General features: G+C 53.4%; 49 protein-coding genes (1 of these 49 running past the window's edge). 23 read left to right on the top strand and 26 right to left on the bottom strand.

The window, feature by feature from the left end:
* The 4 genes in view from cysP to HALTITAN_RS18355 are tightly spaced (at most 26 nt apart) and all read left to right on the top strand, a layout consistent with a single transcriptional unit that may run on beyond the window.
* On the top strand, nucleotides 1-830 hold the 3' portion of the coding sequence (gene cysP / locus HALTITAN_RS18370) for a thiosulfate ABC transporter substrate-binding protein CysP (RefSeq protein ID WP_009287983.1). It extends 181 nt beyond the left edge of the window; only the last 830 of its 1,011 coding nucleotides appear in the window; the start codon falls outside the window, past its left edge; its stop codon occupies nucleotides 828-830.
* Nucleotides 831-856: 26 nt separating this feature from the next.
* A complete protein-coding gene (gene cysT, locus HALTITAN_RS18365) occupies nucleotides 857-1,711 on the top strand; it encodes a sulfate ABC transporter permease subunit CysT (RefSeq protein ID WP_009287982.1) in 855 nt (284 codons plus the stop codon).
* A complete protein-coding gene (gene cysW / locus HALTITAN_RS18360; RefSeq protein ID WP_009287981.1) occupies nucleotides 1,711-2,538 on the top strand; it encodes a sulfate ABC transporter permease subunit CysW in 828 nt (275 codons plus the stop codon). Before cysT ends, cysW begins: the two co-directional genes overlap by 1 nt.
* The gene (locus HALTITAN_RS18355) at nucleotides 2,535-3,629 is read left to right on the top strand and encodes a sulfate/molybdate ABC transporter ATP-binding protein (protein WP_039860088.1); all 1,095 of its coding nucleotides are present in this window, start codon (nucleotides 2,535-2,537) and stop codon (nucleotides 3,627-3,629) included. The genes cysW and HALTITAN_RS18355 overlap by 4 nt, the downstream gene beginning before the upstream one ends.
* 62 nt (nucleotides 3,630-3,691) lie before the next feature.
* Here HALTITAN_RS18355 and HALTITAN_RS18350 read toward each other — a convergent pair whose 3' ends face one another.
* A complete protein-coding gene (locus tag HALTITAN_RS18350; RefSeq protein WP_022522800.1) occupies nucleotides 3,692-4,300 on the bottom strand; it encodes an alpha-ketoglutarate-dependent dioxygenase AlkB family protein in 609 nt (202 codons plus the stop codon).
* Between the two features lie 280 nt (nucleotides 4,301-4,580).
* Here HALTITAN_RS18350 and HALTITAN_RS18340 point away from each other — a divergent pair, with 280 nt between their 5' ends.
* Nucleotides 4,581-5,483 (top strand): DMT family transporter, encoded by a 903-nt coding sequence (locus HALTITAN_RS18340; RefSeq protein ID WP_039860086.1) that lies wholly within the window; start codon nucleotides 4,581-4,583, stop codon nucleotides 5,481-5,483.
* A gap of 150 nt (nucleotides 5,484-5,633) precedes the next feature.
* Nucleotides 5,634-6,227 carry a YajG family lipoprotein gene (locus HALTITAN_RS18335; protein WP_009287978.1) on the top strand — a complete coding sequence of 198 codons (594 nt, stop codon included), beginning with the start codon at nucleotides 5,634-5,636 and terminating at the stop codon, nucleotides 6,225-6,227.
* Between the two features lie 49 nt (nucleotides 6,228-6,276).
* On the opposite strand, the gene HALTITAN_RS18330 is transcribed toward HALTITAN_RS18335, so the two are convergent.
* The 3 genes from HALTITAN_RS18330 to HALTITAN_RS18320 all read right to left on the bottom strand — a co-directional run bounded on the left by HALTITAN_RS18330 (nucleotide 6,277) and on the right by HALTITAN_RS18320 (nucleotide 8,017).
* On the bottom strand, nucleotides 6,277-6,909 hold the full coding sequence (locus tag HALTITAN_RS18330) for a class I SAM-dependent methyltransferase (RefSeq protein WP_009287977.1): 633 nt from the start codon (nucleotides 6,907-6,909) through the stop codon (nucleotides 6,277-6,279).
* Nucleotides 6,910-6,963: 54 nt separating this feature from the next.
* Nucleotides 6,964-7,599: a TIGR04211 family SH3 domain-containing protein gene (locus HALTITAN_RS18325; RefSeq protein WP_009287976.1), complete on the bottom strand. Its 636-nt coding sequence runs from the start codon at nucleotides 7,597-7,599 to the stop codon at nucleotides 6,964-6,966.
* A gap of 88 nt (nucleotides 7,600-7,687) precedes the next feature.
* Nucleotides 7,688-8,017, bottom strand: coding sequence for a DUF1820 family protein (locus tag HALTITAN_RS18320; RefSeq protein ID WP_022522794.1), 330 nt, complete (start codon nucleotides 8,015-8,017; stop codon nucleotides 7,688-7,690).
* 208 nt (nucleotides 8,018-8,225) lie between these two features.
* Between HALTITAN_RS18320 and HALTITAN_RS18315 the strand changes: the two genes are divergently transcribed.
* Genes HALTITAN_RS18315 through HALTITAN_RS18305 form a run of 3 tightly spaced genes read left to right on the top strand, consistent with a single transcriptional unit; the run spans nucleotide 8,226 to nucleotide 12,341 of the window.
* A complete protein-coding gene (locus tag HALTITAN_RS18315) occupies nucleotides 8,226-9,449 on the top strand; it encodes an ATP-grasp domain-containing protein (RefSeq protein WP_009287975.1) in 1,224 nt (407 codons plus the stop codon).
* A 30-nt stretch (nucleotides 9,450-9,479) separates the two neighbouring features.
* Complete coding sequence (locus HALTITAN_RS18310) at nucleotides 9,480-11,552, top strand: hypothetical protein (protein ID WP_009287974.1); 2,073 nt, start codon at nucleotides 9,480-9,482, stop codon at nucleotides 11,550-11,552.
* A 30-nt stretch (nucleotides 11,553-11,582) separates the two neighbouring features.
* Nucleotides 11,583-12,341 (top strand): TlyA family RNA methyltransferase, encoded by a 759-nt coding sequence (locus tag HALTITAN_RS18305; protein WP_009287973.1) that lies wholly within the window; start codon nucleotides 11,583-11,585, stop codon nucleotides 12,339-12,341.
* Between the two features lie 20 nt (nucleotides 12,342-12,361).
* On the opposite strand, the gene mscK is transcribed toward HALTITAN_RS18305, so the two are convergent.
* Complete coding sequence (gene mscK / locus HALTITAN_RS18300; RefSeq protein WP_400672854.1) at nucleotides 12,362-15,676, bottom strand: mechanosensitive channel MscK; 3,315 nt, start codon at nucleotides 15,674-15,676, stop codon at nucleotides 12,362-12,364.
* 215 nt (nucleotides 15,677-15,891) lie between these two features.
* Between mscK and HALTITAN_RS18295 the strand changes: the two genes are divergently transcribed.
* From HALTITAN_RS18295 to HALTITAN_RS18280, 4 genes are all read left to right on the top strand, one after another.
* Complete coding sequence (locus HALTITAN_RS18295; protein WP_022522790.1) at nucleotides 15,892-16,923, top strand: phospholipase A; 1,032 nt, start codon at nucleotides 15,892-15,894, stop codon at nucleotides 16,921-16,923.
* A 109-nt stretch (nucleotides 16,924-17,032) separates the two neighbouring features.
* The gene (locus tag HALTITAN_RS18290; protein WP_022522789.1) at nucleotides 17,033-17,365 is read left to right on the top strand and encodes an ElaB/YgaM/YqjD family protein; all 333 of its coding nucleotides are present in this window, start codon (nucleotides 17,033-17,035) and stop codon (nucleotides 17,363-17,365) included.
* Nucleotides 17,365-17,769 carry a phage holin family protein gene (locus HALTITAN_RS18285; protein ID WP_022522788.1) on the top strand — a complete coding sequence of 135 codons (405 nt, stop codon included), beginning with the start codon at nucleotides 17,365-17,367 and terminating at the stop codon, nucleotides 17,767-17,769. The genes HALTITAN_RS18290 and HALTITAN_RS18285 overlap by 1 nt, the downstream gene beginning before the upstream one ends.
* The gene (locus HALTITAN_RS18280) at nucleotides 17,744-18,055 is read left to right on the top strand and encodes a YqjK-like family protein (protein ID WP_022522787.1); all 312 of its coding nucleotides are present in this window, start codon (nucleotides 17,744-17,746) and stop codon (nucleotides 18,053-18,055) included. Before HALTITAN_RS18285 ends, HALTITAN_RS18280 begins: the two co-directional genes overlap by 26 nt.
* Before the next feature lie 210 nt (nucleotides 18,056-18,265).
* Here the strand turns inward: HALTITAN_RS18280 and HALTITAN_RS18275 are convergent, their stop codons facing one another.
* Genes HALTITAN_RS18275 through HALTITAN_RS18260 form a run of 4 tightly spaced genes read right to left on the bottom strand, consistent with a single transcriptional unit; the run spans nucleotide 18,266 to nucleotide 21,906 of the window.
* Nucleotides 18,266-19,555, bottom strand: coding sequence for an MFS transporter (locus tag HALTITAN_RS18275; protein ID WP_009287972.1), 1,290 nt, complete (start codon nucleotides 19,553-19,555; stop codon nucleotides 18,266-18,268).
* Nucleotides 19,548-20,552, bottom strand: coding sequence for an alcohol dehydrogenase catalytic domain-containing protein (locus HALTITAN_RS18270; protein WP_009287971.1), 1,005 nt, complete (start codon nucleotides 20,550-20,552; stop codon nucleotides 19,548-19,550). The genes HALTITAN_RS18275 and HALTITAN_RS18270 overlap by 8 nt, the downstream gene beginning before the upstream one ends.
* Nucleotides 20,552-21,370, bottom strand: a complete 819-nt coding sequence (locus tag HALTITAN_RS18265) for an SDR family NAD(P)-dependent oxidoreductase (RefSeq protein ID WP_027958417.1) — start codon at nucleotides 21,368-21,370, stop codon at nucleotides 20,552-20,554. Before HALTITAN_RS18265 ends, HALTITAN_RS18270 begins: the two co-directional genes overlap by 1 nt.
* 8 nt (nucleotides 21,371-21,378) lie before the next feature.
* Complete coding sequence (locus HALTITAN_RS18260) at nucleotides 21,379-21,906, bottom strand: 2,4'-dihydroxyacetophenone dioxygenase family protein (RefSeq protein WP_022522783.1); 528 nt, start codon at nucleotides 21,904-21,906, stop codon at nucleotides 21,379-21,381.
* A gap of 225 nt (nucleotides 21,907-22,131) precedes the next feature.
* On the opposite strand from HALTITAN_RS18260, the gene HALTITAN_RS18255 reads away from it, so the two are divergent.
* Nucleotides 22,132-23,940: a sigma-54-dependent Fis family transcriptional regulator gene (locus HALTITAN_RS18255; protein ID WP_009287970.1), complete on the top strand. Its 1,809-nt coding sequence runs from the start codon at nucleotides 22,132-22,134 to the stop codon at nucleotides 23,938-23,940.
* 184 nt (nucleotides 23,941-24,124) lie between these two features.
* Here HALTITAN_RS18255 and HALTITAN_RS18250 read toward each other — a convergent pair whose 3' ends face one another.
* The gene (locus HALTITAN_RS18250; RefSeq protein ID WP_039860082.1) at nucleotides 24,125-25,309 is read right to left on the bottom strand and encodes a BaiN/RdsA family NAD(P)/FAD-dependent oxidoreductase; all 1,185 of its coding nucleotides are present in this window, start codon (nucleotides 25,307-25,309) and stop codon (nucleotides 24,125-24,127) included.
* A 136-nt stretch (nucleotides 25,310-25,445) separates the two neighbouring features.
* Between HALTITAN_RS18250 and HALTITAN_RS18245 the strand changes: the two genes are divergently transcribed.
* Nucleotides 25,446-26,528 carry an efflux RND transporter periplasmic adaptor subunit gene (locus HALTITAN_RS18245; protein WP_009287968.1) on the top strand — a complete coding sequence of 361 codons (1,083 nt, stop codon included), beginning with the start codon at nucleotides 25,446-25,448 and terminating at the stop codon, nucleotides 26,526-26,528.
* Nucleotides 26,528-29,662, top strand: a complete 3,135-nt coding sequence (locus HALTITAN_RS18240) for an efflux RND transporter permease subunit (protein WP_009287967.1) — start codon at nucleotides 26,528-26,530, stop codon at nucleotides 29,660-29,662. The genes HALTITAN_RS18245 and HALTITAN_RS18240 overlap by 1 nt, the downstream gene beginning before the upstream one ends.
* Before the next feature lie 94 nt (nucleotides 29,663-29,756).
* Here the strand turns inward: HALTITAN_RS18240 and HALTITAN_RS18235 are convergent, their stop codons facing one another.
* Entirely contained in the window at nucleotides 29,757-30,185 is a 429-nt protein-coding gene (locus tag HALTITAN_RS18235) for a DUF3617 domain-containing protein (protein ID WP_039860081.1), read from the bottom strand.
* A 147-nt stretch (nucleotides 30,186-30,332) separates the two neighbouring features.
* On the opposite strand from HALTITAN_RS18235, the gene HALTITAN_RS18230 reads away from it, so the two are divergent.
* Entirely contained in the window at nucleotides 30,333-30,542 is a 210-nt protein-coding gene (locus HALTITAN_RS18230) for a zinc ribbon domain-containing protein (RefSeq protein WP_039860079.1), read from the top strand.
* A gap of 6 nt (nucleotides 30,543-30,548) precedes the next feature.
* Here HALTITAN_RS18230 and HALTITAN_RS18225 read toward each other — a convergent pair whose 3' ends face one another.
* From HALTITAN_RS18225 to HALTITAN_RS18210, 4 genes are all read right to left on the bottom strand, one after another.
* The gene (locus HALTITAN_RS18225) at nucleotides 30,549-31,376 is read right to left on the bottom strand and encodes an ABC transporter permease subunit (RefSeq protein WP_009287966.1); all 828 of its coding nucleotides are present in this window, start codon (nucleotides 31,374-31,376) and stop codon (nucleotides 30,549-30,551) included.
* Nucleotides 31,376-32,284 (bottom strand): ABC transporter permease subunit, encoded by a 909-nt coding sequence (locus tag HALTITAN_RS18220; RefSeq protein ID WP_039860077.1) that lies wholly within the window; start codon nucleotides 32,282-32,284, stop codon nucleotides 31,376-31,378. Before HALTITAN_RS18220 ends, HALTITAN_RS18225 begins: the two co-directional genes overlap by 1 nt.
* A 68-nt stretch (nucleotides 32,285-32,352) precedes the next feature.
* Nucleotides 32,353-33,534, bottom strand: a complete 1,182-nt coding sequence (locus HALTITAN_RS18215; protein ID WP_009287964.1) for an ABC transporter ATP-binding protein — start codon at nucleotides 33,532-33,534, stop codon at nucleotides 32,353-32,355.
* Nucleotides 33,535-33,634: 100 nt separating this feature from the next.
* Entirely contained in the window at nucleotides 33,635-34,738 is a 1,104-nt protein-coding gene (locus HALTITAN_RS18210; RefSeq protein WP_039860076.1) for a polyamine ABC transporter substrate-binding protein, read from the bottom strand.
* 367 nt (nucleotides 34,739-35,105) lie between these two features.
* On the opposite strand from HALTITAN_RS18210, the gene ahpC reads away from it, so the two are divergent.
* Both ahpC and ahpF read left to right on the top strand, forming a co-directional pair.
* Nucleotides 35,106-35,669, top strand: coding sequence for an alkyl hydroperoxide reductase subunit C (gene ahpC / locus HALTITAN_RS18205; RefSeq protein WP_009287962.1), 564 nt, complete (start codon nucleotides 35,106-35,108; stop codon nucleotides 35,667-35,669).
* Between the two features lie 174 nt (nucleotides 35,670-35,843).
* Nucleotides 35,844-37,400, top strand: a complete 1,557-nt coding sequence (gene ahpF, locus HALTITAN_RS18200) for an alkyl hydroperoxide reductase subunit F (protein ID WP_039860074.1) — start codon at nucleotides 35,844-35,846, stop codon at nucleotides 37,398-37,400.
* Nucleotides 37,401-37,497: 97 nt separating this feature from the next.
* Here the strand turns inward: ahpF and phaC are convergent, their stop codons facing one another.
* The 5 genes from phaC to prmB all read right to left on the bottom strand — a co-directional run bounded on the left by phaC (nucleotide 37,498) and on the right by prmB (nucleotide 42,824).
* A complete protein-coding gene (gene phaC, locus HALTITAN_RS18195) occupies nucleotides 37,498-39,405 on the bottom strand; it encodes a class I poly(R)-hydroxyalkanoic acid synthase (RefSeq protein WP_083868847.1) in 1,908 nt (635 codons plus the stop codon).
* A 118-nt stretch (nucleotides 39,406-39,523) separates the two neighbouring features.
* Nucleotides 39,524-39,934 (bottom strand): phasin family protein, encoded by a 411-nt coding sequence (locus HALTITAN_RS18190; RefSeq protein ID WP_007113285.1) that lies wholly within the window; start codon nucleotides 39,932-39,934, stop codon nucleotides 39,524-39,526.
* 253 nt (nucleotides 39,935-40,187) lie between these two features.
* On the bottom strand, nucleotides 40,188-40,697 hold the full coding sequence (locus HALTITAN_RS18185; protein ID WP_051052135.1) for a hypothetical protein: 510 nt from the start codon (nucleotides 40,695-40,697) through the stop codon (nucleotides 40,188-40,190).
* A 62-nt stretch (nucleotides 40,698-40,759) separates the two neighbouring features.
* The gene (gene aroC, locus HALTITAN_RS18180) at nucleotides 40,760-41,851 is read right to left on the bottom strand and encodes a chorismate synthase (RefSeq protein ID WP_027958405.1); all 1,092 of its coding nucleotides are present in this window, start codon (nucleotides 41,849-41,851) and stop codon (nucleotides 40,760-40,762) included.
* Between the two features lie 13 nt (nucleotides 41,852-41,864).
* Entirely contained in the window at nucleotides 41,865-42,824 is a 960-nt protein-coding gene (prmB, locus tag HALTITAN_RS18175) for a 50S ribosomal protein L3 N(5)-glutamine methyltransferase (protein WP_009287957.1), read from the bottom strand.
* A 176-nt stretch (nucleotides 42,825-43,000) separates the two neighbouring features.
* Here prmB and HALTITAN_RS18170 point away from each other — a divergent pair, with 176 nt between their 5' ends.
* On the top strand, nucleotides 43,001-43,570 hold the full coding sequence (locus HALTITAN_RS18170) for a Smr/MutS family protein (protein WP_022522766.1): 570 nt from the start codon (nucleotides 43,001-43,003) through the stop codon (nucleotides 43,568-43,570).
* Between the two features lie 3 nt (nucleotides 43,571-43,573).
* Here the strand turns inward: HALTITAN_RS18170 and HALTITAN_RS18165 are convergent, their stop codons facing one another.
* The 4 genes from HALTITAN_RS18165 to HALTITAN_RS18150 form a co-directional block, all read right to left on the bottom strand.
* Nucleotides 43,574-44,605, bottom strand: coding sequence for a patatin-like phospholipase family protein (locus HALTITAN_RS18165; RefSeq protein WP_009287956.1), 1,032 nt, complete (start codon nucleotides 44,603-44,605; stop codon nucleotides 43,574-43,576).
* Nucleotides 44,606-44,620: 15 nt separating this feature from the next.
* Nucleotides 44,621-45,538, bottom strand: coding sequence for an alpha/beta fold hydrolase (locus HALTITAN_RS18160; protein ID WP_009287955.1), 918 nt, complete (start codon nucleotides 45,536-45,538; stop codon nucleotides 44,621-44,623).
* A 422-nt stretch (nucleotides 45,539-45,960) separates the two neighbouring features.
* Nucleotides 45,961-48,552 carry an ABC transporter permease gene (locus tag HALTITAN_RS18155; protein ID WP_009287954.1) on the bottom strand — a complete coding sequence of 864 codons (2,592 nt, stop codon included), beginning with the start codon at nucleotides 48,550-48,552 and terminating at the stop codon, nucleotides 45,961-45,963.
* Nucleotides 48,549-49,349, bottom strand: coding sequence for an ABC transporter ATP-binding protein (locus HALTITAN_RS18150; RefSeq protein ID WP_022522761.1), 801 nt, complete (start codon nucleotides 49,347-49,349; stop codon nucleotides 48,549-48,551). The genes HALTITAN_RS18155 and HALTITAN_RS18150 overlap by 4 nt, the downstream gene beginning before the upstream one ends.
* Nucleotides 49,350-49,425: 76 nt before the next feature.
* Between HALTITAN_RS18150 and HALTITAN_RS18145 the strand changes: the two genes are divergently transcribed.
* The 3 genes from HALTITAN_RS18145 to HALTITAN_RS18135 all read left to right on the top strand — a co-directional run bounded on the left by HALTITAN_RS18145 (nucleotide 49,426) and on the right by HALTITAN_RS18135 (nucleotide 52,834).
* On the top strand, nucleotides 49,426-50,130 hold the full coding sequence (locus HALTITAN_RS18145) for an arylesterase (RefSeq protein WP_027958400.1): 705 nt from the start codon (nucleotides 49,426-49,428) through the stop codon (nucleotides 50,128-50,130).
* 86 nt (nucleotides 50,131-50,216) lie between these two features.
* Nucleotides 50,217-50,918 (top strand): transglutaminase-like cysteine peptidase, encoded by a 702-nt coding sequence (locus HALTITAN_RS18140; RefSeq protein ID WP_009287953.1) that lies wholly within the window; start codon nucleotides 50,217-50,219, stop codon nucleotides 50,916-50,918.
* Between the two features lie 14 nt (nucleotides 50,919-50,932).
* Entirely contained in the window at nucleotides 50,933-52,834 is a 1,902-nt protein-coding gene (locus tag HALTITAN_RS18135) for an EAL domain-containing protein (RefSeq protein WP_009287952.1), read from the top strand.
* A 25-nt stretch (nucleotides 52,835-52,859) separates the two neighbouring features.
* Here the strand turns inward: HALTITAN_RS18135 and HALTITAN_RS18130 are convergent, their stop codons facing one another.
* Together HALTITAN_RS18130 and HALTITAN_RS25625 are read right to left on the bottom strand one after the other, a co-directional pair.
* Nucleotides 52,860-53,180: a hypothetical protein gene (locus HALTITAN_RS18130; RefSeq protein WP_022522757.1), complete on the bottom strand. Its 321-nt coding sequence runs from the start codon at nucleotides 53,178-53,180 to the stop codon at nucleotides 52,860-52,862.
* A 104-nt stretch (nucleotides 53,181-53,284) separates the two neighbouring features.
* Nucleotides 53,285-57,577: a hypothetical protein gene (locus tag HALTITAN_RS25625; protein ID WP_236614972.1), complete on the bottom strand. Its 4,293-nt coding sequence runs from the start codon at nucleotides 57,575-57,577 to the stop codon at nucleotides 53,285-53,287.
* Nucleotides 57,578-57,671: the final 94 nt, after the last annotated feature.

Below are 57,671 nucleotides of genomic sequence, written 5' to 3'. Positions count from 1 at the left end.
AGATTGCCATTAGCCAGTCTCACGGCGGCTCTTCCGCACAAGCCCGTGCCATCCTTCAGGGTTTACGTGCCGATGTGGTGACCTTTAACCAGGTGACCGACGTACAGGTACTCGCCGATGCTGGGCTGGTGGCCGAAGATTGGCAGGATGCCTTTGAGAACAATGCCTCCCCCTACTACTCCACCACTGCTTTCCTAGTGCGTAAAGGCAACCCTAAAGGAATTGAGAGCTGGGACGACTTAGTCAAAGAAGATGTACAGATGGTCTTCCCCAACCCGAAAACCTCGGGTAACGGTCGTTATACTTACTTAGCCGCCTGGGGCTTTGCCGAGAACGAGTTCGATGGCGATGAAGAGCAAATCGAAGAGTTCATGCGCACTTTCCTAGCCAATGTGGCGGTATTCGATACCGGCGGTCGTGGCGCAACCACCAGCTTTATCGAGCGTGAAATTGGCGATGTACTGATTAGTTTCGAGTCTGAAGTCAACAACATTCGCAAAGAGTATGGCAGTGACGACTACGAAGTAATCGTGCCACCCGTTAGCATTCTGGCCGAGTTCCCCGTGGCCGTTGTCGGTGAAAATGCTGAGCGCAACGGTAACAGCGATTTGGCCCAGAGCTATCTTGAGTACCTTTACACAGAAGAGACTCAGCGCCTGCTGGCAGGTTTCAACTACCGAGTGCATAACGAAGCCGTGGTCGAAGAGTTCGCCGACCAGTTCCCGGAAACCGAACTGCTTGAAGTGGATGAAGTGTTTGGTAGCTGGGATGAAGCCATGGAGACCCACTTTGAGGGTGGTGGCCTTCTCGACCAGTTACAGCGCCGCTAATATTCACTCATGAGCCAGCCTGAACTATGAGTCAACTTGCCTCCTGGCGAACCGGCAGCACCCGCGTGCTGCCGGGTTTTGGCCTTTCTATGGGTATCAGCGTGCTGTTTATCTCGCTGGTGCTGCTGCTCCCTATTACGGGCCTGTTCGGTCAGTTAGCAGAGCTTAGTTTTGCCGAATACTGGGCGATCATCACCGAAGGGCGCGTGGTTGCCAGCTATATGGTCACCATTGGCGCGGCAGCCGTTGCAGCGATTATCAACGCCATATTTGGCTTATTGCTGGCGTGGGTGTTAGTTCGCTACGACTTTCCTGGCAAGCGCTTACTCGATGCCTTAATGGATCTCCCCTTCGCGCTACCCACCGCAGTGGCAGGCATTACGCTTGCAACCCTTTATGCCAGTAGCGGCTGGATGGGTGGATTGCTGGAGCCGCTAGGGTTTCAAGTCGCTTACACCTGGGTGGGCATCGCCCTGGCCATGGCCTTTACCAGCATCCCGTTTGTGGTGCGCACGGTGCAGCCGGTGCTGGAAGATATGCCAGTGGAAGTCGATGAAGCCGCTATGTCATTGGGTGCTACCGACGGCGTGGCCTTTCGCCGCGTGATCTTGCCGCATATCTGGCCTGCCTTGGTGACCGGCACGGGGCTGGCGTTTGTTCGTTCGCTAGGCGAGTTCGGAGCGATCATCTTTATCGCCGGTAATATGCCTTATGAAACAGAAATCACCGCACTGATGATTTTCGTCAAGCTGCAAGAGTATGACTATGCTGGGGCCTCGGCGATTGCTTCAGTGGTGCTGTTTGTCTCGTTGGCGCTGCTACTGGCAATTAATATTTGGCAGGGCCGCTTTGTGCGCCGTCTGCATGGAGGTAAGGGGTAATGCGTCGAATTGGAGATGCGCCACTTATCCGGCGCCTGCTGATAGGCGCCGCTCTGGTGCTGTCAGCACTGTTTTTACTGCTGCCGCTGGTGGCCATTTTTGCTCAGGCATTCTCCCAGGGCGTTATGGTTTTCTGGTCGAATGTCAGTAACACCTTCACCCTGCACGCGATTGGTCTGACGCTGATGATTGCGCTACTAACCATTCCCGTGTGCCTGGTATTTGGCGTTGCCCTGGCGTGGCTGGTCACGCGGTTCAGCTTTCCTGGGCGGCGCATTCTGCAAACGTTGATCGATATCCCCTTTGCGGTCTCTCCCGTTGTCGCGGGTCTGATTTACTTGCTGCTGTATGGCCGCAACGGCTGGATCGGCACTTGGCTGGACGGCCATGATATTCAGCTGATGTTTTCTTGGCCGGGCATCCTCATGGTGACTATTTTTGTTACCTGCCCCTTTGTGGCCCGGGAACTGATCCCGTTGATGCAGGCCCAAGGCTCCCGTGAAGAAGAAGCAGCCGTGACGCTTGGCGCTACCGGCTGGACGACCTTCCGTCGTGTCACACTGCCCAACATCCGCTGGGCACTGCTGTACGGCGTTATCCTTACCAACGCCCGTGCGGTGGGGGAATTTGGGGCTGTTTCAGTGGTTTCCGGCGCTATACGCGGCAAGACCAATACGCTACCACTGCACCTTGAGCAGCTGTATCAGGATTATAATGCCGTAGGGGCGTTTGCCTGCGCGGCGCTACTCGCCTTTATTGCCCTACTGACGCTCGCCGCCAAGGCCGGGCTGGAATGGCGCGCAGCGCGCCGGGAGGCATTTGCATGAGCATTCACTTACACAACATCGCTAAGCACTTCGGCACTACCCAGGCGTTAGAGCCGATCAACCTGGATATTCACGCAGGCGAGCTGGTCGGCCTGCTTGGCCCTTCGGGCTCGGGCAAAACGACGCTGCTGCGGATTATTGCCGGCTTGGAAAATGCCGACCGCACCGCACAACCCAGCAAGATTTTGTTTGGCGACCGCGACGTGACCAATGTACATGTGCGCGACCGGCGAATTGGCTTTGTTTTCCAGCACTACGCGCTGTTTCGCCATATGAGCGTCTACGACAACGTGGCCTTTGGCCTGACCGTGTTGTCGCGTAAACGCCGCCCCAACAGCGGTGAGATTCGCGCCCGGGTGTTTAGGCTACTTGAAATGGTCAAGCTGGAGCACCTCGCCAACCGCTACCCTGCTCAGCTTTCCGGCGGCCAGCAGCAGCGAGTATCGCTAGCCCGCGCCTTGGCAGTGGAACCGGAAGTACTGCTGTTGGACGAGCCTTTTGGCGCACTTGATGCCAAAGTGCGCCAAGAGTTACGCCGCTGGCTGCGCCACCTGCATGACGAGTTCAATTTCACCAGCGTCTTTGTCACCCACGACCAGGAAGAGGCGCTGGAGCTTTCCGACCGCGTCGTAGTCATGAGTAACGGCCGTATTGAGCAAATTGATACTCCCGATGAGCTCTACCGGGAGCCCAAAAACCGCTTTGTGTTTGAGTTTTTAGGCGATGTAAACCATCTGGAAGGCAAAGTGACCAACGGCGTACTCACCTGTGGCGACGCCTATTGGCACGTGGATCTACCTGATGGCCATGAAGAGCTGCTGCTACGCCCCCATGAAGTGCGGCTAACCGAGCAACCCACCTCTGAGAGCCATCTACCGGTCACTATCACGGCGATCTCGCCGGTGGGCGCAGAAGTGCGCGTGGAGCTAGAGGCGGATTGGCTCGCCCAGCCTTGGCTGGCTACCGTGCGCCATACTGACTTTGAGCACTTGGCGCTACGCCGCGGGCAACGCTTATTCGCCCACCCCCGCCACTGGCGACGCTTTCCCAAAGCTGAGTCGAAAGCGACGGAGCAAAGCCGCGTGGCATAACGCTGCGGAAGCGCTAGCTGCCCTAAATGGAGCAGCTAGCGTTGACGTTTCATCGCATTAGCTCAAAAACGCATTTGCCTAAAGGTCAGGCTCACCCGTGGCTCAACATCTTTCTTGGTTTTAGGCAGGCTATGTAGCCAATTTTTCTGTGTGGTGCCTTTCATAATTAACAGACTGCCGTGCTCTAGATTAAGCGACACGCTCTCCCCTGTTGGCTTATGTTTAAACGAGAATTTCCTTGCGCCGCCTAGGCTCAACGCCCCGATTGATCCACTCTCAACAAGGTCTTTTTCGGCGTCACTGTGCCAGCTCATGCCTTCATCGCCTGAGCTATAAAAATTACCCAGACACGAATTAAACATCTCCCCGCAGTGGCTCTCCACCACCTGCTTAATCTCTCGTAAAAAATCAGGCCATACTAACGCCATCTTTGCATATCCTGAGTATGTATAGGAAACCGGCTTATCCGCATACCAGGCTATTTTCCTCTTTGTAACGATCTCTTTGCCGTAAATAAACGCACGATCATGCTCCCAGGTTAATTCGCTTAGGCACTTATCCAGATACATATCGGCGGTAACTGTATCCAAGACTTTACCGTGGTAGTAAACCTCACCATCCCTTGGAAGCAGATTAATCAACTTCATATCGTCGTTTTCAAACAGATCCATTTTCACCCCTCTAATGCCCGAAGCCGCGGAAAGCGGCGCCAGCCGCCCCGTGGCACGAAGCCAACCCCGACGCCTCAAACCATAAGCCTTCACATTCCGGTTTAAAAACACGTAACAAGAGCAAGAAACGGGTTTTTTCGATGCTATCAAAAGCCAATACTGCATTGCCATGGAGCAAAAAACCAAGAAACACCCTGACCACTCCAGGTAAAAAACTTAAAAAAGCCAACCATCACTTAGCGGCTTGAGGCTAAGAGAAAATCTTGAAAAGGGACATAAAATGAGAGCAATAGACTATATACGACTGCTGTCGCTAGCCGCTATCTGGGGAGCAAGCTTCCTTTTTATGAGAATCGCCTCACCGGCGATAGGCCCAATCAACACAGCATTTTTTAGAGTCTTTTTTGGCCTCATTGGTTTGGCTTTTATCATCGTTATCATACGTAAAAGCCTGGCGTTCAGAGGCAAACTAGGCAAAATTTTGATTTTGGGTGCTATAAATTCAGGCATCCCATTTCTTATGTACAGCATAGCAGCAACACTACTACCTACTGGCTATTCAGCGATTCTAAATGCGACAACGCCTTTAACAGGTGCCATGATTGGCTTTTTTATCTTTAGCGAGAGTTTAACTATAAAAAAATGGCTGGGCGTAACGCTAGGAATTGTTGGCATCACTGTTATCACCACTGTGGGTGACTCAAGTATCGTTGGCAACATCTATATTGGCGTGGCTGCCTGCATGATAGCCACTATTGGTTACGGCTTTGCTGGCTTTCTTACCCGCAAGTGGATAACCCAACAGGGTGGCCTGGATTCAACGCTGGTTGCGTTTGGCAGTCAAATAGGCGCTACCGCTTTTCTCAGCCCTTTTTTGCTTTGGAATATTTCATCTGGCCCCACTATCGACTGGCTTCAAGGTGATGTGTGGATCAGCCTGTTCGCAGTCGGCTTTTTATGCACCTCCCTCGCTTATATCCTTTATTTTAGATTGATTGCCGACATTGGGCCGTTACGGTCACTCACCGTTACATTCTTGGTGCCACCCTTCGCGGTGTTATGGGGCTTTTTAATCCTTGATGAAACGATTTCCAGCGGATTCTTACTTGGCTCTTTGATCGTTTTACTTTCCGTTTGGCTAATCGTGAGTCCCGATTCTCAAAAAAACAGCCTAACGAGCTAGCTTGTTTCACTGCTTTCGCATTCACAACGGTGTGCAAAGGCAATATACAGTGAGACATTGGAAGTGATTGAGCAAAGCCGCATCGCCAGAACATACCGCCAACGCGCTACCCGCGTTATACTGGCGTTTTAGCCATAGCGGAGGAAGACCATGCTTCGGCGTCACTTTTTACGGATTTCGGGTGTACTGCTTGCCAGTGCATGGCTTGCTGGTTGCGCAAGCCCCCAATACTTACAACTCAGCCCTGAACGCAGCGCCCAGGTGCCGCAAGTTGGCTCAGGCCAGCAGGTGACTGTGATTGCCCAGGATGGACGCGAGAGCGACATTATTGGCAATCGAGCAGGCGGCGGCATGTCGACGGCGCATATTACCGTGAGCAGCCACGAGTTAATTCCCCGTCTCCAAGAAGAAGCTGAGCGCGCGGTACGCGATATGGGCTTTAGCCCCACCACCGAGCAGGCCGAAGGCCGCCCGAGCTTAACCCTGGAACTTGCCAGCCTGAACTACGCCCGTGGCGACAGCGGCCAGCCACTGGTAGATGAAGCGCGTCTTGAAGGCGTTTTCCGCGCTATTGCTAAAAACAAGGGCACCACCTATACGGGCACCTACACCTCGCGCCGTACCCAGGGCTACGCCCTTAAGCCCGATGCCGACAGCAACGCACGGATGCTTAGCGATCTACTTAGCGATGGCATGAACCGCGCCTTTAGCGATCCAGAACTGGGCAATTTACTCGCACGCTAAGATTACCCATTATAGAAACACCTCTGACACGGGCTGCGCCTCTTTACTTCTAGAGCCGCGGCCCGCGTCGTTCAAGTGCCCATACGCTTTCCGTTCGGCCACGCTCATCGGGGCTGCCCTGTTCCAGAAACGTCAGTATGAAGTTGGGGGTGAACAGGCTTTCGATTTCGCTGTTGGGCACGCTATAAGGCGGCCCAGCACTGCCCTCAGGATGCGACAAACTAATCAGCAACCCCTTGGCACCAGGCGGCACCAACTGAGCGAGGTGAAACGCATAGCGCTGCCTTGTTGCAGGTGGCAACGCTATCAGCGAGGCGCGATCATAAAACGCCCCGATCTCAGCGGCTTGCTGGATATGCAGGTGAAAAAAGTCCCCGCACCATAGCTCCACGCTGCCTTGGCGGGAAATCGTAAAATCTGCCTGACGGTAGCGGGATACCGAGGTGCTGCGCTGAGCCAAAAACTGCTCAATGGCTTCCGGGGCAAACTCAATTCCCAGAACGGGATAACCCTCGTCTGCCAACCAGCGCATATCAAGACTTTTACCGCACAGCGGCACCAATACCTTGGTGCCTTTAGCAACGCCGAGCGACGCCCAATGACGCAGCAACGCCGGGTGCGCCTGCTGCAGGTGAAAGCCAATACGCCCTTCTTGCCAGCGCTTGCGCCATTGATCGCTCATTATTTGGCCACCGTGAAGTCGATTGCACTATCGAAGAGGAGGCTTATCGCACCGTTAAAACCAGCGGTCACGCTTTTTACGCCGCCGCGGTAGGTGCGGCACAATCAGGCCCACCAACAAACCTGCGCCAGCCACACCGCCGCCATACATGAAGTAACGCATCAGCAGGTCTTCTTCCTGGGTTTCCAGCCGCGCTTGGAGCGCCCTAACTTGCCGGCGGGACTGCTCCGCTTGCGCATCCAGCTCTTGGTTGCTGGCCTCAAGCTCGGCAATGCGACTCTCACGCAACTCTAGAGTCTCAGTCATTGAGGCCGTACGCTGTTCCCAGGTTTCATTGATACCCTCAAGCTCGGCGGTGAGTTCCTCTACCTGGGCTTCTAACGCAGGTAGCTGTTCAACCGCACTGGGTGTTTCTTGAAGCTCATTGCTCAACACCCAGACCGCATTGCCATCACTGTTGCGCACTCGGGTGTAGTCACCGCTGGTTTCCAGCACCTCTACCTGCTCGCCTGCGTTGAGCGTGCCAATAATGCGGTAACCATCAGTTGGGCCGCTGCGCACATAGGTGCTCAGTTCATCGGTCACCCATGCTTGGTTAGCAGATTGGGCAGTGGCATTGAGGCTGGTAACACTGAGTAAAATGCCAGCCGCAGCGGCGTAATTTCGATAACGAGTTCTATTTACTAGCATGACATCATGTCCTGATTAAAAACGCTGCAAGGCGGACGAAGCCAACAGCGCTTATCGCCTAACTTAGCGGTGCGCTTGTCTCATACGCTTACCCTTCTCCGCGCGGGGGCAACGGAAAGGGACGGGGGAACTCCGCTACCCGAGTATCGGTTTTGACCGCTTTCAATGGTCCTTCGCGCTCTACTTCATCAATGCGCACAATCGCATTTAACGGTAGGTAGCTACGCTTGACGCCATCAAAGGTTCGTTGCAATTTTTCAGTTGCAGGGTCAACCACTACCCGTGAAGCATCGTCAAAGACAAACTCCTCGACTTCAATAAAGCCCCAGAGTTCGCTTTGAAAGATTTCTCGGACGTATAAATCCCAAATTTCACCCTGCTGGTGGACCACCACACGGTAGATCGGCTTGGCCGCCATCTTGGCCTAATCCTCTTGCCATTCGTACATTAAAAGTTGAACCGCCTAGCTTACCATATTCCCATCGCCGCGCCTTTAGGCTTAACCCTTAGCAAGCTTAGCGTTAATACGACGGACAAAGCGCTCATTAGCCGGGCATGCGCCTCTCATGTATGGTAGCTAGCGTGGTTTAGCAATAATATTTTTTCACCAAGTAGGAGTCATCAACATGCAGAAGGATCCAAATAAGGGCTATATCGCTCTGTTAGGCTGGAGCCTCAATGCGATTGAAGCGGCCGAAAATTTTGACCGTCGCTACATTGTCGTTGCACCTGATTGGGCGGAAGAGTATTGCCAAAAACACGACATTCCCTACGTGCCTTGGAATTTCGAGCGACTCAATGACCGCTCAATGGAAATTGCCGAGACGCTTAAAGAGAAAGGCGTCGATGTCGCCATTCCGCTCTACGAAGAGACCGTTGAATGGGCCGGGGCCATCAACTCTGTGCTACTGGATAACCCGCGCCTTTACGGTCAGTCGTTGCTGCTACGCGATAAAGCGTTGATGAAGCGTCGCGCCCAACTCGGCGGCATCCGTGTGGGTATTTTTGAAGAAGCCCACGATAAAGAAGATGTCGTGCGCTTCCTAAAGCGCGTTAACCAGACACTGCTTAAGCTGGACGGCGACCCCAACGACCCGATTCACCTTAAAGCGTTTGATAAAGCAGGCTGTCTTGGTCATCGCGTTATTCGTACCCCAGATGAAGTCGATACCATCCCGGAAGAAGAGTTCCCGGTACTGATGGAATCGCACCTGGATGGCTGGGAATTTGCCGTTGAAGCATGGGTTCACGATGGCAAAATCGCTTTCTTGAACATCTCAGAGTACGTGACGCTGGGTTACTCAGTGTTTGTGCCCGCATCGCCTGAACTTGAGATTTACCGCGAGCAGATCACCCAACAGATCGAGAAGTTAATTAAAGCGTTCGACATTGAGTTTGGCTTGATCCATCCGGAATACTTTGTCACCAGCGATGGTGAGATGTACTTTGGCGAAGTAGCTTACCGTCCGCCCGGCTTCAAGGTATTCGAGCTGCTAGAGCGTGTTTACGGCTTCAATGCTTACCAGGCTTCCATGCTGGTGTTCGACCCGAAAACCACGAAAGAAGAAGTGGCCACGTTCTTTCCGAAAGAAGTGGTCGATGCCGATGGCTTTGCCGGTTGCTTTGGCGTTTACCCCCGCCGTCGTGTGGTCAGCCGCTTGGAAATTCCCGAAGAGACCGAAGATCACCCCTACTTCGAGTCTCATGAGCTAACCTCACCAGTAGAAGAAACCGTTACTAAACGCACCGCGTTTGGTACCCATTGGGGTCTGGTCTACTTCAAAGGCGAGGATGCGCATACGATTCGCGATCTGCTAAAACGCCAAGAAGACCTCGACTTCTATGTATAATCCCCGCTAACGCTGGGATAAGGAGTCACCGTGGAGACAGATCAAGTGACGTCTTCTCAAGAAGATAGCAAGCTCAATGGATTGTTGAGCAAATTTGATGACGCCGTTCGCCTGCTTACCCAGGCGCCCGCCTTCTCAAAACCCGCCAAGCTGCCGCGTGTGATGGACACTGCGCGTCGAGTACTGCTTCAGGACGGCGGTTGTGCAGCACTGGAGACCCGCGCGCAAGCGTTTGAGGACTCCGGTGTATTTTTGGGCTCCGATTGGGAAACACCCCAATATTTGGTGCCGACTCTGACAACCTTCTCGCTGAAAAGCGCGGATGCCAATGTTGTCGTCATTGAGGCGCTAAGCGAGCTTCGGCTCCTAGCTGTGGCTAAAGGCAATTTTGAGCATCCACTGGTGTCCGCAGAGCATGCTCACCATTACCTGACTCAGGTAATGGCGATCAATTTGTGGCTACTGTTTTTACCGCCCAGCGAAGCGGAGCGGGAAACCCAGGGGCGCCTGGCCACTATTCCCCGCCAGCTTTTCCAGCATTTAGCCGAGCGCATCGGCTACGAGCACATTGTTGATCGCCTGATCGATGAGATTTGGCGCATTTTAAAACAGCGCCCTATTCAGGTTGATTCGATCAAACAGATGATCACCCAAATTGCGCTGTGTCAGGCCAACCCGGAAATTGATCTTGGCGCCAGCGGCCAGGGCGCCGACCGCCTGGTGAGTTCGCTTTATGGCCCAACTCAAGCCTGTCGTGAAGACCCTGGGGTCGACGTTTACCGTGATCGGTTAGAACGTATGGATCAGGCTGCTTTGCAGGCTGAATCCACCGGTTTCGCCCGGGCGATGCACGACACCGGCCTGGTATCGCCATATCACGCCGTATTACTGCGTCATCTACTCGAAGAGGGGGATCACTTACTCTCCGAAGCACTGGGCCTTTCATCTACCGGCCGCGACTGCCTGCTCTGCTACCGCGAGCTTGTTCAAGCGCTAATTCGTGGCGGCGTTTACCCTGCTACCGCTCAAGCGGTTTACGGCCTGGCGCTGATGCTTGAACGCGGCATTCTCTATCAGCCGCCGGTAGCACCGGCAATGTGGCGTCAGCTTAATCTACCGCTATCAGAGTGGGCACAGTCGCGACTCTCCATGGCCTATGGCGACACTGTTTCTCCCCGGGCACGCTTGATAGAGGGCGTACTCTGCATGCTGGGATTACCGCTAGGCGTTGGTCAGGGCAACAACCCTACCTGCCAGTCGGCACGGGCACTCTCCATGTGGGCCTATAACGACCCAGATTACCTGCTGCAGATGGTGGCCTGGGCTGCCCGGGATGACGAAATCATTATGCATTTTGAAGGACAAGCCATTTCATCAATGGCGAGTCTCTCAGGTGTGGCGACCCAGTTACCCATCGATCTCGACCCGGTTTCGCTGATTGTCGTGCCGCACTTGGATCGAATTTATGCCGAAATGGGCCGGCGCTGCATTGGCCGTGAAGGTGACCCTCACCGCTGGGTGAATCCTGAATTTCACGGCTGGTGGTCTGGCCGCGGCTTTCGCATCAATGTCGACGTTGCCACCGGTCAACTAAGCGATGTGGACGACTTTATACGCCACTTCTTCGCTTACTATCACCCTTATTACAATGGCAACCAGCCGCTGATTCACCCTCAGCCAGCGGGCATTGCGGTCACCGATAGCGCGGCGCGTTTTATCGGCTGGCACGCGATTACTATTTTGCGGGCCTCTCTCGACCCCTCTGATGTTATGCGGGTTTACTTCTATAATCCCAACAATGATAGCGGGCAGGATTGGGGCGATGGCGTCATTGTGAGTACATCGGGCAATGGTGAACGTTTTGGCGAAGCCTCGCTGCCTTTTGAGCGCTTTGCATCGCGGCTGTATATTTACCACTATGATCCCCTGGAGCGCGTTGACATCGCCGACGTCACCAGCGAAGAGGTGGAAAATGTCAGACACTTCCTGCATCGGAGCTGGGGAGCCTCGCGCCTTCCACCTACCGAGCTACAGGCGGATCAAGGCTCCAACTCAACCCTCCCCCATTCACCGCTACCCGAAACGCCTCGCGACGAAGGGTAACAAGTACGCTTAGCGACACTTTCAATCACTATGATGCGACTCGATCAATTGTTGGTCATCCAGGGGCTGGCCAACTCGCGTACCCGCGCCCAAAGGCTTATTCGGCACGGGCGGATACGGCTTGCCGAGAACGGTAAGCCGTTAACCAAAGCATCCGAAAAATGGCCCGACGATACCCGGTTTGAAGTAGAGGACGATCCCGAAGAGCGCTATGTGTCCCGAGCAGGGTTGAAATTAGAGGCGGTGCTCACAGCGCTTGAGCTGCGTTTTGATGACGCTGTTGTGCTCGACATTGGTCAATCAACCGGCGGCTTCAGCGACTGTGCGCTGCACTTTGGCGCCCACCATGTGATTGGTGTAGAGGTTGGCCACGGACAGCTTGCACCTGAGTTGCGTGGCGACCCACGCGTCACCTGTCTGGAGGGGATAAATGCGCGCTCGATGAGTAGTAGCGAAGCCCTCAATAGCGCGCTTGCTGCTTTCCCAATTGATAGCGCCATCATGGATGTGTCGTTTATATCGCAAACGCTGATTCTGCCCGAGATTGCTGCCCTGCTGCCAGCGGGCGGTCAGTTGATTTCGCTGGTGAAACCGCAGTTTGAGCTAAGCCCTGGCGCCCTGGATAAACGTGGCGTGGTACGCGACGCTAAACGCTTTGCAGAAGTGGAGGCCAACATTCGTCGCAGTTGCGACGCCTGCGGACTTACCATTCAACATTGGCAGGAGAGCCCGATCACTGGTGGCGACGGCAACCGAGAATTTCTCCTGCATGCAGTAAAAGAGCCTTAAAAAAGAGAGCTTAAAGTGCATTACGTAGACGCAGGGGGCAACTGATTCGCCGACTGCACTTTAACCTCCTCGCCTTGCTCAGGGTGTAGCCACACATCCATCTGCTCAAACGCCACGCGTATACCCGCTTCGCGAAACAGCGCATCTATACGGCAGTTGATTTCATCGGCAGCAAACAGCCGGTCGAGCAGATCATTGACGAAAATACGCAGTTCAAAATTGAGGCTGTGCTGTCCATAGCTTAAACAGAAAACCTGAGGCTCTGGGTCGGTTAGCACGCGGGGGTTTTCGTCCGCCACCTTACGTAATAGCTGGTGCACCTTGGCCATATCGGAGCCGTGGGCCACACCGTAGGTGAGCACAACACGGGTGATATTATCCGACAATGACCAGTTGATCAGTTGGTCAGTCACAAAGGTTTTATTGGGGATAATAATCTCTTTACGGTCGAAATCGGTGACAGTGGTCGCACGGATACGGATACGGCTGACGGTGCCGTGCAAATTTCCCAGGGTAATCGTATCGCCAATCCTAATCGGGCGCTCAAACAGGATGATCAAGCCCGATATAAAGTTGGCAAAAATTTCCTGCAAGCCAAACCCCAACCCCACACTCAAGGCGGCCACCAGCCACTGCAGTTTGTCCCAGGAAACGCCCAGGGTCGACAGCCCCATGACAACCCCCGTACCCACAATGATGTAGGAGAGCAGCGAGCTAATGGCATAGGCGCTGCCCTGTTTCAATGACAGCCGGGATAGCACCATCACTTCTAACAGGCCGGGTAGATTGCCTGCCATGATAAAGGTAATAGCGACAATCAGCAGTGCAGCAAAGACGTCGGATATCGATAGAGCGTTATCGACCAGATCCCCTTCTTGCGCCTCCCACAATGACACGTTGTCCAAATAGCCGAGCACCGAGAGCAAGTCTGACCAGACCAAATAAAGCAGCGCACTGAAGCCGATCAAGACAATCAACTTGGAAAGCCGCAGCGACTGGCTATTGATCTGCTCCATATCCAGCGGCGGCTCTTCCACGACTTCGAGACCACCTTCCGCCCCTTCCTGCACCTGAGCACGACGGCGCGCCAGAGCACGGCGATAGGCAAGCCGCCTTGCAGCCACCGCAAGGCTTCTTACCAAGGTCGCCTCCACCACAACCCATAACCCCAGCAAGTAAAGCGTGATCGCGAATCGCCCCACTAGGTGCAACGCGGTGTATTCGTAGCCCCAAACTACCAATCCCAACAGCATCAGCGGCACCGAGGCCATCGCAAGCCCCAACAGCAAGCGAAACAGGCGCACGCCAAAAATAGGGATATGCGCCAGTATCAACTGCGCCAGCCACCAGCTCATCGCCAACAACCCAAGCGACAGCAACCCCAACGCAACGGGACGCAGTGCCAGCGGGGTTTCCATCTCTCCAGACATCGCCGCAATGGCTATGACAGGCACCAAGGAAATGCCTAACCCACCTAACAGCTGGCGTAACCGAGCGTTGTAGTGCGCAGACCAGGTAAAGTGGCGCTCGGCCACGCCATCGGCGACCAATAGCCTGCGGCCCCAGGCGACCACCGCCCAACTTAACGCCAACTGAAGCAGCGCAGGGGCAACGCTATTAGCCAATGGCCCAGTTGCTCCCAAGAGCCCAACCCCAACCCCGGCCAAGGCCAGCGGGCCGGAGAGCGCTAGCAGCGCATTCAGCAGCACCGCTTTGGGGGTATGCAGCTGGGTATCGCTTTTTAACCGACCAATCTGCGAGTGCAGTTTGTCCAATCGGGCTTTAATCTGGCGTCGTGACCCGATTAATACCAGGCTTAATACCATCAGGGGCGCCCCTCTGAGCACCTCCCAAGAGAGCCCTTTCCAGCGAGTGGGTAAAATGGCTCGCCACTCCCCTTCCTGCCACTCCAGCTGGAGGTTGCGGGGCAATTGACGCAGCCAATTGATATCTAAAGGGCGACTATTAGCAACCCAAAACAGCTGCTCATCAATGGTTTTACGCAGCTCACTGGTCGTTGTGACCAGCTGCTGCTGGTTGAGCTGAAGCTCAATCGCCGCACTTAATAAGCTGCCGTAAGACTGTTCCAACTGCTCGACCAGCTCACGGCGGGATTGATAAAGCTGCGAAAGGGAATCGATCAGTCCCGGCGTCGCCTCTATGCCCTCCTCGGACAGCCGCGTAGCAGCATACTGTTCGCTTTGGCGTAGCTGATCGCGCTGGCGGACTAAATCAAACTGCTTTAAGCGCAGGTCGGCAATTTCGTCCTGCAAATCCCGGGGCGCAGACAACGGAGGCAGCGACTTGCGCTGTTCGCGCAGAATTCGCGACAGCAGTTGACTGCCGCGAATAGCCTCGATTTGCTCATTAAGGCTACGCTGTAGCTGACGCACGTTCTCCAACTGCCGCTGGGCTTCAATATTGTCACGCACAACAGTATTAGCACGGTCGGTTGCCCGTAGCAGCTCCAGACTTAGGGTCTGGTTGGTTTGCTGCGCTTGCACCACCACCGGATGTCCCGCGGCGATCAGCGGGTTATCCCTGGCAGCGTCGGCAATGGCTTGTTCAGAGGCCAACCGACGCTGCCGATCAATCACCCCTTGTAACATCGTTAGCTGCTGCTCTTGATAATCGACCTGCAGCATCAGCACATCGCGCCGCTCCTGAGCTAATTCGCGCAGGCGGCTGTTAGCGCTTAGCTCGCGCTGATAAAAGCTTACTTCGCGTTCGGCCAGCGCCCGTTCAAGGCGTAATTGGATCAGTTGCGCATCGCTAAGGGCAGAAAGTTGACGATCCGCCAGCAAAGCCTCGCGCTCATCGTGCTGTCGGCGTAAACTTTCCGCGCGCTGAAGGGTTTCCGCAATGGATTGCTGGGCCCGCTCAGGGAGTGTTTGAGCGGCTAACAGTTGCGAGTTCACTTCCGCCAATTGGCTTTGCAACTGCTGCAGCTCGACCACGGCGTTAGTTTGCAACGTTTCCAGCTCGTCGAGGGGGCGGTCGCTCAAGTCGGCAACCGTTAGCTGCTGCGAAGCTTCTTCCGCTTCGCTCAACTCGCGCTGCAGGCGTGCTAACATTTCAGGGGCTTGTTCTACCCGGGTATCTAGCGCGGCAAGACGCTCGTCAACAGAAGCCAGCCGCTCATAAGCTTCGAGGGCCGCTTCCAGGGCCTCTTTATCGTTGGCCTGCTGGGCGGTCAAGGGTTCTTCAAGGGCTTCTAACTGAGCAAGCCTTGATGCCAATTCAGCCTGCTCGGGCACCCGCTCCAGCATATTGGTCTGAAGCGCAGCGTAGGCTGGATTAATAGCGACACTGCTCATGACAAGCAGCAGCAACAAACAGGTTATACTCCACTTACAGGCGCATCTCACCACGTTACGTATCAACACGTTACTTAGAGCCTCGCTGACATCAAATGCTCCGCAGAGACGGAGAATGAGGTTATTGTCAGGCGTTCTGATGGTCAGCGCAATCAGAGGTGTTGACTTCCACAGGCGGCGTGATAGAAACAAGCTTGGCGTTTACTTATTCCTTCATTTTGCGAGTCACCTTGATGGTCACCCGAAAATTGCCGTTGACGAAACTTATTGTTCTGCTGAGCCTTGCTACGTTTAGTGTGAATGCCGTTGCCGAGTCTCAGCAAGAGATTGAGGCGCGTATTCGTGCCCTCAATGCTGAACTGTATGATCTGCATCAACAGTTGCAGCAGATAGAAAATCCCGAAGACGCCGCGCTAGACATACCGTTTGAACAGTTGCCTGAAGAGGCTGCAAGGGAAGATTTAAGCGATCGCCGTGAACTTGAGCAGGAATCAACCCGGAATCCGTTTTCAATCACCACCCACCGCACCAACTATCTGTTCCCTGTTAGTTACAATGCTAACCAAAATCGTGAAAGTTTCCGCACGGTGGCTAACGGCACCCCCGCAGATCGCGTGGAGTTAAAATTCCAGTTCAGTGCCAAGGTTAATCTGGCTGAACAGGTATTCGGTAACTACGGCGACGTCTACTTTGGCTACACCCAGCGCAGTTGGTGGCAGGCTTATAATACCGACGCCTCATCACCCTTTAGGGAAACCAACTACGAGCCGGAAGTGTTTATCGACTTTGACAATGCCTGGGAAGCGCTTGGCTGGGTGAATACCCGCAACCGAGTATCTCTCAATCACCAGTCTAATGGTCGCTCAGATCCTCTCTCGCGCAGTTGGAACCGGGTATACCTTGAAAGCACCTTCCAGCGCGGCGACTGGGCGTTCACCCTGGCACCCCACTGGCGGGTACCGGAATCCTCAGAGGATGACGACAACCCGGATATCGAACGCTACATGGGATACGGCGATATTCGCCTCGCCAAGCGTCTCAATAATAACCATGAAGTGAGCGGTCAGTTACGCGGCAATCCCAGCGCTGGCAATATCGGCACCCAGATTGATTACAGCTGGCCCGCTTTCAACAGCTTGCGAGCGCATGTACAGTACTACTATGGATATGGTGAAAGCATGATCGATTATGATCATCGCGTGCACCGCTTGAGCCTTGGGTTTAGTTTAAATCCCTTATTTAGTGCGACAGGGCTGAACCGATAGACGCATTTGCTTGTCTGTTGCTAGCTGACTGCTATGCTTGTAGTCAGCAGCAAAAATACAGTAACTAATAGTTAGTAGCCCAATCATTCACTCGTCAAAGGAAGACTCCATGGCTAAACGTCAACCCACCTACTCTACTCAAGCCGATCAACTCAAAGATGATCTGCGCCACTTGAGTGAAACCGTTGAAGAGCTGGTCAATGCGACCGCTAAAGATGCCAGCGGAGAGATGAACGATCTACGTACTCGCGCCGAACGTCGTTTGAAAGACACTCGTGCACGTCTTGAAGCGCGTGGCGAGCGTATTTATGACGAAACCCGCGACTCGCTGACTCATCAGGCCGATGCGTGTGATCGCTACGTCCATGAAAACCCCTGGACAAGTATTGGCATTGGTGCCGCAGTAGGTATGGTTGTGGGTATGCTGCTCGGTCGTCGCTAATGGCTTTGGGCCCCACCCAACGCGTCTTCTCTGCCGCCAAACGCTTGCTGAAATCGCTGATTGCGAATAGCGAAACCCGCCTGCGTTTGGCGGTGTTTGAGTTAGAAGAGGAGCGTGCTCGCTTACTGGTTCTACTTCTTCTGGCAGGAGCTAGCTTACTGCTGCTCTTGTTGGGTATTGCCACTTTGACGGCACTGGTAGTGGTTATATTCTGGGATACCTATCGCTTAACCGCCATTGCCATCAGTGCAGGTGTGCTGATCGGCGCCAGTTTGCTACTCGCGGTTATTGCGATTCGCCAGTCCAAGCAACACTCTCTGTTAAAAGAAACACTCAAACAGCTTGCTGCTGATCGAGCACTGCTTGAGGAGCCAAGTGATGAAACCATCCGCAGACACCGCTAAGCCACCAACCAAACCGCTCAGCCGCGCTGAACGCAAAGCGCTTTTGTTAGCCGAGCTAGAGCAGCAGCGCGTGGATATTTTGGTCGATAGCGAATTTTTACAGCAAGCCGCCTCACCACTGGATAGAAACTGGCAAAGCTTCAAGCTGCCGCTTTACGCCATTGGCGGCTTTGCTGCATTCAAGCTGATGCGCCACCCAGGTGGAGCAATGGCGGCAGGCAGAAAAGTCCTTGCGGGCTATATGCTACTCAAAAAACTTAAATTATTAGCCAAAGTGGCTAGTTAATTTGGACGACTGTGCGGCTCGCTGACTGTACCTTAGAAGCCAGCGAGCGGAGATTAGCCAAACATCGTTTAAGGCGGCCACTCAGTGAAAAATTCTGGCCTGTCGGCCAACTTAATTTGATCACTTTCGTTAAATAGCTCGCTATTCGCTTATACCCGACACATTTGGCCCGAAAGCTGAGCTTCTTGTGTGATTATCGGTATTTAGCGACTAACTGCTGAAAGATGCCGAAACATCAGGCGCCTGAGCACGCTTAACCAGAACTGCTGGTGCGGTCTCTTTGAGCCCCAAAGCCAGGACTCCAGCAATCACACAAATAGCGCTCATTAACCACAACGGTGCGGATTGGCCAACACTATCTGCCGCAGCGCCTGCTAGCGCCGGTAGAACCCCACCTCCCAATATCTCACCAATACCCATTACAAAACCCAGGGCTGTTGCAATATGGCGCGAATCGACGGTTTCAGAGGGAACGGTGGCCATAAAAAGCGGAAAGATGCCGTTCAATGCCCAACCAAAGAAAAACAACACTGCCAGAATAATAGCCGAGCCATCAAAATACATGGCGCTTAAGGTGAGGATGAGCCCCATAAATGGGGTAATTACCATTACTGGCTTACGACCAATTTTGTCAGAGATACCGCTGACGACGAAGCTTCCGACCGCTGCCGAGATGCCTAAAGTTCCCATCAGCCACCCCATGGCTTCAGCAGAATAACCACGTACACTGGTTAGGTAAATTGGCATGAAAGACCAGCAAGTTACTAAGTATCCAATCAATAACACCGCAATAAGCGAACATAGCAGCATATTTCGATGAGCGAAGACCTCTTTGAGACTTGGGCGCTGACAGGACTGATTCACACCCGTTGCGATAGGTACTGAAGATGCTGTCGGTTCACGCATTAACCACCAGAGGAGTCCAGCGGCTAGAAGACCTGGAAGCCCTGCAAGGAAAAACGCCTCTCGCCAGCCAAAAGCAGAAGCAACAGCCACAAGAACAACCGGCGCAGCAAAAGAACCCAATAAATTTGACCCGAAGTTCTGCATGACCCCCATAGCAATACCCCGCCTTTCAGGAGTAACTTCTATTGCCGTTACTGATTGCGATATAGGCAGGATAGGGCCTTCTGCAACACCCATAAGCAATCTAGCACCGAGAAGCAATAAGAATGAGGTGGCAAGACCTGATAAAAAAGAGCAGAGAGAGAACACAATCGTCGCCATAATCAAAAATATCTTTCTTCGGCCACTTCGATCAGACATTGCACCAAATATTAAACCAGATATTGCCCAGGTGACTGATAACGCAGAGGCTGTTAGGCCTATCTGTAGGTTTGTCAAGGCCAACTCCGGCTGAACAAATGGCATCAGGAAGTTAAGTGCATTCCTGTCAAAAAATACAATGCCAAAGTTAAGGCTCAATAGAGTAACTAAAAGGATTTGATAACGAGTGTTATTGGGCGTGTTAGGCAGGGTAGCTGTATTATTGTTAGTCATGGCTTATTAACACCTTGCATTGATGGGTGCGCTTTTTTAACGCTTCAAATGCGGTTGGCACATTGTTAAGTGGCACGGTCTCGGTGATTAAATGGCGAGGCTCTACAACGCCAGAATCGAGAATATCCAACGCACTTTCGTATTCACGTCGTGAGAAGAAAACGGCAGTTTGAAGGCGTATTTCCTTTGATAAAGCACTAAAGGGTATAAAGCTGTCAGACTTAGTGCATAAACCAAGAAGCAGAATCGTACCGTGCGTGCGAACCTGCTCAATGGCTTGCGCAATGAGACCAGGAACGCCCGCACACTCGAATACTATGTCTGCTGAACCTCCAAGTGACCGCTCTGCAGCTTTAATGGGTTGATATGGATCACAAACAAAACCGGTCGCCCCCATGTCATAGGCACGTTGTTCTTGGTATCGGGTAATATCCTGTATGACAACCGTCTGAGCGCCAAAGCGGCGCGCCCAAAAAGCGACAGCTAACCCGATAGGCCCAGCACCAAGGATGAGGACACGGTCACCAGGTTTCATGCCGGATAGCTGGAGACCATGGAGAGCAACGGCTAAAGGCTCTACAATTGCACCGTCGTCCATGCTTGCATTGAGAGGAAGAGGTACGCACTGGCGCGCAGCGGTGACGGCATATTCACCATATCCCCCTCCCTCCAACGCCATATCTAGACACCAAGCAGGATTCCCAGAACGGCATGCAGCGCAATAACCGCAACTTCGGAAAGGTATAACGGATACAAGATCTCCTATAGATACATCACTGACTTTTCGACCTAAAGCGACTATCTCGCCTGCATATTCGTGACCCAGCACATCGCCAGGACAAATGCCGAAAATGGGATCCTCAGTCATATGGAGATCGGAGCCACAAATTCCACATCGTTTCACCTGAATGACAACCTCATCGTCTCCTGGTGTAGGGTCTGGAAGTTCGCAAACATCTAAAGGCTGGTGTAACCCCTGAAAGACGGCAGCACGCATCAGCCCACCCTCCCAAGAGAAGTGCCTCCGTCAATAACCAATTGAGCACCGGTCATATAGGAAGAGGCGTCAGAGGCTAGGTATAGCGCCAGTGCCTTGATCTGTTCAGGATCAGCGATTTCCCCTAGAGGTACCTTGGCGTTCCAGGCCTGGCGAACTGCTTCGTCTTTCAACCAGCCACCACCAATGTTGGTTACGAAACCGCCGGGCGCGATAGTGTTGACCCGGATCCGGAACTCTGCCAACTCTAAGGCAACTTGACGTACTAAATGGGACACTCCCGCTTTTGCAGGCATGTAAGCAAGCCCGACCACAGGCTCTGTAATAAAGGCAGCATTGGAGGACGTGACAACAATTGATCCTCGACGCCGTGGCTTCATGTATTTAGCTGCCACTCGCAGAGTATTAAAGACCCCCGTCAGATTAATAGAAATTGTTCTATCCCAGCGGGCTGGATCTAAAACGTCAATCTGACCATCTCTATTTCGCCCTCCTGAAGGGTTCCAAAACCCTGCCCCAGGATCGATCCCCGCATTAGCAAAAACAATATCCAAGTTGCCAAACTGGCGGACATGTTCTTCGAAGGCTCGACTGGTCTGCATTCGATCAGCGACATCTAGCTGGACAGCATGAACCTTGCAGCCTTCGTCACGGAGTCTTTGTGCCTCACATTCGGCTGCGTCGATGTTTATATCCGCTAGTGTCACGTTAGCTCCGTTTTCTGCCAACGCTTCGGCATAGGCAAGTCCTAAACCTGAGGCTCCCCCCGTGATCAGGGCTGAACGCCCTTCTACGCTGAATTGCTCTAATACACGCATATCCCACCTCATAGAAATAACTGTTCATTGATGGGGATATTGTGTTCTTCACAATAAGTGACGTAGTGATTGATGAACCAGAAAACATCCAGCGTTTCTGCCCACTCCCCCTTCTCATCGAAGAACTCGTTAGCTCCCTGCATCCAAAATAGAGCTTTCATTCCATTAGCATCGTCGGTCACTAACGTGTGAGCCTGTCCGGGCATTTCCGTTATAAACTCACCAGGCCCGCAAACCCAGTCGTATTCCAAATATCGGAAAGATCCCTCCATTCCTACAGCCCATACCATTCCTCGGTGCTTATGGGTACCAATCACACCAGGGCTTTTAATCCATAAAATATTGCAATAAACATTATTCCTTACATCAAAGGCCAGATGCCGTATAGCTGCATTATCACCAAAAGGAACCCATGGGCTTTCTACCTCAGAGAGCCCTACATAGCTTCCCTCACGCCCAAATCGGTCTTGCATTGCCTTCATTGGCTCAGGAACTTCTACGATACGATAAGCATTACTAGCGGGTGCATTAGCCATTATTGTTCTCACTTTATTTATGGAAACGATGTATTACAGAGAACTATTCAGCAATTGCTATGCCAACTACTCAAAACCTAGACCTTAGTATAAAAAATAAAGTAAAGTTCTTATTATGCAAAGGAAGTTAAGAGACTAGACACGACTAAAGTACAACTGAAGGATTGAACAAGACTCGCCAGTATTTAATTAATTTAATATTTTTAATAAAAAAATGAGAAAGACATGACAAAAAAAATGACGCTTTCGAAAATGACAACGCAACCCAATCAAGCGAGCTCTTGTGAGATAGGCCTTGATGATGGAGACCCACCCACTTTACGTGATTTGACAGAGAGGCTGCGCCTTACCCCTAACGATGGAAAAATTTGGTTCGATGATCGCCGCATGGTGCTACTTGGGGCTAATGCATTTGGTGTGTTGCGCAGAGAAATCATTGAATCACTAGGCTTTTCTAGAGCATGCAGCTTGCTGATGCGCGTAGGTTTTTCAGCTGGATCTGCCGACGCAGCTTTTGTACGAAAACATTGGCCACTAAACGATGAAGCTGGTGCGTTGACCGCGGGAGAGCGGTTACATGCGGTCATGGGGATGGTTAAAGTCGAAACGGTACGACGCGACCACGACATCCCGAACGGTATTTTCAATGCCGAGTTCCTTTGGCATGGTTCAATCGAAGCCGCCGAACATATAAATGCGTACGGCCTATCACGTGAACCGGTTTGCTGGATGCAGCTAGGTTATGCCAGCGGCTACGCCAGTGCTTTCTACGGTAAGCGAGTGATATATCGTGAGTTGGAGTGTGCTGGCTGCGGCGGCTCTTTCTGCCGAATCGTAGGTGAGATGACAAATCAAGAAATAGGCAGTACCCATGACCTTAGCTGGCTCACTCCAGGAGAATACCTTGCGCCTGAAGCGCGTAAGTCGTCTCGACAAACCACTGGCGTTACGACAGCGTCATCTCCTGCCTCTATCCATGAGAAAATAGATACCCAAAAGATCGTGGGTATTTCAGCAGCAGTCAGTATTGCTTTGCAGAAGATCGAAAGAGTCGCGCCAACGCCAGCCACGGTACTGTTCAATGGAGAATCAGGTGTTGGGAAAGACTTGTTTGCTAACGAGCTTCACCGCAAAAGCAACTTGGCAAACGGCCCCTTTGTCGCCCTTAACTGTGCTGCAATCCCTGACACATTGGTTGAGGCAGAGCTGTTTGGCGTAGAGAAAGGTGCGTTTACAGGTGCAGAAAAAAGTCGACCGGGTCGGTTCGAACGAGCCAATGGGGGCACACTATTTCTTGATGAAATTCCATCATTAAGTTATGAGGCACAAGGTAAGCTTCTGCGCACCCTGCAGAATGGCGAAATAGAAAGAGTCGGTGGAGCACACCCTATCCAAGTTAACGTCAGGGTTGTTGCCGCCTCAAATAAAGATCTTTTCAAGGAAGTGCAGAATGGACTATTCAGAGAGGATCTTTATTACCGCTTAAATGTTTTTCCTATACGCCTTCCCCCTCTTAGAGAACGCCAGGATGATATCCCCTTATTGATCGAACATTTTTTATACCGCTACTCAAATGTTTATAAAAAAAATATTCCAGGACTCACCCGAAAGGCTAGTGAAGCACTTTTAGACTATAGTTACCCTGGAAATATTCGCGAGCTTCAGAATTTAATAGAACGTGGCGTGATTAACGCGCTAGATTCTGAACCGCTCAATGTGTTTCATATGTTTGATGACGTTGGCTTTGCCACAAAACTCAACCCCCCTGGTCAGTCAGGTCTCAATATTGATCCCACAGGGGAACTGGAGGCTGGCACAAGTGGGCCTGATCTATTGGGCCGGGGTAAGCTTGACGATACGCAGAAGAGCGCTAAATGTCACCGGAGAAGTGAGGCAGAAATTTTGTCAAATGCACTTTATAAAACAGATGGCAACGTGTCTAAGGCCGCCAGAGAACTAGGCGTAACGAGAGCTAAGCTAGCCTATCGAATTCAAAAAGCTGGATTAGATCCGAGTCTGTTTCGGCACTTGTAAGAAAGCGCCTGATCGACCTACCAGCCGACCTCTTGACAGCATTGCCCTAGGCTCTGCTGACTTTTCACCGCTGCCATAAGCGAAACATCAACAGCCCCTAAACTTGACCCCATCGCCAAAACACAAGAGGCTTAATACAGCAAATGTATCAAGTTACGGCACTTGCAAATCTTTGATCAGCTTATTAAACAGACTGCCCGCAGGCTACGCCACTCGCCCACGCCCACTGAAAGTTATACCCACCTAGCTCTCCCGTTACATCTAATACTTCTCCGATAAAACGCAACTGTGGTAAGCCTTTAACCTCAAAGGTTTTGGACGAAATCGCGTCGGTATTGACCCCGCCCATGGTTACCTCTGCGGTACGCCAACCTTCTGTTCCTGCTGGTTTCAGTTGCCAAGCGTTGAGTCTTTGTACCCACTCATCCAATGCGGCATTAGCATACTGGGCCAGGGGCCGCGCCAAATCATGGTCGGGGTACCACTCCAGCAGTGCTTGCGCAAAGCGTTTCGGAAAGCGTTCGCCAAGCCAAGTCGAGAGCTGACGCTTAGGCGTCTCTTGGCGTGCATGGCGCAGGGATTCCGCCACGTTTTCATTAGGCAGCAGATCGATACTAATGCTCTCCCCTGGCTGCCAAACGCTGGATATTTGCAGCATCGCTGGCCCAGACAAGCCGCGGTGGGTAAACAGCATGGGTTCCACAAAGCGGCGACTGCCAGCACTAACAGCCACTGGCACGCTCAAACCAGAGAGGTCAGCTGCGCGCGCTTTCCAGGTATCGCTTAAGGTAAAGGGCACCAGCCCGGGTCGCGTAGCGAATACCTCCAAACCAAATTGACGGGCTATGTCGTAGCCAAATCCTGTCGCGCCCATGCTCGGAATGGAAAGCCCACCGCTCGCGATGACGACCACCCCGGCATCAATTTTACCTATCGAAGTCGTTAGACGCATGGCACTGCCCTGTTGCTCCACGCGGGTAACCTGGGTGCTGAGCCTGATTTCAGCCCCAGCCCACTCACACTCGGTCAGTAACGTATGGACAATATCTTTAGCCGAGGTTGCACAGAATAGCTGACCCGGCGTTTTCTCAACATGTTCAACGCCATGGCGCTCAACCAGCTCGACAAAGTGCTCAGGGCGGTAACGTTTGAGCGCCGAAATACAAAAGTAAGGGTTTGAAGAGTAAAAGTGCTGTGGCGTTGTGCCAAGATTGGTAAAGTTACAGCGGCCACCCCCGGACATGAGAATCTTCTTGCCCGCTTTGTTAGCATGATCAAGCACTAAGACCCGCTTTCCGGCATAGCCTGCTTGCGCTGCGCACATTAAGCCTGCGGCGCCAGCACCGATGATGACAACGTCATAGATCATAATGGACAGCTCATATTGAGAGCGACTCCCGTCGTAAAAGGCAGGCATTCTAACAGGGTCGCACTTAAAAATTATTATGCGGATACAATTACCATATACAATAACTGTATAAATATTATCTAACGCTGAGAACACTATGCTTTTGCCCTTTCATCGACGACGGCTGTTGCGACTCGCACTCCTGCCTCTCACTCTTCTGCTTTCCAGCGTAGCGTTCGCCCAATCGGCGCCGTCAGTCATAGGCACCCGGGCGATCATGACTACCTGGTCGGATCCAATAGAAGCCTTGGGCACCCTTCGTGCCGATGAGAGCGTCACACTATCGGCTACCGTCACGGATATCGTTGCCGAGATCAATTTCCGTGACGGCGAGCAGGTCGAAGAAGGCCAGTTGCTTATTCGTCTGGAGGATGCCGAGGAACAGGCGCAGCTGAGGGCGTCCCAGGCACTTCGCGAAGAGCGGCGTAATGCGTCAAATCGCGCTTCGCAGTTGCAAGAGCGCAACCTGGCGGCTCGGGCCGATGTAGAAGATAGCCAATCACGGCTGCGCCAGGCAGATGCCGATATTCAAGCGATTGAAGCGGAGTTGGCCAATTACCAGATAAAAGCCCCCTTTAGTGGCCGCGTCGGCTTTCGCAATATCAGTGTTGGCGCCCTGGTCACTCCAGGCATGGATCTGGTGACGCTCGATAAATTGGATGTTATGCAGCTAGATTTCAGCGTCCCCGAAGTATTTCTCGACCGCCTCTCACCAGGCTTGATGCTCAATGCCACAACTGCCGCCTACCCTGACGCCCTCTTTAGCGGTGAAATTGCCACCATCGGCACACGGGTGGATCCAGTCACGCGCAGCGTAAGCGTCCGCGCTGATCTCGAGAATACCGATGGCCGCTTGCGGCCTGGCATGCTGATGGAAGTGATCGTTCAACAGCACGTACGCGATACGGTTGTTATCCCTGAGGCGGCCATTGAGCCTAGCGGTGACCGTCACTTCGTGATGTTAATTGAACAGAGTGAAGGCAGCACACGCTTGGCACGGCGTGAAGTGGTGATCGGCGAGCGCCGCAATGGCGAGGTGGAAATTCTCGAGGGACTCGCCGCCAACGATTTAATTGTCTTTCATGGCCTACAGCTGGCCCGTGACGGGCAAGAAGCCAGGTTAATCGGGATCGCCGATGACGAGACCGGTATACGAGCGCTGTTGGAGGCCGACCGCTAATGCGTTTATCGGATATCTCTGTTCAGCGGCCGGTATTGGCGATGGTAATCGCGGCGCTGATTATTGCCTTTGGCCTGCTGGCACTCAATCGTCTGCCGCTGCAAGAGTACCCCACCATCGACCCGCCAGTGGTCACCATCGATACCCGCTACCCCGGAGCCTCGGCCAGCGTCGTCGAAACACGGATTACCCAAGTATTAGAAGACCGCATTGCTGGCGTTGAAGGCATTGAGCTGATTACCTCGCAAAGCGAGGATGGACGCTCTCAGATCGAGATCGAATTTGGCATTGATATGGATATCAATGCCGCCGCCAATGATATTCGCGACCGCATCTCCGGCGCGCTGCGCAACCTACCCGACGACGCTGACAACCCAGAGGTCACCAAAGCCGATAGCAGCGAAGAAGTGGTGGTTTGGTTAAGCCTTTCCGGAAACGACTATTCCATTACTGAGCTAACCGACTACGCTAACCGCTTTTTGGTCGACAGCCTCTCCGTTCAGCCAGGGGTAGCACGGGTGCGTGTCGGCGGCGGCAGTGACTACGCCATGCGCGTGTGGCTGGATCGCAATGCCTTGGCCGCACGGGGACTCACCGTTAGCGATATCGAAGACGCACTGCGGGCAGAGAACGTAGAGCTACCGGCAGGCTCGCTTGAATCCAAGGATCGGCAGTTTATTGTCCGCCTCCCCCGTAGTTTTGCCAGTGCCGAAGATTTTCAGCGCCTCGCCCTCAGCTCTCCTCAAAACCAGGAGGAAAACGGCTATCTGGTGCGCCTTGCTGACGTAGCAAGAGTAGAGGTCGGCGCGGTGGAGGATCGTTCTGTCTTCCGCTCTAACGGCATCCCCATGGTCGGCCTGGGTATGATCATGCAGTCGACGGCCAATGTGATAGAGCTCTCTGAAGCCGTTCAGGTCGAACTTGAACGCCTACAAGGTACCCTGCCTGAAGGGATGTCACTGAGCCTGAACTACGACGCCTCGCTGTTCGTCTCCGGGGCGATTGAGCAGGTCGTTATGACGCTGTTTATCGCCATGGGCTTGGTGGTGGTGGTGATCTTTATGTTTTTGGGCAATTTGCGCACCACCCTGGTACCCGCGGTGACCGTTCCGATTGCCGTTATTGGCGCCTTTACTGCTCTGGCAGCGATGAATTTCTCAATTAACCTGCTAACTCTGCTGGCGCTGGTGCTGGCGATCGGTCTGATTGTCGATGATGCCATCGTCGTGCTTGAAAATATTAACCGGCGTATGCACGACTACGGCGAGACGCCGCTAGTCGCCGCCTTTCGAGGTACCCGGCAAATCGCCTTTGCAGTCATCGCCACCACCCTAGTGTTGGTGGCGGTTTTCTTGCCACTCAGTATGTTGCAAGGCGATATTGGCCGACTATTTTCCGAGTTCGCGCTAACCATGGCCGCTGCGGTAGTGGTCTCTACTCTGCTAGCACTGACGCTTACGCCGATGATGGCGTCTAAAATTCTTAAGCCGGGCATGCACAAAAGCCGGATTGGCAAGGCTGTGCAGTGGCTGCTCAGCGGCACACAGCGCCGCTATCAGGCCACGTTAGAGTGGATGCTCAAAATGCGCTGGCTGGTGGTCGCGGCGTTTGTATTATTGATTGGCGCCACCGCCTGGCTGGCCACGGTACTGCCCAACGAATACACGCCGCAGGAGGATCGCGGTAACTTTATTGTATTAGTGAATGGCCCCGAAGGCGCCACCTTCGACTACATGATGGACTACATGGATGAGATCGAAGCGCGGATGACGCCACTGGTGGAGAGCGGTGAGCTGGAGCGCGTCGTCGTTCGCGCCCCTCGTGGCTACGGCAACATTGAGAATTTCAATAGCGGCTTTATTATCGTCAATATGGCCGACTGGGGCAGTCGACGCAGCGCCTGGGAGATCATGGGCGAAGTACGCGAAAAGCTGCGTACGTTGCCAGGGGTACAAGCCTTCCCGGTCATGCGCCAAGGTTTTGGGCAGCGTACCCAGAAGCCGGTGCAGTTTGTGCTGGGCGGCGGGACTTACGAAGAGCTTGCCCGTTGGCGCGATACGCTGATCGATTATGTGCGTGAAAACAACCCACGCTTGATGGCACTGGAGAGCAACTACAACGAAACCCAACCGCAGCTAAGAGTCGATATTGGCTACGAGCGCGCTGCTTCGCTGGGCGTTACGGTTACCGAGATCGGTAGAACGCTTGAAGTACTGTTAGGTGGTCGTAACGTCACTCGCTACGTGGATGACGGTGAAGAGTACGACGTCATTTTGGAAGGTGACCGCGGCAGTCAAAACAGCCCCAGGGCGTTGGATAACATTCAGGTTAGATCTGCTCGTACTGGTGAGCTGATCCCCCTGGCCAGCCTGGTCACTCTCTCCGACTTTGCTGGCGCCAGCACCCTAAACCGCTTTGACCGTATACGGGCGATTACCATTGAAGCCAACTTGGCGGATGACTACCCTCTCGGCGAGGCCTTGGCCTATTTAGAGCAGAGCGCAGTAGAGCTACTGCCGGAAGAGGCGCAAACCAATGTGGCAGGCGCCTCCCGAGACTTCCAAGAGGCTAGCGGCGCCACCGCGTTCCTACTAATACTGGGCGCACTAGTGGTCTTCTTGGTGTTAGCAGCGCAGTTCGAGAGCCTGATCCATCCCTTTGTGATTATGCTCACAGTGCCGCTCGCGATGAGCGGAGCGCTTCTTGCCCTGCTGCTAAGCGGTCAGTCGCTTAATATCTACAGCCAAGTTGGCTTGGTGCTGTTGATTGGGCTGGCAGCAAAAAACGGCATTCTAATTGTCGAGTTTGCTAACCAGTTGCGCGACGAGGGCAAAGCGTTCCGTGCGGCGTTGATTGAAGCCTCTGTGACACGCTTAAGACCCATCTTAATGACCGCCGTAACCACCATGGCCGGCGCCATTCCGCTGATCATTTCCACCGGCCCTGGCGCAGAATCGCGTTTGGTGATCGGTACCGTGATTATGGCAGGAGTCGGCTCGGCCACGCTGTTTACGCTGTTTGTCGTGCCCGTCGCTTACGACCTACTCGCGCGTCACACCGGTTCGCCAGGTGCCGTTAAGCGGCAGTTGGAAGAGGAAATTGCTAACGCGCCAGGCAGCGCACCAGATTCATAAAGACGGCAAGCCAAAAGGGCGCCCCAATGGGACGCCCTTTTGGTGAGCTACCGGTTAGTTATTAACAAATTAATTATTAACTAAGAGGCAGTCATTACTCACACTCGCCAAGATACTCGCCTTCAATCACGGTATTCATGCTCAGCTCGCCCATGGGTGACTGGGTAAGGATATCGACGCTGCCTTCGATACGCTCGCCCATAAACCGCATTTCGCCATCGATGGTGGCTTCGCCACCCTCAGCACGGCATACCATGCTGTAGCTTAGGCCGTCCGCCGTCAGCTCCTGGTCGAGCAGTTCGCAGCCTTCTTCTTCCTCGATGAAGCCGAATTCAGCGCCCTCAAGCTCTTCCTGACTAATACACTGGCGCTCGGTTTCCGTTTGATCCGGAATTTCCATTTCGCCGGTAACGCTGGTTTTGCTCACAAACTCCCACTCACCAGCGGTGACATTGGGGGTTTCAGCCAACGCGACCATCGGAAAGGCCACTAGGGCCGCTACTGCCATGTTACGTAACATCATCGCTACTCTCGCTGCGTTGCTTTGGGAACTTAAATGCTGAGATATCCTACCTGATTCAATCTCACGATGCCCTACCCGACGACCACACTGCTACACTCATTGGGTAAGAAACTGACTTAGCGCATCCGCAATACAAGGTAATCAACAATGCAAGACGACGCCCTGGTCAATTATGACTTTCACTGCCCCTACTGCGATTCGCCGCTGACCTTCCTGATTGATACGTCACAGGGCAGCCATGATACCTGGGAGGATTGCCATCAATGCTGCGCGCCCATCCAGTTACAAGTCATCGTCTCGCCGATGAGCGGAGAACTCGACAGCGTCGTCGCCGGGCGCGACGACGACGTTCTGTAGCTTTATCTAAACGTCGCGTAGAGCAACCCTCCGCCGGGTCTCATTACGGCGCATAAAAAACCACGCCAACAGTGTCGCCAGCGACACCGTGAGGATGATCAATGTAGCCAGCGCATTGATCTTCGGCGACACCCCCATGCGCACCGATGAAAACACCACCATCGGCAGCGTATTGGCCCCTGGGCCTGAAACAAAGCTGGCGATCACCAGGTCATCCAGGGAGAGGGTAAACGCCAGCAGCCAGCCTGCTGCCAGCGCGGGGGTAATGATCGGCAGCGTGATAGAGAAGAAGGTTTTCACTGGAGGTGAGCCCAAATCCATGGCGGCCTCTTCAATGGAGTGATCCACTTCCCGCAGGCGCGCAGCCACCACGACCGCCACGTAGGCACTGCAAAAGGTGGTATGGGCAATCCAAATAGTCGCCATGCCCCGGTCGGCGGGCCAGCCGGTAATCTGCGCCATCTGCACAAATAGCAGCAGCAGCGAAAGACCGGTGATGACTTCGGGCATCACCAGCGGCGCCGTGACCATGCTCGATAGCGCCGTTTTGCCGCGGAAGTGGCCATAGCGCGTCATTACAAAGGCTGCCACTGTGCCCAGGCAAACCGCCATGCTGGCCGCAAAAAACGCGATGCGCAGGCTCGTCCATACCGCCGACAAAATCTGCTGATCTTGAAACAGCTCGCCGTACCATTGTGTGGAAAACCCTGCCCACACCGTGACCAGCTTCGATGCGTTAAACGAATACACCACCAGCACAAACATCGGCAGGTAAAGAAACAGCAGACCAAGCACCAGCATGACCGTCGAGAAGTTCGGCCGTCGCATGCTCATTATTCAAGCTCCTTGGACTGGTAACGATGAAACCAGACGATAGGCACCAGTAACAGCAGTAGCATTACCATGGCCAGCGCCGACGCCACCGGCCAGTCGCGGTTAAGGAAGAACTCCTCCCACAGCACTTTGCCGATCATTAGCGTATCCGGGCCGCCCAGCAGTTCAGGAATCACAAACTCCCCCACCGCCGGAATAAACACCAGCATCGAACCGGCCACAATGCCGCCCGTAGAGAGCGGCAAGGTGACTTTGATAAAGGTATTGAGTTTGCGCGAGCCAAGATCAGCAGCAGCCTCTAGCAACGAGTTATCCATGCGCGTTAAGTGGGCATACAGCGGCAATACCATGAACGGCAAGTAGGCGTAAACAATGCCAATAGTCACTGAAAACTGGGTATTCATCATGCGCAGTGGCGAATCAATCAGGCCAATTCCTATCAATAGGTTATTGATTAATCCACTGTTACTGAGAATCCCCATCCAGGCGTAGACACGAATCAAAAACGACGTCCATGATGGCAGCATGATCAGTAGCAGTAGCAACAGCTGCCAGCGTGCCGGGGCTCGGGCCATGGCATACGCCATCGGGTAACCCAGCAGCAAACAGGCCAGCGTGGCAATAAACGCCGTTTTCACCGAGCCCCAATAGGCGGCGATATACAACGAGTCTGAGAGCAGAAAGAGATAATTGCCCAGATTAAGAAAGACATGCAGCGTCTGATCAGCATACTCAAGCAGCGGGCCATAGGGCGGAATCGCAATCGCCGCCTCGGAGAGGCTTATTTTGAGCACTAGCGCAAAGGGCAGTAAAAAAAATAGCGTCAGCCACACGAGCGGAAACGCAATCACTGCCCGGCGCCCTAACTGCAAGCGTTTGAGCAGTGCTGAAGAACGAGATAACTTCATTAAAGGCAGTCTCCTCGCGGTAAGGAATGCGTCACTATCGCAACTCAAAACGTTAGCAGCTCAAGACGCTAGCGGTTCAAAACAATCGTACTGTGATCTTCCCAATAGACATACACACTGTCTTCCCAGGTGGGACGATCACCGCGACGCTCGGTATTGGCCATACTGACTTTAATGATCTGGCCCGACTGGGTGCGCACGTAATAGAGCGAGAAACCGCCTAGGTAGGCGATATCATCCACCTTGCCTTCTGCCCAGTTATATTCAGTGGTGGGTTTCTCGCGGGTTAGCCAGATTTTTTCAGGCCGCAGCGCGACCCAAACCCGCCGATTCGACGCCTGTGTAGTAATACCGTGGTCAATATAGATGGGGCGCTCAAGCGCGGGAGCGGCGATCCGGCAGTGGTCGGCAGCGTCTTCGATAATTTCGCCTTCAAACAGATTCACCGTGCCGACGAATTCCGCCACCATGCGGCTCACCGGGCTTTCATAAATATCGATCGGCGAGCCTATTTGCTCGATCCAGCCATCGGCCATGATCGCCACACGGTCGGCCATGGTCATCGCCTCTTCCTGGTCGTGAGTGACCATAATGCAGGTCACCCCCACCTGCTCGATGATCTCAACCACTTCAAGCTGCATTTCGGTGCGCAGCTTTTTATCCAGCGCGCCCATAGGCTCGTCTAACAGCAACAGCTTGGGCCGCTTGGCCAACGAACGTGCCAGCGCTACACGCTGGCGCTGGCCGCCAGAGAGCTGATGCGGTTTGCGCTTGGCAAAGCGCTCCATATGCACCAGCTTCAACATTTGCGCGACGCGAGCGTCGATATCCGCTTTGGAGAGCTTGTCCTGCTTTAAGCCAAAGGCAATATTCTGTGCCACCGTCATATGCGGAAATAGCGCATAGGACTGGAACATCATATTGATAGGCCGCTTGTGCGGGGGCATGGCGGTGATATTCTCACCATCTAATAAGATCCGGCCTTCGGAGGGCGTTTCAAAGCCCGCCAACATCCGCAGCAGGGTTGATTTACCCGAACCGGAGCCACCTAATAGCGCGAAAATTTCCCCGCGTTTAACCTGCAAATTGACATCATCCACCGCCAGCGCATCATCAAACCGTTTGCTTAAGCGCTTCACTTCCAGAACCACATCTTCAGCAAACCGCGGGGTTTTGCCCTGAGGTCGTGACGAAGAAGAAGTCGTTGGCGAAGCAGATGAAGGCTCGTTCGACAGGGGCGTAGTGACCATTCGCCACTCCCATCAAAAGGCCCGGAAACCCGGGCATTAAAAAAGACGAACAGCGAGCCGGAGAGTTACCCCCCAGGCTCGCCGTCGGATAAATGTCGGTTTAACGACCAGACTTTACGCGGTTCCAAATGCGCGTACGTGCACGCAGCACATCTTGAGGCTTTTCAGCCTGCACGTATAGGTTTTGCATGACCTCAGTTTCCGGGTAAATAGCCGGGTCATTGATGATTTCATCAGAGAGGTACTCATTGGCCGCCGCGTTGGGGTTGGCATACCGCACGTACTCAGTGATTTCAGCGGCGATTTCCGGGTCAAGTATAAAGTTGATAAAGGCGTGGGCGTTGGCAGTGTTCGGCGCATCGGCGGGTACGGCCATCATATCGAACCAGAGCGCGGCGCCTTCTTTAGGAATGCTATAAGCGATGGTGAAATCACGTCCAGCTTCTTCGGCACGGTCAGCGGCCTGGAAAATATCGCCGGAATAGCCAGCAGCTACGCAGATATCGCCATTGGCCAGATCAGAGACATAGCGGGAAGAGTGAAAATAGGTCATGTCGTCGCGAACCTCGGCGATCAGCTCGCCAGCCGCTTCAATATCGTCCAGATTTTCACTCAGGGGGTCAAAACCCAGGTAAGCCATGGCGGGCGAGAGCATTTCATCGGCAGAGTCCAGCATCGACAAGCCGCAGCCCGCTTCGCTCAATGCTGACGTTATTTCAGGATCAAACAGCAGAGCCCAGCTATCAACCGGCGCATCATCACCCAAAATTTCTTTTACCCGGTCAACATTATAGCCGATCCCATTCGTGCCCCACATATAGGGAACCGAGTATTCGCTACCCGCATCAATGGTTTCCAAGTTGGCCATCAATTCGGGGTTAAGGTTATCTAAATTGGGCAGCAGCTCATGATTAAGCGGCTGAAAAACACCAGCCTTCACTTGGCGGGTGAAATAATAGGTAGAAGGCACCACTACATCATAGCCGGAACGTCCGGCGAGCAGCGCAGCATCCAAAATTTCATTGCTGTCATAAACGTCATAAGTCACTTCAATGCCGGTACGCTCGGTAAATTTTTCCAGCGTTTCCGGAGCAATGTAGTCTGACCAGTTAAACACCCGCACCTCTTCGGCATGGGCAGCGCTAGCCGCTGCGGCGAAAGAGATAGCCGCAACGGCCGCGGAAAGTTTGTGAATGTTCCCCATTATCACTGCTCCTGTTGTCTTAGCTATTCACTCAATGATTCAGCCAGATAATTTGCCAAGTGTTTTTTACCAAGTTTGCCGCGCTGCTGTCGCCAACAGCGGCCAGCGGCTAACAATAGCGTAGGCCATAATGCTGACCGTGCGAATTTTGCGGTGCGGTGGCGCCTACCGCAAGCCAATGTGAAAAATTCTTGTATTTTGCCCTACCGGCCCCATTAAGAAGCTAGTAAGGCAGAGACCTCTTATCCGCCAATAGGCCAATGCTATTGACTAGATGGCTTTTTTAAATTTTAGACATTAGTCGCTACCCGTTAGTATTAGGCAACCTTTATAAACCCTACACTCACGACACCAGGAGATTATCTGCATGTCCTTGATCACCACTGAAGTAAAACCATTTAAAGCCACTGCTTACCTAAATGGCGAATTCGTCGATGTGACTGAAGCGGATCTGCAAGGCCAGTGGTCTATCTTCTTCTTCTACCCGGCTGATTTCACCTTTGTATGCCCGACCGAGCTTGGCGATCTGGCTGATCACTATGCTGAGTTCAAGAAGCTGGGCGTTGAAATCTACAGCGTTTCAACCGATACCCACTTCACTCACAAAGCGTGGCACGACAGTTCTGAGACCATCGGTAAACTGCAATACCCGATGATTGCTGATCCGACGCTACGTATTTCACGCAACTTCGAAGTATTGATTGAAGAAGCCGGCCTTGCAGAGCGCGGCACCTTCGTTGTCGATCCCGATGGCAAAATCCAAATTGTTGAAATCAACGCTGGCAACATTGGCCGCAACGCCGAAGAGCTGCTGCGTAAAGTGAAGGCCGCTCAATACGTTCGTGCCAACCCGAACGAAGTGTGCCCGGCTAAATGGAAAGAAGGCGAAGAAACACTCGCTCCGTCTCTGGATCTTGTAGGCAAAATCTAAACCGCCTACATCTTTCACGCACTTGCGCCCATTTACGTTGCGCAAGTGCGTTTAGATCCAACGCCCGGGTTTCGCCCGGGCGTTCTGTTTTAACACTTTTTAAAAAATATTAATGATTAGCACCGTCACATACGTGTGTTCAATACGTCTGTTACCTGCGAGGAAGCTACTGTCATGCTGGACGCCAATTTAAAATCCCAGTTGAAAGCCTATCTGGAAAAAGTGACTCAGCCGTTCGAGATCGTTGCCTCCCTGGATGACGGTGCCAAGTCACAAGAACTTCTTGGCCTGCTTGAGGATATCAGCAGCTTAAGCGATAAGATCACCCTGCACAGCGACGGACAAGATGCGCGCAAACCGTCGTTTGCGATCAACCGCCCCGGCGAAGAGACTGGCGTGGTATTTGCTGGCATACCCATGGGCCACGAGTTTACATCGCTGGTGTTGGCACTGCTGCAAGTCGGTGGCCATCCGCCCAAAACGTCTGATGAGCTACTCGATCAAATCAGAGCTCTCGACGGCGAAATGCTTTTCGAGACTTACTACTCGCTCTCGTGCCAGAACTGCCCTGACGTGGTTCAAGCGCTTAACCTCATGGCTATCTTCAACCCGAACGTTCGTCACGTCGCTATTGACGGGGCACTGTTTCAGGACGAAGTTGAGTCGCGGGAAATCATGTCGGTGCCAAGCATCTATCTGAACGGTAAGCCGTTCGATCAAGGCCGCATGACGCTTGAACAGATTCTGGCCAAGGTAGATACCGGTGCTGCCGAACGCGACGCCAAAAAGCTCAACGAGAAAGCCGCTTTCGATACGCTCGTCATTGGTGGTGGCCCGGCAGGCGCGGCGGCCGCCATTTACTCAGCACGCAAAGGCATTAACACCGGCATTGCCGCTGAGCGTTTCGGTGGTCAGGTGGCTGACACCATGGGAATTGAAAACTTTATCTCCGTTTCCCATACCGAAGGCCCCAAGCTAGTTAGCGCGCTTGAAGAGCACGTAAAAGATTACGAAGTCGATGTCATGAACCTGCAGCTTGCCACGGCGTTTAAAGCAGCCGAGGCGGAAGGTGGGCTGCACGAAGTCACCTTTGAGTCGGGTGCGACGCTTAAGAGCAAAACCCTGGTACTGGCGACGGGCGCCCGCTGGCGCGAAATGAATGTGCCCGGCGAACAGCAGTACCGCAACAAAGGGGTGGCTTACTGCCCTCACTGTGACGGTCCGCTGTTCAAAGGTAAGCGGGTAGCGGTGATTGGTGGCGGTAACTCTGGCGTTGAAGCGGCGATCGATCTGGCGGGTATTGTCGGCCATGTCACGCTCGTAGAGTTTATGGGTGAGATGCGTGCCGACGCGGTGCTGCAGAAAAAGCTCAAGAGTCTGCCTAACGTCGATATTATCCTCAACGCACAAACCACCGAAGTAACGGGCGATGGCAGCCGTGTGAATGGCTTGAACTATAAAGACCGCACGTCCGACGAGAGCAAATCCATCGCGCTGGAAGGCATTTTTGTTCAGATTGGTCTGGTGCCTAACACCGAGTGGTTGAAAGGCTCTCCGATTGAAATGACGCCCCGCGGTGAAATCATCGTCGATGCTCACGGTATGACATCCGTGCCCGGCGTCTTCGCCGCAGGCGATGTAACTACCGTGCCCTACAAGCAGATCATCATCGCCATGGGCGAAGGCGCCAAGGCATCGCTGGGTGCTTTCGACTATCTCATTCGAAACTGACAGTGGCGAAGAAAAGCCCGCTGACAAAAATGTCAGCGGGCTTTTTAGTGGGAGGGAGCTGCAGCTCGCGAAACCTTAGGCTATTCGCCTATGCCAATTACGAAGAAGACGGGATTTCCCCCAACACTTCAGGGATTGTCATCTTCACGTAGCGGCCCGGCGCAGGCTCAATAATGTTGAGTTCACCGTCCCCTGGTTGGCGCACGGGCACCATTTTTTCGCTATTGGCATAGCCATTGTCGGTCATCCATGCCTGCCAGTGAGGCCACCAGGAGCCTTCCTGAGCCGTAGCACCTGCAAGCCACTCCTCATGGCTTTCGGGCAGTGTGTCGTTAGTCCAGTAGCTATACTTGTTCTTATGGGGTGGGTTGACGATACCTGCGATATGCCCCGAGCCGCCGAGCACAAAGGTCACCGGCCCCTTGGGTAGCAACGCCCCATAGTAGGTGCTGTTCCATTTGGCGATGTGGTCTTCTTTGGTGGAGATAAAATAGCTGGGCGCCGACACCTTGCGCAGATCAATTTTCACGCCATCCAGCTCAATGCCACCTGGCTCAACCAAGCGGTTCTCTAAATACATATGGCGTAAATACCAGGCATGGGTGCCTGCGGTTAAATTGGTACCATCAGTATTCCAGTAGAGTAGATCAAAGGCGGCAGGCGTCTCGCCCTTCAAATAGTTATTAATGTAGAACGACCAAAACAGATCATTCTCACGCAACAAATTGAAAGTGTAAGCCATCGAGCGGCCATCAAGGTAGCCCTTCGCTTCTAGCGTTTGTTCGATCCCTTCAACCACCCGCTCATTGAGAAATACGCCGATATCGCCAGGATCACGAAAATCCTGCAGCGTGGCCATATAGGTCACCGACTTTACTTTGCGCCCACGGCGGGTGCTGGTGAGGTACGCTACCGTAGATGCCGTTAACGTGCCGCCGACACAGTAGCTGAGGAGATTAACCGACTTCTCGCCGCAGGCCTGCTCAATAGCTTCTATCGCGCTGATCGGCCCCATCTGCATATAGTCGGCCCAGGTAATATCGCGCTGCTCCGGGCCAGGATTACGCCAGGAGATCAGGAACACCGTATGGCCCTGATCCACCAGCCACTTCACCATGGAATTATCTTCACGCAGATCGAGAATGTAGTACTTATTGATCCACGGCGGCACCATTAGCAATGGCGTTTTAAAGGTCTTTTCCGTCGTTGGCGTGTATTGGATCAACTGAATCAGTTCGTTTTCATACACCACTGAACCGGGCGTTACCGCTATGTTTTCGCCTACGCCAAAGGCGGCGCGGTCTGTCATGCGGACATTAATGCCTTCACCAGAGTTACCTAAATCTTCACGTAGACGGGCCAGACCATCCACTAGGTTTTGACCACGGGTTTCAATGGTGCGGCGCATGACCTCTGGATTGGTAGTTATAAAGTTAGTGGGCGCCATCGCGTTGACCAACTGGCGCGCGTAAAACATCAAGTTACGCTTCTGGGTTTCATCCAACCCACTTAAGTTTTCAACCAGCTCTTCCACCATCTGCGAGAACAGTAAGTACTGCTGCATAATGGCCATGTAGTGCGGATCTTGAGTCCAGGCTTCATCTTTGAAACGACGGTCACTTTTGGCCGGGGTAATCAGCGGCGTTATTTGCTCGCCAGCCATGCCACGTAGAGCTTGCTGCCACAATAGCCACTGGTCTTGAAGCAAACGGTTCTGGGTTTCCCACAGCAGCGTAGGGTTTTGCATTAATGACTGCGCACCCGCTTCAAAGCTTTCACGCATATCACTGTAAATTGAGTCGGCGGCTTCACTGGGCGCAATACGGGAAAGCAGATCCTGCATCAATCCTTGGTACTGTTCGCTAATCTCTTTAAGCTGGTTATTCCAGGCTTCAATTTCCTCTGGGGATAACCCTTCAGGCAGTCCTTGAGAAAGCCCTTCAGACAGGCTGTCAGATAGCCCTTGTGATATTGCCTGGAACGGATTGTGCCACGCTGACTGCATACTCATTCTCCCTACGCCTATCATCGGGCGCACCAACCACTTTGGCTATGTAAGCATATATAAATTAAAGCTTATAAATGCATCGCGGCGCCCTTGGGCGCCGCGATGAGGTCACTAATCAGCTTTTGCGCGATGACTGACTAGAGGCTTTGGCAGGTTGCTCGCTTTTTGTAGCCGCCTTGGCTTGCTCGGACATTTGCTGACCGGCTTCGCTGAACATTTTTTCCATTTCAGACTTAAACTGCAGGCTCATTTCGCTCATGACGCGCGCGTCTTCCTGCATCTGCTGGGAAAGCTCGTTCATCATTTCAGCTTGCTTGGTGCCGAAATCACGCAGGCTTTCTGCGTCTTGAATTTCAGTGGCGCTACGAATGCGCTCTGTACCCATCTGGCTGTAGCGCTTCATGGCTTCCAGCTGATACTGGGTCATTTTTTCCATGTTGTTGAGCATCAGCGAATTAATTTTACGCATGGGCTCAAACATTTGCTTAGTTTGGGCGTTGAAGGCGTCCATCATATTGTCTTGCATAGTGTCTGCTCCTGTTTAGTTCCTTGGCATGAGCCTTGGAGTGACTCATCGTGATGTAGCTTGTCTTGCCTTGATTTGCTGCACTGCAAAAAGAGTAGTCCCTGGCATGCTGCATTGCAACAGCGACACTGTTTTAAGTAGCTGCATTCAGTAACGCTGCAAAACGTCTCCGCACTGCCTCTCTCACATCGCCATTAGCGATCTTTCAATCCACTTCCCCACAATCTATTTTTGCCACTCTATCGTTACTGATTTATGAATCACTGCGCTTGGATGTTGAACGTGTGCTTGAGCCGGAACGGGAGCGCGACGACGCTGTTGACTTGGCCTTACCACCACTACTGGTACTTTTATTGGCACTACTATTATTAGTACTGCTCGCCCTGGAACTCTCCGCACTGCTTTTAGAGCTGGTGTTACCACCCTGTTCAGCCGCACTGCCGTTAGACGAGGACGCACTAGTGGCATTAGTGCTGGCGCTGCCCGCTTGGCGCAACATATCCAGCATCATTTGCTGATAAGTGCCGAAGTTGGCTAGCCCTTGAGACAGTCCTTCAGATAGTCCCTGCGAGAGCCCTTGCTGCATCATAGGCTGCTGGAGAAAGGGCCTCATAAGACTCATGGGGTCGTAGCCCTCTACCCCAGACTCCATTTGCCGCTGGATATTTTCCAGCAGGTTTTTCTGAAAAGCTTCGACATCCGGCAGACCCAGAGATTGGCGAAATTCGTCCGGGGTAAGATCAAATTCAACGTTAATCTTCATAGGCGGCTCCTGCACTGTTTTGTTTGAGTGTAGCAGTGAACTGCAAACCTCACCGTATTGCGCTAGCGCTGGGTTAAACGCGGCGTATCAACGCTCACCTCACCATTTTGGCCGCGATGACGCAGCCAGTGATCCAGCAACGTAATCGCCATCATCGCCTCAGCGATGGGCGTTGCGCGAATACCCACACAGGGGTCGTGACGCCCTTTGGTAATCACTTCGACGGCCTGTCCATGGATATCGATAGAGCGGCCAGGCGTGGTAATGCTGGACGTCGGTTTTAGCGCCAAACGAGCCACAATGGGTTGGCCGCTGGAAATACCGCCCAGCACGCCACCAGCATGATTGGAGAGAAAGCCTTCAGGCGTCATCTCGTCACGGTGTTCACTGCCCCGCTGAGCGACACAACCAAACCCTGCGCCTATCTCCACACCTTTTACCGCATTAATACTCATCAAACCATGCGCCAGGTCAGCATCCAGGCGGTCAAACACCGGTTCGCCTAGCCCTACCGGCACCCCTTCGGCAATCACGGTGATCTCAGCACCTACCGAATCCTGATCGCGGCGCAGCTGATCCATGTAGGCTTCCAGTTCTGCTACGCGCTCCGGGTCAGGGCAGAAAAAGGCATTTTGACCCACCGCTTCCCACTGTTTGAAATCAATCTTGATGGGGCCTAGCTGGCTCATATAACCGCGAATCTGAACACCTTGGGCGGCCAAATATTTCTTGGCAATCGCCCCTGCCGCCACTCGCATAGCGGTTTCACGGGCGCTGGAGCGCCCGCCGCCGCGGTAGTCACGGTGGCCATATTTATGGTGGTAGGTGTAATCCGCATGCGCTGGCCGAAACTGCTCTTTGATTTTTGAGTAGTCGTTAGAGCGCTGGTCGGTATTTTCGATTAACAGGCCAATAGAGGTGCCGGTGGTCTTGCCTTCAAACACCCCTGACAGGATGCGCACCTGATCAGGTTCTTTGCGCTGGGTAGTATGCCGCGAACTGCCCGGCCGACGGCGATCCAGATCATGCTGTAAATCTGCTTCGCTTAACGGTAACCCAGGCGGGCAGCCATCAACGATCGCGCCGAGCGCTGGGCCGTGACTCTCACCAAAGGTAGTGACGGTAAATAGTTTGCCAAACGTATTGCCAGACATGGCGATTAGTTCCTCACTGGAAAGACGCCACATGGGCGTCGAGTTCAGCGGCGCTCAAGGCAAATACGCCCTGGCCGCCACGCTCGAATTCAAGCCATAGGAAAGGCACGTCGGGAAACGCCGCTTCCACATGGCGATCAGAGTTGCCGACTTCTACGATCAGCCAACCCTCATCGGTTAGGTGTTCCCGCGCTTCACGGAGTATGCGCCGCACGATATCCAAGCCATCGCTGCCTGCCCCCAGTGCCAAGGAGGGTTCATGGCGGAACTCAGCAGGCATGGTGGCCAAGTCGCGGGCATCAACATAGGGCGGGTTGGAGACGATGAGATCAAAACGTCGACCTTCCAAGCCGCTGAATACATCCGATTCCACCGCTCGCACCCGGTCTCCCACATCATGGCGGGTAATATTTTGCCGTGCCACGGCCAGGGCATCCTGGCTGATATCTGCAAGCGCCACTTCACAAGTGGGCAAATAGAGTGCCGTAGCAATGCCGATACAACCGGAGCCAGTGCATAGATCCAGCACGCTAGCAGGCGGCTCTTCGGGAAACCAGGCGGCAAAGCCGTCTTCAATCAACTCGGCAATCGGCGAGCGCGGAATCAGCACGCGCTCGTCAACGCTAAACGGGTGACCGGCAAAGAAGCTCTCGCCGAGCAGATAAGGCAGCGGGCGGCGGGTGGTAACACGCTCCCGCGCCAAGGCAATAATCCGCTGACGCTCCACGGGCAGCAGCCGCGCTTCTAACACACTGGGGTCAATATTCCACGGCAGATGCAGCGCGCCCAAGCAGAGTGCCACCGCCTCATCCCAGGCAGAATCGGTACCATGGCCATAGTGCAGGCCCGCCAGATAAAACTCGCTGGAGACCCAGCGCAGGTAGTCGCGCAGCGTAAAGAGCTGGCTCACCAGCAACGACTCCGACAGGGAAAGGGTTGAGTGAGAATGCTCAACATTTAGATGCGTGGTCACAGCGGCTCCTGGTTAACGATAATCATGACTGCAGGCAATAGAACCTGAGCCATATGACGAATAAAAGATTGTACCTTTCACGCCGCCCGGTTCACAGCAACGCTCAGCCCGCTATACTGTGCTTCTTTAACTGATTTACCCTTGCTACCCCCATTTTTCTACCACCCGAGCCTGACATGACGCGACACCGCCACCTGCCGAATGATGACGATATCAGTGCCTTCCGCGACGCCTTGAAGGCGGCGGGGGTACGCCCTATCGCCACCAATCAGGCCGACCCAGGCAAACCCAAGCGCGACGTTAAGGCCCATGAAGCACGGCGCAACGCGGCGGTTGAGAGCAGCGCCCCTCAATCCAGCGGGCGCACTTCGGATGGCCGGGTGGAAGCCGTGCGCCCCTCAGAGTACCTCGAGTTCAGCGTGCCCGACTTACCATGGCGCACGTTTAGCCAGCTAAAGCGCGGCCAAACCGCATGGCAGGCGGGGCTTGATCTGCATGGCTATACGCTGGAGGAGGCCCGCACGGAGTTGGAGAGTTTTCTGCGTGATTCAGCGGGGCAAGGTCTGCGCTGTGTGCTGGTGGTGCATGGCAAAGCGTGGGGCACCACCTCTGATTTTCCTGTACTCAAAAGCCATACCAATACCTGGCTACGGGAGTGGCCGGGGGTGTTGGCGTTCTGCTCGGCCATCGATCTCGATGGTGGCACAGGGGCAGTGTACATCCTACTGCGCAAGCGGGGTCAGTAGCCGTTACTCGGTAGCATCGGAAGCGATACTGGGCATCCGGCGTTCCAGCGCTTCATCTGCCAAGTGGCGACCAAGGCGAATCAAATCTCGGCCCCGGTAAAATTCGTAAGTACTACACACCGTTTTGGGGATTTCGATCAGCACATCGGGCGGGTACCCCGCCACCTTGTACTTGGCCAACGCCGCCTGGGTAATATCAAACGACTCCAAAATCATATCGAGCTTGCTCCACTCGCGCTTGCCTCGCGCTTCAGTGGTTTCTTCTAGCTCTTTGTCGTCGCTCTCCCCGTTTGCGCCATCACCATTGGCACCCAGCCCTGCCCACAGTTTTTGGGTAGCTGCGCGTACATCGCCTATCCAACTGCTCATGCGTTGATCGCGGTCGATCTCGCTTTGGGTGCGGCTATCGGCTTTTTCCTCCTCTTTAGGCAGTAACTCATCCAAGGTCACCGGCAACGGGCTATGGGCAGTCACATTAACCGCTACCACAAAGTCTGCTTGGTGCGCGGCTACCATAGGCATAATCGGCAGCGGGTTGAGCAGCCCGCCATCCACCAGCACCTGCTCGCCCAGATGAACAGGGGTTATAACACCCGGCACGGCCATTGAGGCACGAATCGCCTGCAGCAAAGGGCCACTTTGAAACCACACTTCCCGTTGCCGCACCAGGTCTGTCGCTACCGTGGTGACGGGGATCGATAGGTCTTCAATCAGAATATCGCCGACCAGCGCTTCCAGTTTGCTCATGACCTTGCTTGCACGCATCGCCCCCATCGAGCTCCAGGTTACGTCAACCAGTTTGAGCACATCCAGGTAGTCGAGTTGACACACCCAGTCACGGTATTCAGGCAGCTTACCCGCGGCATAAATACCGCCAATCACTGCGCCCATTGAACACCCCGATACGGCAATAATTTCGAACCCCCGCGCCTCCAGCGCTTCGATCACGCCGATATGCGCGTAGCCACGGGCACCACCGCTGCCCAATACCAGAGCGACTTTATTGCCACTGCTCACGTGAGCCAATTCATTCATGCTGCGTTCCCTCCCTTAAACGGCACCAGTGTTACCCCAGTGAGTGCCGATAACCTTGGCAACTTGCGCCACTGCTCTAGGCTCCAAGTGTAAATGGTGGCCCCCCTTGAGCACTTTTCGGGTTAATCCTTTGACCGCTTGCCGTGCCTCTTGAGCCCATTTGCGCTCGCCTAAAATTCCCTGCTCGCCTTCTATCAATAGCAGCGGAACGTTAATTTCCGCCAGTAGCGATAGCACTTGCTGAGGGGTAAAGCGCACCAGGGACGGCTTCAGTAACCGGCTGTCGGTGCGCATTTGCACATGACCATCAGCAGTAGGCTGGGTGTTACGCTCTACTAGCGGCGTTGCCGTGATGCTATCCAGCGGCGTGACCCCGCCTGCAACACGCGCAGCAACGGCACTCTCGATATCGGGGTAACGCGGCGCTCGTGACAGCGGCCGACGGTAGGCTGTAAGCCCCTTACGCAGCTGGTTGGCGGTCTCTTCAATGGGCGTATTGAGCGCTCCAAGTCCATCAATCAGCGTTAGCCGCTCGACGCGTTCGGGTAACGAAGCGGCGAGCAAGCAGGCCACTGCCGCCCCCATGGAATGGGCCAGTAAGCTGGTTTGCTCCAGCCCCAAGGACTCCATGGCATCCAACACGTCATGGCAATAGTCCCAAAGGGCATAGTCGCATAAGGCATAGTCACCGCCCTGTGGCGCGTGTGCCGAATGACCATGGCCGCGAAAATCCAGCGCCACAATACGAATATCCAACGCCTCGACCAACAGCGGGGCTAACCGGGTAAAACTGGCCGCATTATCCAGCCAGCCGTGTAAGGCTAACCAGGTTGGGGCGTCAGCACGCCCCCAGCTCAGCGCCGCTAAGCGACCTTGGGCAAGCGAAAGCGGCTTTGGCGCAACAGAGAGCGCTGCCGGGGTGATTTGGGGCATAAAGTAACAGTCCTGAGTAAACAGCTAAGGAGCCTCTGATTAACGTAATGAGCGAAGGCCAGACAAGGCAAAAATCAACGAAAAAGCGGAGTTTACGGGTTGTAAATGAGCATTTTGAGGCGATTTTTAACGCCGTATGGTCGAGCGCAATAGTTAATCAGAGGTTTCCTAATAATTCTAAACAAACGGCCGCGTCACAGGGTCAGCAAGATGACGGCGTAGGCGACAAACGTTACCATGCTAGGAATATTTTACTTCAACCTTGTACTTAACATAGTACTTAACACTGCATTGGTGCCGTTATGAAACCACGTCGTGATACCCGCGCCCGTAATCTGGTCTTTTTTGTTGCTGTCATCAGCGCCACCGTCGTCGGTTTTTGGCTGGCCCGCTGATTCATGAGTCGTCAAATCCTCACCGGATTAAGCTTCACCCAGTAGGCCGAGGCTGGCTGCCGGCGCTTGGCGACGCAACCCCCGCGAAAGCGCATGCCCAATGACACCGATCAATAGCGCCCCGCCAACGGGAAGGAAAACCCATAGTCCCAGGTGCAAACGCGGGGTGAGATCCAGCAGGTAAATATACAGTACGGCCGAGGTTAGCTCCGCAAGTATTGCGCCCATCAAACCACTGGCAAAACCCAACAGCGCGTACTCGGCCCCCTGTACCCGTGAAATCATTCTGCTGCCTGCGCCAAATACGCGCAGTAGGCCGCTTTCATGGGCACGCACCGGGCGGCTTGCGGTCAGCGCGGCATACAGCACGCTAATCCCTGCCAGTAGCACCAAGGCGAGCACCAACTCCACTGCCCGGGTGACCTGGGCAAGCACATCCCGCACCTGACCTAAAATCGCGTCCACATTAAGCAACGAGACGCCAGGGAAGTCGGTGATCAGCTCACGAATCAGTCCCTGTTCCGCGTCTGGCAGGTGAAAAGCGGTGATGTAACTATGGCCAAACTGCTCCAGCACGCCCGGCGGGAAAATAACGAAGAAATTAGGCTGGAAGCTATCCCAATTCAGACTGCGCAGGCTGGTAATTTGGGTAGTGATCTCGTCGCTACCCACCGAGAAGGTCATCTCATCACCAATGCTTAGCCCAAGCCTTTCGGCGAGCCCATCCTCCATTGAAATGGGCACAGGCCCCGACTGTGGTGTTGCCTCCACGGCACTCATCCAGCCTTGGCTTTCATCGCTGCTCTCACTGCCTGAGTTGCTACCCAGCTGCGCTGGCGTGAACCACTCGCCAGCCACCACTTGGTTGCCTTCTGGCACTTCAGATTGCCAAGTAAGGTTGAGCTCACGGCGCAGTGAGTTGTCGCCACGGGCATCCGGCGGCACGGCCTCTCTGGGTGGCTGATCATTGATCGCTATCACTCGCCCACGCACCATCGGGTAGAGGGTGCTTTGGGTTTCCACCCGTGGTGAAACCGCCGCTTCAAAAGGGTCACGCTCGGAAGGCTGAATATTGATGGCAAAGTAGTTAGGCGTATTTTCAGGCAGTTGATCCTGCCAGGTGCTTAGCAAATCGCCACGCACCAAGACAATCATCGCCATGGCAAAGAAGGTCACCGAGAAGGCCAGCAACTGACCTAGGCCCGCTTGGCGACGCCGTGCCAATTGACGGCCGCCTAAGCGAAGTGCCTGTGACCACTCACTGCGCCCTGAGAACCGCTGCACAACACGCAGTAAGCCGCTAAGTAATAAGGCACTAATTATCCAAAGCACACCAAGCAGCAGCGCACCACCGATCAATAATCCAATCGCCAGTGGCAGGCTACCCGAGTAGAGCCAAAGCAACCCACCAAACACGATGCTCGCTACGCCAACGACCAGCCAGGCCGATGGCGGCAGTGGATCTAGCTCACGACGCAGTACTTTTAGTGCGCTGACTTGCTTGATACGCAACAGCGTTGGCCCGGCAAACCCAACCAGCACGGCAAGCGCGGTGAAGACCCCCAACCCTAGTGGCATCAGCCCCGGTGGCGGAAGTGTCATGGGTAGAAAACTCACCAATAGCCAAATCAGCACCGCTTGGCCAAGAAGGCCAAGCAGCGCTCCAATGACTGCCGCGACCAGTGCCAAACCGAGTAACTGAAGGGTGAAAATCGTCACTAACTGACGCTGGCTGGCACCAAAACAGCGCAGTAGCGCAGCGGTATCCAAATGGCGCTCGACATAACGCCGGGTAGACATTGCCACGGCCACACCCGCCAGCAATACCGCCGCTAACCCGGCTAGCCCCAGGTAGCTTTCTGCCCGCTGTAACGCATTGCCAAGCTGGGGACGGTCAACGCGAACATCCCGCACCTCTACCCCATTGCGGCGTAGCTCAGCAAGTAAGCCTTGTACTTGATCGAGCGCCTCCGGCGGGCCTGCGGCTAGAATTTCAAACTCAATCCGTGAGCCCTCTTGAACCAGGCCCGTTGCCTCGACATCTGCCGTATTGAGCATCAAGCGCGGGTTAAAACTACCAAAACCACCGGACTGATCCGCTTCGCGCTCGATGATCCCCGTTACGGCCAGTTCAGTTTGCCCCACCTGTACTCGATCACCCAGCTCGATTTCGACCAGTTCCATCAAGCGTGGATCCGCCCACGCCTCCCCTGGCGGCGGACCAGAAGCAGTTTGCTCGGTGCCATTGCCAAAGTCCACGTAGGAGACACCGTAGTGAGGGTAGACTTCATCCACGGCTTTTAAGCTGGCAGGCTGAAAGCGCCCCTCGCGGCTAATCATCGACACCAAGTCCACTTGGTCGCTAAGCACAAAACCAGCGTTTTCCAAGCGCTCTCTCAGCTCCTCGGAAAAAGGATCACGCTGCTCTAGCACCAGATCTCCGCCCAACATCTGCCCTGCCTGGCGCTCCAGACCGCGCTCTAACCGATCAAGAAAAAACGCAATCATGGTGGAGGCCGCGACAGCCAATACCAGGGCAATAAATAGCGCACGCACATCAGCTGCGCGCAGATCCCGCTTGAGGCTACGCATCGCCAAACGCCAATTCACATCACTCATTGCGCGCCCTCATCAATCGAAGCGGCAGTTGGCACGATGTTTTCAAGTACGGCTTCTAACTTGCCATGATCTAACCGCAAACAGCGATCGCAGCGCCGCGCCAAGGCGTGGTCGTGAGTAACCAGAATAAGCGTAGTGCCCGCCTCATGGTTGAGCTGGAAGAGCAGATCTATGACTTGCCCACCGGTATCCGGATCCAGGTTGCCGGTGGGCTCATCAGCAAATACCAGCTCGGGGTCGGTCACGAAAGCACGCGCCACGGCAACGCGCTGCTGCTCGCCGCCGGAAAGCTGTTTGGGTAAGTGGTTCACTCGCTCACCAAGCCCAACACGCTCCAACCACTGAGCAGCGGTTTGCGTCTCTCCGGCGCGGGGCGATAATTCAAGGGGCAACATGACGTTTTCAAGCGCGCTCAAAGTGGGCAGCAATTGAAAGTTCTGGAACACAAAGCCTACTCGTCCGGCACGCAGCGCTGCTCGACCATCTTCATCCAAACGGCTTAATGCGTGTCCAAACAGCGTTAGTTCACCGTCGCTTGGCGTATCAAGACCCGCTAATAGCCCCAAAAGCGTTGATTTACCCGCACCGCTCTTACCCAGAATCGCTACGCTCTCTCCCGCCGCTACGCTCAGCGACAGGTCGTGTAAGATGGTGAGCGAGCGTTCACCGCTGGTGACTTTTTTAGAAAGCTTGTCAGCGTGCAGCACGGCTTGCCTAACAGTGCCGCGGGGAACATCGGCTACCGCTTGGTTGTCGGTAGTAGCTTGGCGCTCACCTTGGGATGCCTCGCTCGACATGGATATATCCGTAGCAGCATTGGCAGCTTTATCTGAGGAGCTTGAACTTGAAGAGTTTGAACTTGAGGAATAAGACATGAAGCGTGGCATCCCTATGGCATGGCATGGACTGAACCGCATGGTAACCGGATGGCTGGTGCTGCTGATAGTCACCTTTGCCTCATCGTCTATCAACGCAGAGCCTGTCAACGCAGACACAAACCCGGGCCCCACCCTGCTGGTGATGGGTGATAGCTTAAGCGCCGCTTACGGCATAGAGCGTGATGAGGGCTGGGTGAACCTACTGGAAGAACGCTTGGGAGATGATGCCCAAGTCATTAACGCCAGCATTAGTGGTGAAACGACGTCTGGAGGATTACAAAGGTTCACTGACCTTCTCGGACAGCGGGAGCCGGATATTGTTCTCATTGAGCTGGGCGGCAACGATGGTCTACGCGGCTTATCACCCAATCAAATGCAGGCAAACCTAGCCAGTATGATTGAGCAGAGCCAAGACGCTGGTGCTCAGGTGCTGCTACTGGGGATCGATATCCCGCCTAACTATGGCCAAGCGTACCGAGACGCCTTCACCGGGGTTTTCCACTCGCTGGCGGAAGAGTATGACGTTTCCCTAGTGCCTTTTTTATTGGAGGATATCGCCCTGAACGAGGCGTTAATGCAGAGCGATGGCATTCACCCTACCGCCGATGCTCAGCCGATTATCCTCGACAATGTATGGCCCGAACTTGAGCCGCTAATTGAACCCCTATTAGAAACCACGCATCAGGCAGCGGTTCAATAACCTCAGCCTTTTGACTGAGAGGTGTAGCACTTCCACTCGTCAGCTTGTAATCTTAAGCCCTATTTGGCGGTTACTAACGGCGACTCATGCCTGCATCCTCGCATCACACTCCTACATTCTCGCGTCGACAGTTCTTAGCAACAGTCGGCGCGCTTTGGTTAGGCGCAGGTCTTGGCATTCATCCAACGCCTGCCGCAGCGTTTGATCCACAACGCCTACGCCAAAGCATGCAGCAACAGTATGGGCAGGCTGGTTTGTCCGTATTAGAGGAGTGGTTTAACCTGCTTCAACAGCTACAAAACCAAGACGTTCAAGCCAAGCTGCGTGGGGTTAATGACTTCTTTAATCGCCGCATCCGGTGGATTGACGATATCCAGGTGTGGGGGCAAGAGGATTATTGGGCTACGCCTTTGGAAGCAATGGGTAAAGGCCAGGGAGATTGCGAGGATTACTCCATTGCCAAGTACATTACCCTTAAACAATTAGGCATTACTAGTCAGTACCTACGCATGATTTATGTCCGTGCGCGCATTGGGCGTAGTCAAATTACCCAAGCCCACATGGTGCTAGGCTATTACTCGACCCCAGATGCAGAACCGTTGGTGCTAGACAATATTGTACCGTCTATCACCCCTGCCTCTCAGCGTACTGATCTCGACCCACTGTTTAGTTTTAATAGCGATGGACTTTGGGCAGGTGGTTCTTCTGAATCCCGCGCAGACCCATTGGCTCGGCTATCACGCTGGCGCAGCGTCATTGAACGTATGCAAACCCAGGGTTTCATTTAAGAGGAATTGGCACGATGTCACTTATCAAACAACTTTGGATTGCCATTATCGCCCTGCTGCTGCTGTCGTTCATTGGTAGTCTTGCCATTAGTATTACCACTAGCCGCGATTATATCGAACAGGAAGTGCGCATTAAGAACGCTGACAATGCTACCGCTCTGGCGCTTTCAATGAGCCAGCTCGATAAAGACCTTGTCACCCTCGAACTGTTAATCGCAGCTCAATTTGACACCGGCTACTACCGCCGAATCACCCTGCGCGATACGGACGATAGCGTACTTATTGAACGCTCCGCCGAAGAGTATAGTGGCGATGTGCCCGCCTGGTTTCGTCAGCTTATTGAGTTTGATGTGCCCAACGGCACCGCGACGATTCAAGATGGCTGGCGACAGTACGGTACGTTGGAGCTTGAGAGCCAACACAGTTTTGCCTACACCTCTTTATGGCGCAGCATGCTGGAACTCGCTGCTTGGTTTTTACTTGCCGGAGTGATTAGTTTAGCGATTGCTACCGTGATCGTTCGTGGTATTAAGCACCCCCTTTCCCGCGTCGTCACTCAGGCGCAAGATATCAGTGCGCGGCGGTTTACCACTATTAAGGAGCCACGCACGCTGGAGTTACGCCAAGTCACTCAAGCAATGAACGTGCTTTCTGCCAATGTCCATCAGATGCTCAGTCATGAAAGCCATAAGCTGGACGAGTTACGCCGCCATTTACAGCATGACCGAGTCACCGGTGCGCTGAATCGCGACGTGTTTATGGGTAAGCTTTCGTCTCAATTGGGCAGTGAAGATGCCCGCGCAACGGGCATGTTGATCATGGTTCGCGTACAGGCATTAGAGTCACTCAATGAGCAGCTCGGCTACGCTGCCACAGACCAACTATTAAATACGCTGGTTACCCAGTTGGGGCAATTGGACAGCGCGTCGGCAGAACCAATGGTAGGCCGCCTTAACGGCAGCGATTTTATCTTTATGCTGCCGCTTATGGATGATGTAGAGGAGCTTCGAATTCAGGTGATGGCAGCGTTAGCCGAGGTAGCCGCCACGCAGCCCGACGTGGAGATTTATCTACCAACGGCGATTGTTCCTTATGCTCCACATGATGATCGCGGCACACTGTTAGCCACCCTGGATGACGCTTTGGCACAAGCCGAAAGCCTAACGTCCTTTGAACAGGTAGTCGTGCGTCAGCGCAAGCGTATTTCACTCTACAGCAGCCATGCCGAATGGCGAAATGCACTGGAAGCAGCAATCCTGATTGGCCCTGAGTTAGCGTACTTCCCGGTAGTAGACGCTCACGGAGACATCATCCATTACGAATGCCCGGCTCGCTTACTGCTAGGTGGGGAGTGGCAAACCGCCGGAGTCTTTATTCCCTGGATCACCCGCTTTGAGATGGAGCCTGCACTTGATTTAGCCGTGGTCAAAAAAGCGCTCGCTAATCTAGAAGATGATCTAAAGCCGGTAGGCATTAACCTCTCTGCGGCATCGATCACTAATACACAGTTCGTTAACGAGCTACGGACTCTGTTGGCAGCACACCCACTATTGGCCAAGCAGCTCTGCTTTGAAGTGCCCGCCACGCTTAGCACGCACGCGATTGGTAGCTTACGGGGGCTTTGTACCGCCTTACGGCCCCTTGGTTGCACGTTTGGTATAGAGCATGTGGGGGCAGAATTCACCAAACTTGCAGATTTACACGATGTGGGTCTTGCTTACTTAAAAATGGATAGCAGTCTTATTCACCAACTGCATGCTTCAAATGAGCAGCAAACCATTGTCCGCGGCATGGCTACGCTCTGCCATTCATTGGGCATTCAGGTGATAGGGGAAGGCGTTGCAGACGATGAGGAAATAGCCTGCCTGTTCCGCGTGGGTGTCGATGGAGCCACCGGACCAGGCGTACGTCTTTAACGCATAAACGCAATCGACGACGACTCTAGATAGTATCGTCGTCGCTTAGCAAGCCTACATCATTTTTAACCCGCAAGGACTTACGCTCCATCACTTTAGCCTGTGCAGCTTCAGGCAGGTCAGTGAAAGTGATGACTCCCTTGTTTAGTAACACCTCAAGAATATCTTCTACCACCCTCACAAACGCTAAGTCAGACGCTATAAAGTGTGCTGAGGATCCTGGCTGATCAGCAAGGAAAGCCAGTACCTCAGGTGAATCAGGATCAATCGTTTCGTTACACTCTGACGTTGGCTCTTTGCTGAGCATCAGGATCTCGCCGGATGTATTACGTTTGGTGTAGAGCATGACCTGTCCTCTGTAAGTAAACGCGCTCAAGTATTGCGAAAGGTAATTAAAGCATTAATACAACAAGGCCGCCCTGTGGGCGGCCTTGTTGATTGTACGACTGATTAAATATCAGAGTTACTGGTAGCATGGTCATTATGTAGTTTCACATAATCAGTATGCCCACCCGCCGGTTCCACTTCAGTCGACACAGTGCTTTCTTGCGGCGCATCAGGAGCAGGCTTGGCTTTCTCTTCACCACTTTCAGAAGGCGGCAGCAGGCTATCAACGCTTTCGTCTTCATCACTGGAGAACAACTCACTCTCACTTAGTGAAGCCTCGATATCACCTTCAGATTCGCTAGTCTGCAACTCACTCGCGGGGACTGGTGTTGTTGCATTCTCTGAATCATCGTTCAAGGTAAACAGCGTCTCGTCATCTTCTAGCAACGAATAGCCATTACCGCTACTTTCCGGTTCCTCTTTTTCATCCCCTGGTGTTGCTGGAGCAACGTTAGTGACTTCATCATTGTCAGCCAGCACTTCTTCTTGCGCTAGTTCATCACCCTGCGTTAGAGCATCATCCTGACTCTGCTCGTCATCAGGTGTCGCTACACCTTCTTCAACGACTTCTTCTTCACTCTCATCTTCTGACGCCTTATCGCTTGAAGAGGTATCGTCATTTGTAATGTTATCGTCACGACTTTCTTCCTCATCGATGTCTTCAGCATCGTCAACAGTGGTGTCGTCTGTCGGCTCTGGCTCGTCTACCGCTTCCTCCCCTTCAACAGAAGGTTGAGTTTCTTCTTCACTGTTAATCAGTGCGTCAAGCTCTTCGGCACTCATCAAGAAGCCTGCTTCAGCGAAGGTGATGAGACCATCGTCACCTATATCGGCAGTGGCAAACGAAGCGACCAACTGGCCATTAGCAAATAGCTCAACGGTGTCACCTTCGTCAAAAGCAAACATTCCATCGGTGAGTTCGCCGATCAAGCCACTGCTGGTTTGGTAGGTCAGACCGTCGATCACGTCATGAGCGAGCACCGCCGTTTTGATTGAATCATCCGTATGTTCATCAAAGGTGGTAATCCCCGCATGCTTCTCAAGCATATCGCGCACGTGCTGCATGGCGTCTTCTTCGGTGACGTAGCTATCACCAACTCCCTCCAGTGCCGATTTAAGCTCAGCCTCGGAAACGTTACGCAAATCAAGCGTACTGCCTTCAAAGGCGGCGTTCATGGCGGAGGTAATGGTGATGCCGTTATCGGCTATGCCGTCCGCGTCCAGCGACTGCAGGAACACTGCCATATTCTCAACGTACTCATTGTTGAGGTCAGTCAGCTCGGTATTCGCCATTTCCTGCAGGAACACTTTGCCATCGGCAAGGGCTTCCGCGGAGGCGGTACCTATCACGACATCGCCTACCATAAAGGTCACCGAATCGCCGTCACGGTACTCAAAAGCACCGTTCTCATCGGTAGTACCGCTAAGCCCGGAGGAGGTGGTGTACATCGCACCTTCTACAATGCCGTCGACCAGCTGTGCCTGCGTCGCGTTATAAGCTGCCAGGCTTTTAATCTCGAACTCTCCACCGGTACGCACGACCTTAACAGAATCAAATTCAAAGCCGGGAGTGAACGTTTGTTCAAACGAACCATTATTACTCCCCTTGGAAAGGTATGAATAGCCTAGAGAGTTGCCGTCCTCATAAAATTCTACATACCCTGAGTCGAAAACCCCACCGAACCCTTGGAGCTCAATATCTACACTGGTAGCGTTCCCACCTAAATTATAAGGCTCGGATGGATCCCACCAATTCAATGTATGATCATCGTTACTTTCGAAACCTTCCCATGAGCCTTCAGGTTCACCGCTGTTATCGTCAGGCTCAGAAGCAGTATTATCTGGCGGTATCGGTACAGTTTTGCTTTCAGCCGAATCAGTTGCTGAACGAGTTAATGTTTCGACCGTTGTATCCGTGGTGCCTGGATTAGACTCGGTCGCAATAGCTTCAGCGGAAAGCTGGAAATCTTCGCCCGCCTGACCAACAGGTACTGTCAATGTCAAACCATTGCCGCTGTAGCTGGTCTCACCCGGATCTACTTCGATCAGCCAACTGCCATCACCCTGTTCTGCCCCCTGACTAAGCACACCACCTTCGGGTACGCCTGTGACTTTAATACTCAAGGTCTCACTGCCATCTGTATCGCTAAGTGCAGCAGTTAAATCAACAGCATATTGATAAGCAGATACCTCAGTAACTTCAACAGAGCCAACCGAAACGGTTGCACCTTGAATAGTCGCTGTTTCAGATGTCTCTGTTGTTGCTGCACTAAATTCCAGCGTCAATCTTCCTTGACTGTCAAGAGTCGTGGTAATTGAAACATTATCAACGAAGTTAAGGTTGTAATTCGATGAAGAGCCATAATCATCAAAAACAAACTCTTCATCGCCATTTGCTCTGACAACCCAACGGTCATCAAACACATTCCAGCCACTATTCCAGCTACCTTGGATTAGCACGGGCATATCGACAGTAACTTGTTGACCAGCAAACACTGTGCCAAAGTCAAATACTTGGGTTGAAGCTTCAGAATAATTGTAATTAGGCGTTCCCTGTATATTGCCATCTCCACGCTCTTCACCAAGTAGCTCAGTAAACTCCCTAGATTGACCCGAAATGGTGCCTGTCTCATCGACAGACATCGCATCGCCAAGAGAGATGGCAACAGTTGGTTTATCAGCAACGGCATCGATATTGACGGTAGTTGTATAGCTTTGCTCAGACCAGCCTCCGCCATCCGACACTCTGAATTCAAACGAAGTGTCTGAGTCCGTATCATCGTTCGCAGGGATAAATGCCAGCTCACCACTAGCTATTTGTTGAACGCTTATTTCTTCGCCTCTCGCAATGTCGTTACCATTTAACTGAAGCTTACCAACTTCGCTAGCAGGTAATGACTCAATCCTAATACTATCCAAAGAATCGCCATCCGGATCAGAATAGTTACCAAAGTCATCAACGCTAAGAACTATAGATTCTGCTCCCTCCAGCATTGTTACTGAATCATCACTGGATGTTGGGCCGTTGTTTTCGATAGTTTCACTATCCGAGCCTTGAGCAGATGTTGCTGCATCAGGATCATACGCTGTAGCTATGGCTTCAACCGTGAGGTCACCTGTGAAGTCATCCGGCACCGATAATATCAGACCTTTAACTGTGACTATGCCAGTGTTGGGATCCACTTCTACCGAGTTTGTAAACCCGCCGTTGGCATCCAGTGAAATGCCCCAGCTCGTTATACCATTGTCAGTACCCTGATTCTCCGCACCGGACAAGGTTACACCTTCCGGTGTTTTGACGACCAAACTGGTGATGCTTTCCGAGAAGTCGGTATCCGACGGCTCAGCGGTAATATCGACAGTGTAAGTCTTTGCAACTGACTCGTAAGAAAAGCTATGCAACAAATAGTCGCTGGTCGATTCATTAACGCTACCGGTTCCAAAGTCAATTCCTGTGATGGCCTTGCCCTCTGGCGCATCCACAGTCTTGGGAGGATCAATACCATCACTACCGCCGAAGACTGAAAATGTCTCCGACGATCCATCGTCATAATGAACTTCGTAAACAGCCGTTTCGTTGTAATTATTAAGCCACGCCAATTGGAAGGTAACCGACGATGCCGGAGTATCCAACTCTATATGCAGCTCTTCACCTTTACCAATTTCCGAGTCTGCACCATTGCTGGCTGAACCTGCCACACCGAAACCAGTCGGTGAGCCGGTCTCCTTGATAGAAATAACGCCTGTTTGCCCATCTTTAAATGCGGTGACGGTAAAGCCTGCCGGATTACCGGATTGGCCATCTGCGTTATCCAACACATTGGACAGATCCACGGCATACAGCGAGCTTGTGGTGCTCTCGGTCAGGGTCAATTCGACATCTGGGATATCCGTCACTGGCGTTACGTCAATAGTCGCAGTGGCTGGGTCAGATTGATTACCTTCACCGTCAATGGCTATATAATCAAAAGTTACTTTCCCATCACCATTGTTATCACTCCAGTCAGCTTCTGGAACAAAGGTTAAAGTCGCACTGTTGTCAGTGGCATCAATGGGCATACCTTCGGTAACGACCGTATTGCCAAAGTACAAAGTGCCATTAGCGGGTAGCGTCTGAATAACGAAGCTCAAAATTGTGCCATCGCCATTCTGAAAGCCTCCTGACAGTTCGATATCAATACCGCTACTATCTTCTTGACCTTCACCTGTCGTAGCAACCGCATCAGGGTTGGCCACGTAGCTCGGGGTGTCGCTGTCTTCTGCCGTGGCGTTGTCGCTGTCGGTGGCGGTGAGGCTCACCGCGGGCAGCGTGGTGCCGGCGTTGATGGCGTCGACACCGTCTTGGGTCAGTACCACGTTCTCGCCGTCAAAGGCGTAGTAGCCGGCGTCGTTGCTGCCCGGCGTGAAGGTGACTTGACCGGCACCGGCGGTCAGCGTGCCGTCTTCTTCA

Origin of the sequence: Vreelandella titanicae BH1 (assembly GCF_000336575.1) — a bacterium.
Taxonomy (GTDB): Bacteria; Pseudomonadota; Gammaproteobacteria; order Pseudomonadales; family Halomonadaceae; genus Vreelandella; species Vreelandella titanicae.
The sequence above is the reverse complement of the archived record's forward strand: the minus strand, read 5'-3'. Positions and strand labels throughout refer to the sequence as shown.

Bases quoted from the DNA above. Each gene is read 5' to 3' on its own strand.
- cysT (WP_009287982.1), top strand. From the start codon at position 857: ATGAGTCAACTTGCCTCCTGGCGAACCGGCAGCACCCGCGTGCTGCCG.
- cysW (WP_009287981.1), top strand. From the start codon at position 1,711: ATGCGTCGAATTGGAGATGCGCCACTTATCCGGCGCCTGCTGATAGGC.
- HALTITAN_RS18355 (WP_039860088.1), top strand. From the start codon at position 2,535: ATGAGCATTCACTTACACAACATCGCTAAGCACTTCGGCACTACCCAG.
- HALTITAN_RS18350 (WP_022522800.1), bottom strand. From the start codon at position 4,300: ATGGATCTGTTTGAAAACGACGATATGAAGTTGATTAATCTGCTTCCA.
- HALTITAN_RS18340 (WP_039860086.1), top strand. From the start codon at position 4,581: ATGAGAGCAATAGACTATATACGACTGCTGTCGCTAGCCGCTATCTGG.
- HALTITAN_RS18335 (WP_009287978.1), top strand. From the start codon at position 5,634: ATGCTTCGGCGTCACTTTTTACGGATTTCGGGTGTACTGCTTGCCAGT.
- HALTITAN_RS18330 (WP_009287977.1), bottom strand. From the start codon at position 6,909: ATGAGCGATCAATGGCGCAAGCGCTGGCAAGAAGGGCGTATTGGCTTT.
- HALTITAN_RS18325 (WP_009287976.1), bottom strand. From the start codon at position 7,599: ATGCTAGTAAATAGAACTCGTTATCGAAATTACGCCGCTGCGGCTGGC.
- HALTITAN_RS18320 (WP_022522794.1), bottom strand. From the start codon at position 8,017: ATGGCGGCCAAGCCGATCTACCGTGTGGTGGTCCACCAGCAGGGTGAA.
- HALTITAN_RS18315 (WP_009287975.1), top strand. From the start codon at position 8,226: ATGCAGAAGGATCCAAATAAGGGCTATATCGCTCTGTTAGGCTGGAGC.
- HALTITAN_RS18305 (WP_009287973.1), top strand. From the start codon at position 11,583: ATGATGCGACTCGATCAATTGTTGGTCATCCAGGGGCTGGCCAACTCG.
- HALTITAN_RS18295 (WP_022522790.1), top strand. From the start codon at position 15,892: ATGGTCACCCGAAAATTGCCGTTGACGAAACTTATTGTTCTGCTGAGC.
- HALTITAN_RS18290 (WP_022522789.1), top strand. From the start codon at position 17,033: ATGGCTAAACGTCAACCCACCTACTCTACTCAAGCCGATCAACTCAAA.
- HALTITAN_RS18285 (WP_022522788.1), top strand. From the start codon at position 17,365: ATGGCTTTGGGCCCCACCCAACGCGTCTTCTCTGCCGCCAAACGCTTG.
- HALTITAN_RS18280 (WP_022522787.1), top strand. From the start codon at position 17,744: ATGAAACCATCCGCAGACACCGCTAAGCCACCAACCAAACCGCTCAGC.
- HALTITAN_RS18275 (WP_009287972.1), bottom strand. From the start codon at position 19,555: ATGACTAACAATAATACAGCTACCCTGCCTAACACGCCCAATAACACT.
- HALTITAN_RS18270 (WP_009287971.1), bottom strand. From the start codon at position 20,552: ATGCGTGCTGCCGTCTTTCAGGGGTTACACCAGCCTTTAGATGTTTGC.
- HALTITAN_RS18265 (WP_027958417.1), bottom strand. From the start codon at position 21,370: ATGCGTGTATTAGAGCAATTCAGCGTAGAAGGGCGTTCAGCCCTGATC.
- HALTITAN_RS18260 (WP_022522783.1), bottom strand. From the start codon at position 21,906: ATGGCTAATGCACCCGCTAGTAATGCTTATCGTATCGTAGAAGTTCCT.
- HALTITAN_RS18255 (WP_009287970.1), top strand. From the start codon at position 22,132: ATGACAAAAAAAATGACGCTTTCGAAAATGACAACGCAACCCAATCAA.
- HALTITAN_RS18250 (WP_039860082.1), bottom strand. From the start codon at position 25,309: ATGATCTATGACGTTGTCATCATCGGTGCTGGCGCCGCAGGCTTAATG.
- HALTITAN_RS18245 (WP_009287968.1), top strand. From the start codon at position 25,446: ATGCTTTTGCCCTTTCATCGACGACGGCTGTTGCGACTCGCACTCCTG.
- HALTITAN_RS18240 (WP_009287967.1), top strand. From the start codon at position 26,528: ATGCGTTTATCGGATATCTCTGTTCAGCGGCCGGTATTGGCGATGGTA.
- HALTITAN_RS18235 (WP_039860081.1), bottom strand. From the start codon at position 30,185: ATGATGTTACGTAACATGGCAGTAGCGGCCCTAGTGGCCTTTCCGATG.
- HALTITAN_RS18230 (WP_039860079.1), top strand. From the start codon at position 30,333: ATGCAAGACGACGCCCTGGTCAATTATGACTTTCACTGCCCCTACTGC.
- HALTITAN_RS18225 (WP_009287966.1), bottom strand. From the start codon at position 31,376: ATGAGCATGCGACGGCCGAACTTCTCGACGGTCATGCTGGTGCTTGGT.
- HALTITAN_RS18220 (WP_039860077.1), bottom strand. From the start codon at position 32,284: ATGAAGTTATCTCGTTCTTCAGCACTGCTCAAACGCTTGCAGTTAGGG.
- HALTITAN_RS18215 (WP_009287964.1), bottom strand. From the start codon at position 33,534: ATGGTCACTACGCCCCTGTCGAACGAGCCTTCATCTGCTTCGCCAACG.
- HALTITAN_RS18210 (WP_039860076.1), bottom strand. From the start codon at position 34,738: ATGGGGAACATTCACAAACTTTCCGCGGCCGTTGCGGCTATCTCTTTC.
- ahpC (WP_009287962.1), top strand. From the start codon at position 35,106: ATGTCCTTGATCACCACTGAAGTAAAACCATTTAAAGCCACTGCTTAC.
- ahpF (WP_039860074.1), top strand. From the start codon at position 35,844: ATGCTGGACGCCAATTTAAAATCCCAGTTGAAAGCCTATCTGGAAAAA.
- phaC (WP_083868847.1), bottom strand. From the start codon at position 39,405: ATGCAGTCAGCGTGGCACAATCCGTTCCAGGCAATATCACAAGGGCTA.
- HALTITAN_RS18190 (WP_007113285.1), bottom strand. From the start codon at position 39,934: ATGCAAGACAATATGATGGACGCCTTCAACGCCCAAACTAAGCAAATG.
- HALTITAN_RS18185 (WP_051052135.1), bottom strand. From the start codon at position 40,697: ATGAAGATTAACGTTGAATTTGATCTTACCCCGGACGAATTTCGCCAA.
- aroC (WP_027958405.1), bottom strand. From the start codon at position 41,851: ATGTCTGGCAATACGTTTGGCAAACTATTTACCGTCACTACCTTTGGT.
- HALTITAN_RS18170 (WP_022522766.1), top strand. From the start codon at position 43,001: ATGACGCGACACCGCCACCTGCCGAATGATGACGATATCAGTGCCTTC.
- HALTITAN_RS18165 (WP_009287956.1), bottom strand. From the start codon at position 44,605: ATGAATGAATTGGCTCACGTGAGCAGTGGCAATAAAGTCGCTCTGGTA.
- HALTITAN_RS18160 (WP_009287955.1), bottom strand. From the start codon at position 45,538: ATGCCCCAAATCACCCCGGCAGCGCTCTCTGTTGCGCCAAAGCCGCTT.
- HALTITAN_RS18155 (WP_009287954.1), bottom strand. From the start codon at position 48,552: ATGAGTGATGTGAATTGGCGTTTGGCGATGCGTAGCCTCAAGCGGGAT.
- HALTITAN_RS18150 (WP_022522761.1), bottom strand. From the start codon at position 49,349: ATGTCGAGCGAGGCATCCCAAGGTGAGCGCCAAGCTACTACCGACAAC.
- HALTITAN_RS18145 (WP_027958400.1), top strand. From the start codon at position 49,426: ATGAAGCGTGGCATCCCTATGGCATGGCATGGACTGAACCGCATGGTA.
- HALTITAN_RS18140 (WP_009287953.1), top strand. From the start codon at position 50,217: ATGCCTGCATCCTCGCATCACACTCCTACATTCTCGCGTCGACAGTTC.
- HALTITAN_RS18135 (WP_009287952.1), top strand. From the start codon at position 50,933: ATGTCACTTATCAAACAACTTTGGATTGCCATTATCGCCCTGCTGCTG.
- HALTITAN_RS18130 (WP_022522757.1), bottom strand. From the start codon at position 53,180: ATGCTCTACACCAAACGTAATACATCCGGCGAGATCCTGATGCTCAGC.